Source organism: Gemmata sp. SH-PL17 (assembly GCF_001610855.1).
In the GTDB taxonomy this organism is placed as follows: Bacteria; Planctomycetota; Planctomycetia; order Gemmatales; family Gemmataceae; genus Gemmata; species Gemmata massiliana.
Genome location: NZ_CP011271.1, coordinates 1,266,310 through 1,323,738, shown reverse-complemented (window position 1 = coordinate 1,323,738; position 57,429 = coordinate 1,266,310). Strand labels below are relative to the sequence as shown.

The 57,429-nt window shown below is 64.2% G+C and carries 54 protein-coding genes (2 of these 54 cut by a window edge); 19 read left to right on the top strand and 35 right to left on the bottom strand.

What is annotated here, in order from left to right:
* The 10 genes from VT84_RS05380 to VT84_RS05335 all read right to left on the bottom strand — a co-directional run.
* On the bottom strand, positions 1-412 hold the 5' portion of the coding sequence (locus VT84_RS05380) for an NYN domain-containing protein (RefSeq protein WP_162271599.1). It extends 92 nt beyond the left edge of the window; only the first 412 of its 504 coding nucleotides appear in the window; its start codon is at positions 410-412; the stop codon falls past the left edge of the window.
* 482 nt (positions 413-894) lie between these two features.
* Positions 895-1,086: a DNA gyrase inhibitor YacG gene (locus VT84_RS05375; protein WP_082838774.1), complete on the bottom strand. Its 192-nt coding sequence runs from the start codon at positions 1,084-1,086 to the stop codon at positions 895-897.
* Positions 1,087-1,144: 58 nt separating this feature from the next.
* Complete coding sequence (locus tag VT84_RS05370; protein ID WP_052560594.1) at positions 1,145-1,498, bottom strand: FmdB family zinc ribbon protein; 354 nt, start codon at positions 1,496-1,498, stop codon at positions 1,145-1,147.
* Between the two features lie 96 nt (positions 1,499-1,594).
* Positions 1,595-2,104: a nucleotide exchange factor GrpE gene (locus VT84_RS05365; protein ID WP_052560593.1), complete on the bottom strand. Its 510-nt coding sequence runs from the start codon at positions 2,102-2,104 to the stop codon at positions 1,595-1,597.
* A 108-nt stretch (positions 2,105-2,212) separates the two neighbouring features.
* A complete protein-coding gene (dnaJ, locus tag VT84_RS05360; RefSeq protein ID WP_052560592.1) occupies positions 2,213-3,361 on the bottom strand; it encodes a molecular chaperone DnaJ in 1,149 nt (382 codons plus the stop codon).
* A gap of 238 nt (positions 3,362-3,599) precedes the next feature.
* Positions 3,600-5,285 carry a chaperonin GroEL gene (gene groL, locus VT84_RS05355; protein WP_052560591.1) on the bottom strand — a complete coding sequence of 562 codons (1,686 nt, stop codon included), beginning with the start codon at positions 5,283-5,285 and terminating at the stop codon, positions 3,600-3,602.
* A gap of 124 nt (positions 5,286-5,409) precedes the next feature.
* A complete protein-coding gene (gene groES / locus VT84_RS05350) occupies positions 5,410-5,721 on the bottom strand; it encodes a co-chaperone GroES (protein ID WP_052560590.1) in 312 nt (103 codons plus the stop codon).
* A 139-nt stretch (positions 5,722-5,860) separates the two neighbouring features.
* Complete coding sequence (groL, locus tag VT84_RS05345; RefSeq protein WP_082838773.1) at positions 5,861-7,606, bottom strand: chaperonin GroEL; 1,746 nt, start codon at positions 7,604-7,606, stop codon at positions 5,861-5,863.
* Between the two features lie 223 nt (positions 7,607-7,829).
* Entirely contained in the window at positions 7,830-10,406 is a 2,577-nt protein-coding gene (locus VT84_RS05340) for a protein kinase domain-containing protein (RefSeq protein ID WP_082838772.1), read from the bottom strand.
* Positions 10,407-10,432: 26 nt separating this feature from the next.
* Positions 10,433-11,866, bottom strand: a complete 1,434-nt coding sequence (locus VT84_RS05335) for a sulfatase (RefSeq protein ID WP_082838771.1) — start codon at positions 11,864-11,866, stop codon at positions 10,433-10,435.
* A 131-nt stretch (positions 11,867-11,997) separates the two neighbouring features.
* Here VT84_RS05335 and VT84_RS05330 point away from each other — a divergent pair, with 131 nt between their 5' ends.
* Both VT84_RS05330 and VT84_RS05325 read left to right on the top strand, forming a co-directional pair.
* Positions 11,998-12,588, top strand: coding sequence for a 2OG-Fe(II) oxygenase (locus VT84_RS05330; RefSeq protein WP_082838770.1), 591 nt, complete (start codon positions 11,998-12,000; stop codon positions 12,586-12,588).
* Between the two features lie 95 nt (positions 12,589-12,683).
* On the top strand, positions 12,684-13,646 hold the full coding sequence (locus VT84_RS05325; protein ID WP_052560585.1) for a HEAT repeat domain-containing protein: 963 nt from the start codon (positions 12,684-12,686) through the stop codon (positions 13,644-13,646).
* A 15-nt stretch (positions 13,647-13,661) separates the two neighbouring features.
* On the opposite strand, the gene VT84_RS05320 is transcribed toward VT84_RS05325, so the two are convergent.
* Complete coding sequence (locus VT84_RS05320) at positions 13,662-14,120, bottom strand: RrF2 family transcriptional regulator (protein ID WP_082838769.1); 459 nt, start codon at positions 14,118-14,120, stop codon at positions 13,662-13,664.
* Positions 14,121-14,266: 146 nt separating this feature from the next.
* On the opposite strand from VT84_RS05320, the gene VT84_RS05315 reads away from it, so the two are divergent.
* A complete protein-coding gene (locus tag VT84_RS05315) occupies positions 14,267-14,854 on the top strand; it encodes a protoglobin family protein (protein ID WP_082838768.1) in 588 nt (195 codons plus the stop codon).
* A gap of 240 nt (positions 14,855-15,094) precedes the next feature.
* Here VT84_RS05315 and secD read toward each other — a convergent pair whose 3' ends face one another.
* The 6 genes from secD to VT84_RS05285 form a co-directional block, all read right to left on the bottom strand.
* Positions 15,095-18,535, bottom strand: coding sequence for a protein translocase subunit SecD (gene secD / locus VT84_RS05310; RefSeq protein ID WP_052560583.1), 3,441 nt, complete (start codon positions 18,533-18,535; stop codon positions 15,095-15,097).
* Positions 18,536-18,623: 88 nt separating this feature from the next.
* Positions 18,624-18,971 carry a preprotein translocase subunit YajC gene (gene yajC, locus VT84_RS05305; protein ID WP_052560582.1) on the bottom strand — a complete coding sequence of 116 codons (348 nt, stop codon included), beginning with the start codon at positions 18,969-18,971 and terminating at the stop codon, positions 18,624-18,626.
* A 111-nt stretch (positions 18,972-19,082) separates the two neighbouring features.
* Positions 19,083-20,192, bottom strand: a complete 1,110-nt coding sequence (gene tgt / locus VT84_RS05300; RefSeq protein ID WP_052560581.1) for a tRNA guanosine(34) transglycosylase Tgt — start codon at positions 20,190-20,192, stop codon at positions 19,083-19,085.
* A 13-nt stretch (positions 20,193-20,205) separates the two neighbouring features.
* Entirely contained in the window at positions 20,206-20,580 is a 375-nt protein-coding gene (locus VT84_RS05295) for a hypothetical protein (protein ID WP_157469201.1), read from the bottom strand.
* Positions 20,577-20,996 (bottom strand): HEPN domain-containing protein, encoded by a 420-nt coding sequence (locus tag VT84_RS05290; protein WP_052560579.1) that lies wholly within the window; start codon positions 20,994-20,996, stop codon positions 20,577-20,579. The genes VT84_RS05295 and VT84_RS05290 overlap by 4 nt, the downstream gene beginning before the upstream one ends.
* 10 nt (positions 20,997-21,006) lie before the next feature.
* The gene (locus tag VT84_RS05285) at positions 21,007-22,383 is read right to left on the bottom strand and encodes a DNA-directed RNA polymerase subunit alpha C-terminal domain-containing protein (protein WP_052560578.1); all 1,377 of its coding nucleotides are present in this window, start codon (positions 22,381-22,383) and stop codon (positions 21,007-21,009) included.
* A gap of 310 nt (positions 22,384-22,693) precedes the next feature.
* On the opposite strand from VT84_RS05285, the gene VT84_RS05280 reads away from it, so the two are divergent.
* From VT84_RS05280 to hflK, 3 genes are all read left to right on the top strand, one after another.
* Positions 22,694-24,952 (top strand): dienelactone hydrolase family protein, encoded by a 2,259-nt coding sequence (locus VT84_RS05280; RefSeq protein WP_052560577.1) that lies wholly within the window; start codon positions 22,694-22,696, stop codon positions 24,950-24,952.
* Between the two features lie 147 nt (positions 24,953-25,099).
* Positions 25,100-26,161 (top strand): protease modulator HflC, encoded by a 1,062-nt coding sequence (gene hflC / locus VT84_RS05275; RefSeq protein WP_052560576.1) that lies wholly within the window; start codon positions 25,100-25,102, stop codon positions 26,159-26,161.
* A 107-nt stretch (positions 26,162-26,268) separates the two neighbouring features.
* Positions 26,269-27,207, top strand: a complete 939-nt coding sequence (gene hflK, locus VT84_RS05270) for a protease modulator HflK (RefSeq protein ID WP_082838766.1) — start codon at positions 26,269-26,271, stop codon at positions 27,205-27,207.
* A gap of 10 nt (positions 27,208-27,217) precedes the next feature.
* On the opposite strand, the gene VT84_RS05265 is transcribed toward hflK, so the two are convergent.
* From VT84_RS05265 to VT84_RS05255, 3 genes are all read right to left on the bottom strand, one after another.
* Positions 27,218-27,688, bottom strand: a complete 471-nt coding sequence (locus VT84_RS05265) for a hypothetical protein (RefSeq protein WP_082838765.1) — start codon at positions 27,686-27,688, stop codon at positions 27,218-27,220.
* A gap of 1,004 nt (positions 27,689-28,692) precedes the next feature.
* The gene (locus tag VT84_RS05260; protein WP_052560573.1) at positions 28,693-29,526 is read right to left on the bottom strand and encodes an RNA polymerase sigma factor RpoD/SigA; all 834 of its coding nucleotides are present in this window, start codon (positions 29,524-29,526) and stop codon (positions 28,693-28,695) included.
* Between the two features lie 713 nt (positions 29,527-30,239).
* Positions 30,240-32,102: a 30S ribosomal protein S1 gene (locus tag VT84_RS05255; RefSeq protein WP_082838764.1), complete on the bottom strand. Its 1,863-nt coding sequence runs from the start codon at positions 32,100-32,102 to the stop codon at positions 30,240-30,242.
* A gap of 281 nt (positions 32,103-32,383) precedes the next feature.
* Between VT84_RS05255 and VT84_RS05250 the strand changes: the two genes are divergently transcribed.
* The 4 genes from VT84_RS05250 to VT84_RS05235 all read left to right on the top strand — a co-directional run bounded on the left by VT84_RS05250 (position 32,384) and on the right by VT84_RS05235 (position 37,827).
* Positions 32,384-33,979, top strand: coding sequence for an ABC transporter permease (locus VT84_RS05250; protein WP_082838763.1), 1,596 nt, complete (start codon positions 32,384-32,386; stop codon positions 33,977-33,979).
* 163 nt (positions 33,980-34,142) lie between these two features.
* On the top strand, positions 34,143-35,135 hold the full coding sequence (locus tag VT84_RS05245; RefSeq protein ID WP_162271598.1) for a tyrosine-protein phosphatase: 993 nt from the start codon (positions 34,143-34,145) through the stop codon (positions 35,133-35,135).
* Between the two features lie 229 nt (positions 35,136-35,364).
* Positions 35,365-36,354 carry a glycosyltransferase family 2 protein gene (locus tag VT84_RS05240; RefSeq protein ID WP_082838761.1) on the top strand — a complete coding sequence of 330 codons (990 nt, stop codon included), beginning with the start codon at positions 35,365-35,367 and terminating at the stop codon, positions 36,352-36,354.
* A 204-nt stretch (positions 36,355-36,558) separates the two neighbouring features.
* A complete protein-coding gene (locus VT84_RS05235; protein WP_082838760.1) occupies positions 36,559-37,827 on the top strand; it encodes a glycosyltransferase in 1,269 nt (422 codons plus the stop codon).
* Positions 37,828-37,836: 9 nt separating this feature from the next.
* Here VT84_RS05235 and VT84_RS05230 read toward each other — a convergent pair whose 3' ends face one another.
* Complete coding sequence (locus VT84_RS05230; RefSeq protein ID WP_052560567.1) at positions 37,837-38,838, bottom strand: DUF1559 domain-containing protein; 1,002 nt, start codon at positions 38,836-38,838, stop codon at positions 37,837-37,839.
* A 107-nt stretch (positions 38,839-38,945) separates the two neighbouring features.
* On the opposite strand from VT84_RS05230, the gene nikR reads away from it, so the two are divergent.
* The 3 genes from nikR to VT84_RS05215 all read left to right on the top strand — a co-directional run bounded on the left by nikR (position 38,946) and on the right by VT84_RS05215 (position 41,376).
* Positions 38,946-39,401 (top strand): nickel-responsive transcriptional regulator NikR, encoded by a 456-nt coding sequence (nikR, locus tag VT84_RS05225; protein ID WP_162271597.1) that lies wholly within the window; start codon positions 38,946-38,948, stop codon positions 39,399-39,401.
* A 105-nt stretch (positions 39,402-39,506) separates the two neighbouring features.
* A complete protein-coding gene (locus VT84_RS05220; protein WP_052560565.1) occupies positions 39,507-40,385 on the top strand; it encodes a hypothetical protein in 879 nt (292 codons plus the stop codon).
* Positions 40,386-40,503: 118 nt separating this feature from the next.
* Positions 40,504-41,376, top strand: a complete 873-nt coding sequence (locus tag VT84_RS05215) for a hypothetical protein (RefSeq protein WP_082838759.1) — start codon at positions 40,504-40,506, stop codon at positions 41,374-41,376.
* A gap of 134 nt (positions 41,377-41,510) precedes the next feature.
* Here the strand turns inward: VT84_RS05215 and VT84_RS05210 are convergent, their stop codons facing one another.
* From VT84_RS05210 to VT84_RS05175, 9 genes are all read right to left on the bottom strand, one after another.
* Positions 41,511-41,834, bottom strand: a complete 324-nt coding sequence (locus tag VT84_RS05210) for a hypothetical protein (protein WP_082838758.1) — start codon at positions 41,832-41,834, stop codon at positions 41,511-41,513.
* Between the two features lie 42 nt (positions 41,835-41,876).
* Complete coding sequence (locus VT84_RS38095) at positions 41,877-42,032, bottom strand: hypothetical protein (protein WP_157469200.1); 156 nt, start codon at positions 42,030-42,032, stop codon at positions 41,877-41,879.
* A gap of 317 nt (positions 42,033-42,349) precedes the next feature.
* Entirely contained in the window at positions 42,350-43,267 is a 918-nt protein-coding gene (locus VT84_RS05205; protein ID WP_082838757.1) for a hypothetical protein, read from the bottom strand.
* 246 nt (positions 43,268-43,513) lie between these two features.
* Positions 43,514-44,035: a cytochrome c gene (locus VT84_RS05200; RefSeq protein WP_082838756.1), complete on the bottom strand. Its 522-nt coding sequence runs from the start codon at positions 44,033-44,035 to the stop codon at positions 43,514-43,516.
* Positions 44,032-44,355 carry a Rieske (2Fe-2S) protein gene (locus tag VT84_RS05195; RefSeq protein WP_082838755.1) on the bottom strand — a complete coding sequence of 108 codons (324 nt, stop codon included), beginning with the start codon at positions 44,353-44,355 and terminating at the stop codon, positions 44,032-44,034. The genes VT84_RS05200 and VT84_RS05195 overlap by 4 nt, the downstream gene beginning before the upstream one ends.
* Before the next feature lie 93 nt (positions 44,356-44,448).
* The gene (surE, locus tag VT84_RS05190; RefSeq protein ID WP_082838754.1) at positions 44,449-45,138 is read right to left on the bottom strand and encodes a 5'/3'-nucleotidase SurE; all 690 of its coding nucleotides are present in this window, start codon (positions 45,136-45,138) and stop codon (positions 44,449-44,451) included.
* A gap of 81 nt (positions 45,139-45,219) precedes the next feature.
* Positions 45,220-45,531 carry a hypothetical protein gene (locus VT84_RS05185; RefSeq protein ID WP_052560558.1) on the bottom strand — a complete coding sequence of 104 codons (312 nt, stop codon included), beginning with the start codon at positions 45,529-45,531 and terminating at the stop codon, positions 45,220-45,222.
* Between the two features lie 61 nt (positions 45,532-45,592).
* Entirely contained in the window at positions 45,593-45,967 is a 375-nt protein-coding gene (locus VT84_RS05180) for a DUF1801 domain-containing protein (RefSeq protein ID WP_239465906.1), read from the bottom strand.
* 16 nt (positions 45,968-45,983) lie between these two features.
* Positions 45,984-46,376, bottom strand: a complete 393-nt coding sequence (locus VT84_RS05175) for a VOC family protein (protein WP_082838752.1) — start codon at positions 46,374-46,376, stop codon at positions 45,984-45,986.
* 84 nt (positions 46,377-46,460) lie between these two features.
* Between VT84_RS05175 and VT84_RS05170 the strand changes: the two genes are divergently transcribed.
* From VT84_RS05170 to VT84_RS05150, 5 genes are all read left to right on the top strand, one after another.
* Complete coding sequence (locus VT84_RS05170; RefSeq protein WP_162271596.1) at positions 46,461-47,165, top strand: DUF434 domain-containing protein; 705 nt, start codon at positions 46,461-46,463, stop codon at positions 47,163-47,165.
* Positions 47,166-47,382: 217 nt separating this feature from the next.
* Positions 47,383-47,943, top strand: coding sequence for a class IV adenylate cyclase (cyaB, locus tag VT84_RS05165; RefSeq protein ID WP_082838750.1), 561 nt, complete (start codon positions 47,383-47,385; stop codon positions 47,941-47,943).
* A 55-nt stretch (positions 47,944-47,998) separates the two neighbouring features.
* Complete coding sequence (gene panC / locus VT84_RS05160; protein ID WP_082838749.1) at positions 47,999-48,838, top strand: pantoate--beta-alanine ligase; 840 nt, start codon at positions 47,999-48,001, stop codon at positions 48,836-48,838.
* 138 nt (positions 48,839-48,976) lie between these two features.
* Positions 48,977-50,632: a magnesium transporter gene (gene mgtE / locus VT84_RS05155; RefSeq protein WP_082838748.1), complete on the top strand. Its 1,656-nt coding sequence runs from the start codon at positions 48,977-48,979 to the stop codon at positions 50,630-50,632.
* Between the two features lie 631 nt (positions 50,633-51,263).
* A complete protein-coding gene (locus VT84_RS05150; RefSeq protein WP_052560551.1) occupies positions 51,264-51,572 on the top strand; it encodes an ArsR/SmtB family transcription factor in 309 nt (102 codons plus the stop codon).
* 190 nt (positions 51,573-51,762) lie between these two features.
* Here the strand turns inward: VT84_RS05150 and VT84_RS05145 are convergent, their stop codons facing one another.
* The 5 genes from VT84_RS05145 to VT84_RS05115 form a co-directional block, all read right to left on the bottom strand.
* The gene (locus VT84_RS05145; protein WP_082838747.1) at positions 51,763-53,685 is read right to left on the bottom strand and encodes a hypothetical protein; all 1,923 of its coding nucleotides are present in this window, start codon (positions 53,683-53,685) and stop codon (positions 51,763-51,765) included.
* A gap of 222 nt (positions 53,686-53,907) precedes the next feature.
* Positions 53,908-54,501 (bottom strand): ISAs1 family transposase, encoded by a 594-nt coding sequence (locus VT84_RS41620; protein ID WP_239465947.1) that lies wholly within the window; start codon positions 54,499-54,501, stop codon positions 53,908-53,910.
* Positions 54,392-55,066 (bottom strand): ISAs1 family transposase, encoded by a 675-nt coding sequence (locus tag VT84_RS41615; RefSeq protein ID WP_082838745.1) that lies wholly within the window; start codon positions 55,064-55,066, stop codon positions 54,392-54,394. Before VT84_RS41615 ends, VT84_RS41620 begins: the two co-directional genes overlap by 110 nt.
* A 1,065-nt stretch (positions 55,067-56,131) precedes the next feature.
* Positions 56,132-56,380, bottom strand: a complete 249-nt coding sequence (locus tag VT84_RS05120) for a hypothetical protein (RefSeq protein WP_082838743.1) — start codon at positions 56,378-56,380, stop codon at positions 56,132-56,134.
* 61 nt (positions 56,381-56,441) lie between these two features.
* Positions 56,442-56,879, bottom strand: coding sequence for a hypothetical protein (locus VT84_RS05115; RefSeq protein WP_157469199.1), 438 nt, complete (start codon positions 56,877-56,879; stop codon positions 56,442-56,444).
* 151 nt (positions 56,880-57,030) lie between these two features.
* On the opposite strand from VT84_RS05115, the gene VT84_RS05110 reads away from it, so the two are divergent.
* Positions 57,031-57,429, top strand: the 5' portion of a protein-coding gene (locus VT84_RS05110) for an ISAs1 family transposase (protein WP_082838742.1). 717 nt of this gene lie beyond the right edge of the window; the window shows 399 of its 1,116 coding nt (coding positions 1-399); the start codon lies at positions 57,031-57,033; its stop codon lies beyond the right edge, outside the window.

The window sequence follows — 57,429 nt, the reverse complement described above, 5'->3', positions numbered from 1 at the left end:
CCACAACGCCCGAATACTCGGGAACGGTACTAATCAACCAGTCGGTAAACTCCTGACACGACGCGACGCCACAATCCGCGCGCCGGGCGGCCTCGCGGACGCGCGAGTCGTTCGACACGACCGTGACCGTGTGCGGTTTCTGCTCGACCGCAACGAGTTCCTCGATCACGTCATCTGCAGTGCGCTGGTACGCGAACCGCACTCGCACCCTGCGGTGGGTCATTTCGAGTGAGGGCGCCGGTGCATCCTGGGCGTCGAACACCACGCGAACCGTGACTGCACGCCCCTTCACACCGTCGGCGAGCCAGTCGAGGAACCGCGTGCGCGCGCGCTCGAATTGCGCGCACGGGGTCTTGCGGTTCACGAGGCCGACCGCGTGCATCAGGTTGTAGCCGTCGATGAGGAACGTCACGGCGCACCGGGGTTCGCGCTCGGGTCGTGGGGACCGTTCGCTCCGCGAGCGGTGTTTCCGTGCGAGTGTGATCCGTTCGGGTGGGAGAGGCGGCGCTCGCGTTTTCGTGAGCGCCGGAACCTTTAAAACGAGCCGCGACCGCAAGGGAGCGGGAAGCGCCACCATTCCCTTGCGGTCGCGGCTCGTCGTCCGAGATCCGAAACCGCTCGCGGAGCGAGCGGACCACATTCAATACAAGGGCACATTGCGCTTTGCTTGTGGCACGGGCCTCTGGCCTGTGGAGGCACTCACACAGGCCAGAGGCCCGTGCCACCAAACCAAAGACCAGACCTTACATCACCACAGCAAGGACACACTAACAGCATAGCCGATCTTTCCCGGCGCGCCACAAAACGCCGAAGGCCGCGCGTCGCGACGCACGGCCTTCAAGCGTTATCTATCGTAAATCGGCCGGAGGATCGGCCGTGGGAACAACGAGCGGGTCAGTCGGCGTCGTCGGGCGCGCTAGAAGAAGCGTCGTCCGGCGGCGTTGGGTCGGGCACGCGATATTTTCCGTCGAGCCAGCGCCCCAAATCGATCTTGCGACACCGTGCGGAGCAGAACGGATAGTCCGGATACTCCTGCCAACTTCCCGGCATTACCGCGTCACAGGTCGAGCATTGCACCTTATTCATCGGTTCCGCCTTCTCCCGACTTCGGGAATTCTCCCGACAACCCGGACAACCCGCTCCGTCACTTCCCCTTCTTCTTCGCGCCCCCGCTCTTGCTCTCACTTTTGGTTTCGGTCTTCGGCGCGCTCTCGGCCGCGGGCGCCGGGGTTTCGGCCTTCGCTTCCTTCGTCTCGGTCTTGCCCGCCCCGCTGTCGCCCTTGTCGCCGGCGCCGTCGTCCTTCTTCTCCCCCGCACGACGGTAGTCGGTTTCGTAGAAACCGCCGCCCTTGAAGATGATCGCGCCGCCGCCCCCGAACAGGCGCTCGAGTTTGTTCTTCTTGCACGCCGGGCACTTCGTCAGCGGCGCGTCCGAAAACTTCTGAAGCTCGTCGAACGTGTGGCCACACGCACTGCAGCGGTAGTCGTATGTCGGCATGTTGCGGTTTCGGGTTCCGAGTTGCGGGTTTCAAGTTGGGTACCGATCCACGGTCCCAGGTTCCGCCAACTTGGAGCGGGAACCCGGAACTCGAAATCACGCTTCGCTGGCCACGATCACCGACGCCGGTCGCAAAACGCGGTCGTGCAGCATGAACCCGTGCTGGAGCACCTGCACCACCTGCCCGGCCGCGAACTCGGTTCCGGGTTGCTGCATCACCGCCTGGTGCAAGTTCGTATCGAAATCTGCCCCCGGTTCGCACACGATCCGCGTGATGCCGTGCCGCTTGAGGGCGTCGAGGAACTGCGCCGCGGTCGCGGACACGCCCGTGGCGAGCGGCCCGGTTTCGCCGGCGCGTTTCACGGCGTCGAGCGCGCGGTCCAGGTTGTCGAGCGGCGCGAGCAGGTCGCGGGCGAGCGACTCCGCCGCGTACTTGCGCTCGACCTCGACGTCGCGCAGTAGCCGCTTGCGGGCGTTGTCGAAGTCCGCGAGTTTCAGTCTGTAGTTGCTCAGCTCCTGCTCGGTCGCTTCCAGTTTCGCGCGCACCGCCGCGAGTTCGGAAGGGTTGTCGACAGGGATCGAATCGGGGGGTGTTTCGTCGGCCATTCGTGGAACCCTGGGGCGGAGTCAGCGCGTTCGTTTGTGTGAAATTGTGTTCGTTAGCACAACGAGGGAGCGTGCAAAATTCGGACCACCTTGCGAGTTACAGGTGTCTCACTTCTTCTCTTCTTTTGGAGGGTGGTCACCGCTCACGAGATCCTTCAATTTACCGAAAATTCCCTTCCGCGGGCCGGGGGCAAGGGTGCCCTCTAGGTCCGCGAGTTTGCGGAACAGTTCCTCTTGCTCCGCGGTCAGTTTCGTGGGCGTCTCGACCACCAGTTGCACGAGCAGGTCGCCCTTGCGCCGGGCGTCGTCGAGCCAGGGCATCCCGTGCCCCGGTACGCGGACGACGGTCGCGTGCGTCTGGCTCCCGCGCGGCACCTCGATGGTCACCTTCTGATTCGTGAGCGTGGTGATCTCGATCGGGCCGCCGAGCGCGGCCTTGCTGAACGTGATCGGGCACTGGCAGATCAGGTTGTGCCCGTCGCGCTCGAAGCTCTTGTGCTCGTGAACGCGGATCACGAGTTCGAGATCCCCGCGCGGCGCGCCGGGTTCGCCCGCGTGCCCGCCGTTGGGGTAGGTGAACCGGATGCCGGTGTCCACGCCCGCCGGGATGTTCACCGTGACCGGCTCGCGCACCTCGACGCGCCCGGCCCCGCGGCACGTCGGGCACGGGTCCGTGATGACCACGCCGCGCCCGTTGCACCCGCGGCACCGCATCCGCGTCGCGATACCGAACCCCGTGTCCGCGACCTCGTACCCCTGGCCGCGGCACCGGCGGCACTGGGCCGGCTGCGTACCGGGCTTCGCGCCGCCCCCGGCGCAGTCGCGGCAGTTCTGTTCCGACGGAACGGTGAACGTCTTGCTAACGCCGGTCGCGGCTTCGAGCAGATCCAAGTCGAGAACCGCGGCGATGTTCTCCCCGCGGCGCGGGCCGCGCTGCCGGCGCCCGCCACCGCCACCACCGAACAGCCCACCGAAGAAGTCGCCCAGGAAGTCGCCCAGGTCGACGCCCTCGCCCCCACCGGCCCCGCCCTGCACCCCCGCGTGCCCGTGCCGGTCGTAGCGGGCGCGCTTGTTCGGGTCGTTCAGTATCGCGTAGGCCTCGTCGACCTCGGCGTATCTGATTTTGGCTTCGTCGTCGCCAATGTTGCGGTCCGGGTGGTACTTCTTCGCGAGTTGCCGGTACGCCTTGGTGATCTCCACCTCGGTGGACGTGCGGATCACGCCCAGCACCTCGTAGTAGTCGCGCTTCTCGGCCATAGGAATTGGGCGGTGAACTGGGGGTAATTGAACGACACAATACCCATCATAGGCGGCACACGGTAATGGGTACACAGACAAGCACAGGGCTTCCGCCCTGTGCTACGGAAGACGGCCCCTCCGGGGCGGAAGACAGAAACACCCACGAACCAGCTCAGGTGTCCTTCTCTTCGCCCCGGAGGGGCCGTCTTCCGTAGCACAGGGCGGAAGCCCTGTGCCCTTGACTTTACCCATACGATCAGGCGATCGCCCCGGCGACTTTGGACTTCTTGTCGTCCTCGTCGATGCGGGTGACCATGACCTCGGTCGTCAGCATGAGGGCGGCGATGCTGGCGGCGTTGGTCAGCGCGCTGCGGGTGACGCGGAGCGGGTCGAGCACGCCGGCCTTGAACATGTCGACGTACTTGCCGGTGTTGGCGTCGTACCCGATGTTCTGGTCCTTCTCGCCGCGGGTGGTCACCTCGTCGGCCACCACCGCGCCGTCCACGCCGCCGTTCTCGGCGATGGTGCGGATCGGCTTCTCCAGCGCGCGGGCCACGATCTCGGCCCCGATGCGCTCGTCGCCCTTGAGCTTCTCGCCCGCGGCCTCGACCACCGGGACGCACCGGAGCAGGGCCACGCCGCCGCCCGGGACGATGCCTTCGGACACCGCGGCCCGGGTCGCGTGCAGCGCGTCCTCGATGCGGCCCTTGGTCTGCTTCATTTCGGCTTCGGTCGAGGCGCCGACCTTGACGATCGCCACGCCGCCGAGGAGCTTCGCGAGGCGCTCGGAGAACTTCTCCTTGTCGTACTCGCTCTCGGTCTGGTTCATCTGGGTGCGGATCGTCTGGGCGCGGGCCTTGATCGCCTCTTCGCGGGCCTCGTCCGGGTCCACGATGATGGTGCAGTTTTCCTTGTCGACCGACACCTGGGTCGCGTGCCCGAGCAGCGCGAACACGCGCGGTTGCGGGCGGGCGCCGCGCTGTTGCTCGGCGGGGCTGACCTCTTCGAGGCTGTCGAGCTTGATCCCGAGGTCTTCGCTGACGAACGTGCCGCCGGTGAGGACCGCGATGTCTTCCATCATGGCCTTGCGGCGGTCGCCGAAGCCGGGCGCCTTCACCGCGCACACTTCGAGCAACTGGCGCAGCCGGTTCACCACGAGGACCGCGAGCGCTTCGCTCTCGACGTCTTCGGCGATGATGAGCAGCGGGCGGCCGGCCTTCGCGACCGCGTCGAGCAGCGGCAGCATCTCGCGCACGTTCGAGAGCTTCTTCTCGAACAGCAGCACGGAGACGTTCTCGTGCTCCCACTTCAGTTCCGGCGTGTTCACCACGAAGTACGGCGAGATGTAGCCCTTGTCGAACTGCATCCCCTCGACGAACTCCAGCACGGTTTCGGAGGTCTTGCCCTCTTCGACCGTGATGACCCCGTCGCGCCCGACCTTCTCGAACGCCTCGGCCATCAGCGAGCCGATCTTCGGGTCGTTGTTGGCCGAGATCGCGGCCACCTGCTGCATCTCTTCCTTCTTGGAGAGCTTGCGCGTCAGGTTGTCTTCGAGGTGCTTGACCGCGGCGGCCACGGCCTTGTCGATGCCGCGCTTCACGGCCATCGGGTTGGCGCCGGCGGTGATGTTCCGCAGCCCTTCCTGGTAGATCGCGAGCGCCAGGACGGTCGCGGTGGTGGTGCCGTCGCCGGCCCCGTCGCTCGTCTTCTGGGCGACCGCGTTCACGAGCTTGGCGCCCATGTTCTCGAACGGGTCGGCGAGGTCGATCTCCTTCGAGACGGTCACGCCGTCCTTGGTGACGGTCGGGCCGCCGAACGACTTATCGATGATGACGTTGCGGCCGGTCGGCCCGAGCGTCGAGCCGACCGCGCGGGCCAGCTTCTCGGCGCCGGCCAGGAGCTTCTTCCGCGCGTCGTCGGTGTACAGCAGTTGCTTCGCCATTGTGTCTCCAGGAAGTTGTTCACCGCAGAGAACGCAGAGGGCGCGGAGAGAAAACGTGAGAGTGCGGAACCTCGTTCTCGATCTCGGCGTTCCCTGCGCCCTCCGCGGTGAAACGGGTTTTGAATTACTTGTTGAGCTTGCCGAGGATCTCGGACTCGCGGACGATCTTGTATTCCTTGCCGTTCACTTCGACGTCGGACCCGCTGTACTTGCCGAACAGCACGACGTCGCCGACCTTCACGGCCAGCGCGGTGCGGGCGCCCTTGTCCGAGAGCTTGCCCGGGCCGACCGCGACCACCTTGCCCTGTTGCGGCTTCTGCTTGGCGGTGTCGGGCAGCAGGATGCCGCCGGCCGACTTTTCTTCCGCCTCGGTCGGCTCCAGCACCACGCGGTCGTCGAGCGGCTTCAGGGTCAGTTGCTTTTCTGCTTTGGCCATTTCTGTGCTCCGGTTGAATCTTGTCGGAACCCGGGGCGTCGCCCCGAGGAGTCGCAGTTCTTCGGTCTGATTTTGTATTCACCCGATCGGGTGACACGTCGCCCCGGGAGAGCGTCCCGGGGCGAACGAATGTTGCCTACTACATCATCCCCGGCATGCCACCCATCCCGCCCATCCCGCCCATCCCGCCCATTCCTCCCATGCCACCCATCCCACCGCCGTGATCGTGGTCGTGGTGGTCGCCGCCGGCCTTCTTCGGCTCGGGGATATCGGCGATCATGCACTCGGTGGTGAGGAGGAGGCACGCGACACTCGCCCCGTGCTGGAGCGCACTGCGGGTGACTTTGACCGGGTCGATGACGCCGACCTTGCGGAGGTCGGTGTATTCGCCGCTGTCCGCGTTGTACCCGAAGTTCTTGCTCTCGCCCTTGAGGATCTTGGACACGACCACGGTGCCGTCCGCACCGGCGTTCTCCGCGATCATGCGGCAGGGCATTTCGAGCGCCCGGAACAGCACGCGGGCGCCTTCGCCCTCGTCGCCCGCGAGCTTGCTCTTTTCGATCGCTTTGCGGGCGTTGAGAAGGGCCACGCCGCCGCCGGGCACGATGCCTTCGGCGATGGCCGCGCGGGTCGCGTGGAGGCTGTCTTCGTACAGCGCTTTGCGCTCCTTCATCGCGGTTTCGGTCGCACCGCCGACTTTGAGTTGCGCCACGCCGCCGGCGAGCTTCGCCAGGCGCTCTTGCAGCTTCTCGCGGTCGTACTCGCTCTCGGTCTTGTCGATTTCCCGGCGGATCGACTCGGCGCGGCCCTCGACCGCGGTCTTGTCGCCCTTGCCCTCGGTGACGGTCGTGTTCTCGGCGTCGATCTTCACCTTCTTGGCGCGGCCCAGCGTCCCCTTGTCGTGGACGACCGTCGGCACCGGCCCCTTCGCGGTCTGCGTGACGGCGTCGAGCTGGATCGCGAGATCCTTGAAGATCGCCTTACCACCGGTGAGGATGGCGATGTCTTCGAGCATGGCCTTGCGGCGGTCGCCGTAGCCCGGCGCCTTCACCGCGCACACCTGAACGACGCCCTTGAGCTTGTTCAGCACGAGGCCCGCGAGCGCGTCGCCTTCGATGTCTTCGGCGATGATGAGCAGTTGGGCCTTTTCCTTGTGCGCCCATTCGAGCAGCGGGAGGATCGTCTTGAGGCTGCTGATCTTCTCTTCGTAGATGAGGATGTACGGGTTATCGAACTCGCACGTCACCGTTTCGGGGTTGGTGACGAAGTGCGGCGAGAGGTATCCGCGGTCGAACTGCATCCCCTGGACGACGTTGATCGAGGTTTCGGCGGTCTTGCCTTCTTCGATCGTGATGACGCCGTTGGCGGCGCCGACCAGCTTCATCGCTTCGGCGAGCTTCTTGCCGATTTCCTTGTCGTTGTTGGCCGCGATGCTGGCCACCTCGGTGATGCTCTTGTTGTCCTTCGGGTCGATCGTCTCGGCGATGTTGTGGAGCTCTTCGACGACCTTATCGACGCTCTTCTGGATGCCGCGCACGAGCGCCATCGGGTCGTGCCCGCCGGCGACGCTCTTCAGCCCCTCGCGGAAGATGAACTCGGCGAGGACGGTCGCGGTGGTGGTGCCGTCGCCGGCCACGTCGGAGGTCTTGCTCGCCGCTTCCTTGACGAGCTGCGCGCCCATGTTCTCGAACGGGTCTTTCAGCTCGATGTCTTCGGCGACGGAGACCCCGTCCTTGGTGACGGTCGGCGCGCCCCAGCCCTTGTCGAGAACGGCGTTACGGCCGCGCGGCCCGAGCGTGGAGCGAACAGCACGAGCGAGCTTGCTGGCCCCGGCGAGGAGTTTCTGCCGGGCATCATCGGCGTAGGAAAGTTGCTTGGCTGCCATCGGTCTATCCGCCCGTTGGGAAACGAAAGGGAATATCGTTTTCGCGGGTCACATGCAATGTTTGTGCCGCGAACCACGAGCAACGCAACATGCTACGGAGCAAGACTTTGCCAAAGCGCATCGGCGGAGAGAAACGCCCCGCGGTGTCAGAGTGGCAGGGACCGCGAGCCGGGCACGCGGCGAAATGGCAGGCTCAATAACGGGAACGATTGACGCACACGTCCTACCGCCGGACTTCTCGCGGCGGCGGAGCAATCGTAAGCGGAGGCAACCTCGCGAGGAGCGACGAGTAACGCGGTGGGTTGAGTCGAGCCGCTTCTGTCAATGCAGCTCGTGCGCCGGGGATGTCGCCGGACTTGAACAGCAGGTGGCCCAACAGAGCAAAGGCGTTGGGGTACGTCGGATCAATTTGAGTCGCGGTGCGTGCCCAGCGGATCGCTTCCGGGAGATCGTCGCGGTTGAGGTAAACCGCTCCCAAATTGCTGTACGCCGCAGCGAGTTTCGGATCGAGCCGTATCGCTTCGCGGTACGAGGCTTCGGCGCCTTTCAGATCACCCATCTGGTGCCGGACCAAACCCAAGTTGTCGTGTGCTTTCGCGTCGAGCGGGCTGAGTCGAACGAGTTCGCCCCACGCAGCCGCGGCCCCCGTCCAGTCGCCCTTGGCATACAGTGCAACACCCAGGTTGTTGTGCGGAGACGGGTACGCCGGATCGATGCGGATCGCCCCTCGAAGAGCCGCGATAGCTCCATCGAAATCGCTCTGTGTGTACAGCGCAAATCCCAGGTTATTCCAGGTAGTGAGGTGTTCGGGTCGGAGCGCGCGAGCAGCCTCGTAAGGGCCGATTTGCCGACCGCCCTTCTGCCACAAAGCCAACACGAACGCCAACTGGAAATCGGCCGGGTACCGCCCGCGTGCGGCCGACAACATCGGAACGGGGTTCAAGCCGTTCCGCTCCATCAGTTCGGCCAAACCACCGAGCGCGGTGGACGAAACCGCTGCCGAATCTGCTTCCGCAGCGAGTTTCGCGACGGCGGCTTTGTTCGTGCGAACGGCGGGATCGCGGAACCGGTCGGTCCACGGCCCGGGATCAGCGCGCCGAGCGATTTCCAGCAGTCGCTCCCGAACTTTCGCGTCCGGTTCGTACAGCGCCCAGTCGTCCAACGCCGCCACGGTTTCAATCCGCACACTCGACGCAGTCACCCGCCGCGCCGCTTCGGCGAGATCGAGGGTCGTCACATCCAATCCGCGACCCGCGAACGCCTTTCGATAGCCGGGCGGCGCACTCTGAGTGCTGAACTCGCCCCTCCCGTTCGCGATCACGAACACCCACTTGCGGAATCGCACCTCGTCTAGCTCGGTGACGAACGACAAATCGGCTCGCGCCTGCTCGACTTCCGCGAGTCGTTCCGGCGCCCCTCCCCGAGCCAAATTCTCAGCTTGCGAGAGTGCGGCACGCGCCTGGCCGAACTTGTACTGCCCCCGGAGATCCGCCGCGAGCCGCAGGCTGGCCTCGACGCCTTGCTGCGCCTGTGCGCTCTTGTTGCGAGCCTCGGCGTCGCGCTCGCCCACGAGCCGCGCCTCGACCGCCCGGCGATCCGCCTCCAGGTGTTGGCTGTCCGCGAGTCGCTCGGCCTCTTCGCGCTGGGCCGTGAGTTTCCGCTCGGCCGCCTGCCGGTCCTGCCACCACGCGACCGCGCCGCCCCCGGCCACCATCAGCAGCACCGCGAACGCCAGTGCCAACTGAACGCGCCGGCGCTTCCGCTGCTCGATCAGTCGCGCCTCGGCTTCGCGCCGCGTGTTCACCGCTTCGGCTGTTCGTGCTTCGGCCGCGGCGCGATCGCGTTGGGCGCGGCTCAGGCGCTCCTCGACGCCCGCCCGGTACGCACTCACGGCCTCGGCCACGGCCGCACCGTCCGGGTACCGGTTACTCGGATCGGGCGCCAAGCACCGGCGCGCGACCGCGATCAGTTCCGCATCGGCCCCGCTCGCATCGAGCTGCGCGAAGCAGTCGCTCAATTGCGCTTGAGCGGCCTTCAGCACGGTGTCGAGGACGGTGTTACCGATGAACGGTGGGTTCCCCGTCAGCATGACGGCCAGGATGCCACCGAGCGCGAACACATCGGCCCGCGCATCGACCGCTTCTCCGCGTGCTTGCTCCGGCGCCATGAACGCCGGCGTACCCTTCACCTGCCCAGCAATCGTCTCCAGAAAATTCGAGGTGCGAACCGCAGGAACGTCGGGGACGGTGTCCTGGTCCGCGTCCCGCAACTCCTTCGCCAGCCCCCAATCCATGACCTGCACTTCACCGAACGCCCCGACCATGATGTTCGACGGCTTCAGGTCGCGGTGAATGATCCCCTGAGAGTGCGCGAAGCCCACCGTCTGACAGATTTGCTCGAACGACACCGGGAGCCGCGGGAGGTCCGTGTGCCGCAATTCCTCGGTGAGCGTGCGCCCGTGGATGAGCTTCATGACGAGGTAGGGGCGCCCGTCAGACAGTGTGCCGAGGGCGTGTACGGGCGGAACGCCGGGGTGCGCGAGCCGGGCCGTGACGCGCGACTCGATCACGAACCGGCTCGCGTCCAGCCCCGCATGCATGACTTTGATCGCCACGTCACGCGCGAAGGCCAGATCGTGCGCGGCGAACACGACGCCCATCCCGCCGCGCGCGATCTCGTGCGACACGGTGTAGCCCGACAACACCGGAAGTGCGTCAGATTCTGGGAGGTGCGGTAGCTCGGTCTGCACCTCGGTCAGTGTTGTCCGCGGTGGGCTTTGGATCGTCGGGTCGTCGGCCATTGGGCGCTCGCATTCTGGGGAATCTGCTATTTCTCGTCCTTGGACCCGATCTCTTTGCGCAGCGATTCCATTTTCGCTTGCAATTCCTTCACGGTGGCCTGGAACGCGGGGCGGTTCGCGAGGTTCACGCGCTCCTCGGGGTCTTTTTCCAGGTCGTACAGTTCAAACTCCTCGCGGAACTTGAACGGCGGCTCGTAGTAGTGAATGAACTTCCATTTCGGAGTCCGGATGCCGCGGTGCTTGTTCACGTTGTGCGACACGTCCGGGAACTCGAAATACTCGTAGTACCACGCCTCGCGCGGGACCATGTGCGGCGGCAGCGGTCCGGCCGGGGTGAGCTGCGCGAACGGCAGCACGCTCCGCCCGTGCATCGCCTTCGGCGGCGCGACGCCGGCGAGGTCCAGCACCGTCGGCGCGATGTCCACGTTCAGTACCATCGGGTCGAGCTTCATACCGATCGGTCGGTAGTGCCGTTGTATCACCTTCGGCAGTTTCACGAGGAGCGGAACGCGGATACTCGGTTCGTGCATGAACCGTTTGTCGAACCGCTGCCATTCACCCAGGAAGAACCCGTTGTCCGACGTGTACATGACTGCCGTGTCGTCGGCGATTTTCAGATCATCGAGCGCCTTCAGCACCTTGCCCACGTTGTCGTCTACCCCGGTGAGGCACCGGCAGTAGTCGCGGATCATGCCGTCGTAGTCCTTCGTGTCCGGGTACTGGCCGATCATGTTCGCGGCCTGAAGGAACGCACGCGGCTTTCCGGTACCGGCGTCTTCCCACAACGCGGGCTTCTTCACAACGGCGTCCGCGTACAGATCCTTGTGACGCGGCGCAGGCTGCCACGCCCGGTGCGGCGCCTTGAAGAACAGGAACAGCGCGAACGGCTTCTGCCCCTTGCTCTTTTCCTGTCCCTTCTTCACCCACTCAAGCGCCTTGTCGGTCACAACGTCGTCGATCCAGCCGTCGTAGGGTTTGTCCGGCCCGATCTTGCCGTCCGCGCCGCTCTCGGCGATCACCGGTCTGAGGTAGTTCCCCTGCCCCTGGAAACCGAAGTAGTAGTCCCAGGTCTTTTCGCGGAAGTGCCCGGGAACGTGCGATTTCCCGCAGAACGCGACCTCGTACCCCTGTTTCCGCAACTCGTCCGGCAACCACGGCGAATCGGGATTGAGCTTCGTGCCCATATTGTCCCGGACGCCGTTCGCGTGCGAGTATTGCCCCGTGAGGAGCGACGCCCGACTCGGCGCGCACAGCGCGTTGGTCACGAAGGCGTTCGCGTAGCGGTAACCCTCCTTCGCGATGCGGTCCATGTTCGGCGTCTTGATGAACGGGTGCCCCGCACACGACATGAAGTCGTGCCGCTGATCGTCCGTCATCATCACGATGATGTTGGGCTTGTCCGCGGCGCGAACGGGAAACGCGCACGCCGCAAGGACCGCAACCGAGAGGTATCGTCGCATCGGGTACTCCGAGAAGTAACGCGACCGAAGTATACCGCGACACGCGCTCCCGTTCACGCGGCAGATCACCTTTTGCCGACTCGCGGTGTCGGAGACAATGACCGCACTCTTTTCTCCGTGAGGCCCGCCCGATGCGAAAAGAAGAACTCGACGGCGAACAGGTGTTCGTGATCCACGATTTCCTCACGCCCGAAGAGTGCGCGGAATACATCCGCGTGACCGAAGCCGTGGGCTACGGCGCAGCGCCCATCAGCACGGGCGCCGGGTTCGTGATGGCCCCGGAGGTCCGGAACAACGAGCGCGTGATGCTCGACAACTTCGACTGGGCCGCCAAGCTCTGGGACCGCGCGAAACCGCTCCTGCCGTCCCCGTACCGCGAGCGCGAAGCGACCGCACTGAACGAACGGTTCCGCTTCTACCGCTACGACCCGGGACAGACGTTCCGCCCGCACACCGACGGGGTCTTCGCCCGGAACGACGAGCGGAGCCAGTTCACGTTCATGGTGTACCTGAGTGGTGAATGCGAGGGCGGCGAAACCATCGTCTATATCCAAGACGACGGGCTACTACTCCCGGACGGGACCGACATCCGCGTGAAGCCGGAAGCGGGCAAAGCACTGGTGTTTTTCCACTACATGTTGCACGAAGGGGCACCCGTCCGCGCCGGGCGCAAGTACGTTCTGCGGACGGACGTGATGTACCGCGTGGGGCGCGACGAGTGACCCGCGTGCCGAGCAACCAACATGTGGAGCGGAGAAAAGCTCAGTTAAATTGCCGCTCCCCAAAATCGCCCTCAACACACCCAACACGGAAGATCATGTCGCGCCCCAAAGCAACCGCGGCCGCGCTCAAGCAGTTGTCCGACGAGGGAGATAGCACGGACAAGGATCAGGCAACCGAGACGCTCCGCGCGGCCTTATCGAGCGGGACGAGTGCGGTCGTCGCTCAGGCAGCAGAGTTGGCCGGGCGCCTCGCCCTCCCTCGACTCGCTCGCGACTTGTGCGCCGCGTTCGAGCGCTTCAACAGCGACGGGATGCGCGCGGATCGGTACTGTGCGGCAAAAGTTGCGATTGTGAACGCACTGCGCCAACTCAAAATCGAGCGCGCGGCACCGTACCTCAGCGGAATGACGTGCTACTGGCCCGCCCGACCCAATCGGGGTAGTCGCGACGCGGCCGCCGAGTTGCGAATTGCCGCGGCCTACGCCCATTCAGAGTTGGGCTCTGCATCGGAAATCGACGAACTAGCGGGTTTGCTCGCGGACCCGACCGAGGACGTGCGCCTGGCCGCGGTTCACTGCGTCGCCGCGCTGGGCGGAGCGATTTGCGGCCCGCTCTTGAGGCTGAAGATCCTTCTCGGAGACGACAGCCCGAGTGTCATGGCCGCGGGCTTCGAGGAGATTCTTGCGTGCGACAAAGTGAAGCACTTCTCGGTTGTCGCGGACTATCTCGATAGTGAGGACTCGCGGGTTCGGGCGCACGCGGCGCTCGCAATCGGCCAATCCCGGGCGCCCGGCGCGTTGGACCTTCTTACCGCCAAGTGGCGGAGCACCTTCAACGACGACTTCAAACCCGACCTGCTCATCGCCATCGCGCTTTTGCGGGACGACCGAGCGGTCGAATTCCTTCTCTCTTTGCTTGAGGAACACAGAAGCACGGCCCGCGACGCACTCGCCGCGCTCGCACACTGCCACATGCCTCGGGTTCGGCAGCAAGTCGAAGAAACGATCGAGCGCATCGGCGACCGCGAACTCCGCCGGCAGTTTGACGAATTGTTTTAGCGCGAGTAACCGCTCTTACCCGTTACGCACTTTGAGCGTTTGCATCGTGCCGCTCCCGTCGCACAGCGGCACACTCGTACTGGGGTCGGCCAGTACCTCGGCCAGAGTGCTACGGCGGAACGCCTCCTCGACAGTGGCCATCGCCGCGTCCATCCGCCGGTGCAGCGGACACAGGTTGGCGCCGTGGTTCGGCAGGTTCAGCGGACACGTCGCGATACGCGCGATCGGTTCCACTGCGTTCACTACGTCGAGAATCGTGATTTCTTCCGGTGTTCTCGTCAGCGAAACCCCGCCCCCGACCCCGCGCTGCGTTTCCACCAACCCCTTCTTGGCCAGCCCCTGCAAGATCTTCGAGAGGTAGTCCTTCGGCACCTGAGTCGCGTCCGCGATTTGGGCCGTGGTTCGCGCTTTGGGCGCTTCGTGCGCCAAGTGAATCACCGCGCGCAGGGCGTACTCTACCGTTCGCGAGAACATCCTTACGGCCCCTGAATCGCGTGCGATCGTGCTCGGTTTCCGATTTTCATTGTAGCCGCTGGACTCGATTCGATAAATAGGATAAACTACTCCTGTTTCCACGTCGCACGCTTTTCCCGTGCGATCCTCTCTCGAAGGAGCCACACATGACACACATTGACGAACCGCGGCTGGAATCGGATCTGGGGTACCGCTTCGGGTACGTCGCGGGATTCATGGGGTTCGGGGCGGACGACATCGCGGCCATTCACGGCGCGGCCCCGGTTCTTGCGCCGCTCGTGCCGGGCCTCGTGGATGCCGTTTACAACAAGCTCTTCCAGCAGGACGCGACCTGGCGCCATTTCGTTCCGCGCCAGCACGGGTACCAGGGTGAGGTGCCGAAGACCGTCGACCAACTCGCGATGGACCACCCGCAGATCCAGTTCCGCAAGCAGCACCTGGGCCGGTACCTCGCGGCCCTTGTGACGAAGCCCTACGACGGCAAAATGGTCGAGTACCTCGACATGGTCGGGAAGATGCACACGCCGAAGGCGGGGAGCAAGGAACTCGACGTGCCACTCGTGCAGATGAACGCACTGCTGGGCTTCGTGGCCGACGCGCTGACCGCCACGATCCTGGGGCTCGGGCTCGATCGGGACACCGAAGTGAAGACGCTCCGCGCGTTCGGCAAACTGTTGTGGATTCAGAACGACCTGATTACGCGACACTACCAGGGCGAAGTCGTGAGGTCGTAGAAGTTTCACCCGCTCGTTGGCACTCGCGGCTCGTCAAGAGACTCAGGCGAACGGCCGGTGTCAGCCGGCCGGTGAGGTACCTCCCCCAACCACCGCACTCGCGGTTTGTCATCCGGCTCAAGGCGAACCGCGAGTGTCAACGAGCGGGTGAGCCACACACCAAACACTCCCAATAAAGTCGCACGGCCGGAGAACTCATCATGAGTTCTCCGGCCGTGCGACTTTCGGACTTCAGAAACCTTAGCCTTCGACCACTTCTTCTTCCGCGCCCTCTTCCTTCTCTTCGGGCGCCTCTTCCGGAGCGGCACCCGTGGCGTCGCGGCCCTCACCGAGGAACAGGAGGAGCGGGCTGGCGACGAAGATCGAGCTGTAGGTGCTGACCAACACGCCCATCACCATCACGAACGCGAACAGGTGAACGCCCTCGCCCCCGAAGATGTAGAGCACCATCGACGCGAGGAACACCGTCATCGAGGTCAGGATCGTCCGGCTCAGCGTCTGGTTCACGCTGTCGTTAATCATCTGCGGGGTCAGCGTCGGGTTCTTGCCGCGGACCTCGCGGATACGGGCGAAGTTCACGATGATCTCGTTCACCGAGTACCCGACCAGCGTGAGCAGCGCCGCGACCGTCGTGAGGTCGATCTTGAAGTCCTCGATCCCGAGGAACCCGAGTCCGGGGATCAGGTGCAGGTAGTGGCACGCGGCGATCGCCCCGATCGTGAAGCACAGGTCGTGAACGAGGCAGATGACGGCCGCGAGACCGAACGTCCAGTTCCCGAACCGGAACCAGAGGTACAGGAGGATCGCGATCCAGCTCAGGGTGATCGCGATGAGCGCCTTTTCGCGGGTATCGGACGCGAGCTGGCTGTCGAACACTTCCAGCCGCTCCGGTTCCGGGGTGCTGTCGAACGCCTGCTTCGCACCGGCCAGAACCTTCTTGAGCGACAGGAGCTGGGTGCCGCGTTTCGCAGCGGTTTCGGGAGCCGCGGGAGCAGCCAACAGCGAGAGCGCCGGGTTCTTCGACACGTCTAGCTTCATCTGCGTGTACCGGCCCTCGACCGCTTCGCCGACACCGGTCAGGGTGAACGTGTCGGTGCGATCACTCGACTGCTTGCGGAACTCGATGTCGAACAGTTCCTGCGTGAAGTTCCGCGAGGTCGGCTTGTCGAACGTGAGAGTAATCACCCCGTTAGCAACCACAGGGACTCGCTGCTTTTCCTTGACCTTCTTCCCGTCCTTTTCGATTTCCAGTTCGACCTCTTCCTCCGGGTACGACATCGTCGCGCCGTCCATGATGGACACGTCCTTGGCGCGCAGCAGCCGGTCGAGCGTCAACTGCACGATCTGCCGCTGCTTTTCCGTCGTCCGGACCGTGAAGTACCGGCTCTTACCGCTGCCGTAGTCCTCGCCGGTGAGGAACATCTGCTCCACGGACACGTCGGGCAGACTGCTGACGCGAGCCCGCACGTCCTCTCGCATCTCGGCTTCCGTGTTACCGGCCGGCTTCGCCGTCAGCGTCACGGTGTGCTCGGTACCGTCCGTGTAGGTGACCGTGTAAATCCACACGTTCACCGACTCGTCCCCGCTCGGCTTGTTTTCCCAAACGATTGCGTCGTCGCCGGGCTTCACTGCGAGGTTGGCCTTCTGAGATTCTTCGCTCAGCAGTTCGCGGAACCCGGGCTTATCGTCCGATGTCTTCGTAAGCCCGCGTTCTTCGCCGGCCTTCAGTTTACCGGCGAACACGGTCCCGCCGCGGAAGTCCACGTTCAGCCCGTCTTCGCCGCGGTGGAGGAACAGCGCCAGGCCCGCGACGGTCAGCACACCGGTGATCGAGAAGAAGATCCGGCGGTACCGCATCGGGTTGAAGTTGGGTCGCTCGAACAGCCGCATCATCTTCAGTTCGGTCAGCCACCGCTTGTGCAACCAGAAGTCGAACATCAGCCGCGTCATGTACAGCGAGGTGAAGAGGCTGATGATGAGCCCGACCGAGAGGCTGATGGCGAACCCCTTGAGCTGGTCGTTGCCCGCGGAGTACAGCACGATCGCGGTGAAAATACTCGTCAGGTGGGTGTCGATGATCGTGAGGAACGCCCGCTCGTAGCCGTTGCGGAGTGCGGTCGCGATGTTCGCGCCCTTGTTCCGCTCTTCGCGGAGTCGCTCGTAGATCAGCACGTTCGCATCGACCGCCATACCGAGCGTGAGCACCAGCCCGGCCAGCCCCGGCAGCGTGAACGCGGCGTTCACTGCGACCATGAAGCCGATCGTCAGGAGCAGGTTGGCGAACAGCGCGACGCACGCAACCATCCCGGCGAACCGGTAGTACACGACCATGAACACGAGCACCGCGACGAACGCGAACCCGATGGCCGTCGTCCCGCGGAAAATCGTGTCGGCCCCGAGGGTCGGCCCGATGGTGTTTTCGCTGACCGGCTTCTCGCGGAGTTCGGCCGAGAGCGCCCCGCTCCGCAGGATGTGAACCAGCCGGTCCACCGACTTACGGTCGAACTTGCCGGTGATTTGACCCTGATCGGTGATTTCGCTCTGGAGCGTGGGGGCCGAGACGATCCGGTCGTCGAGGAGGATCGCGAGGTTGCGGTGGGTACCACCGGTCGGCTTGTTACGGCGCGTGATCTTACCGAACTGGCGCCCGCCGGCCGAGTTGAACGTGAACCCGACGGCCGGGTTCTCCGACCGGTCCTTCGTGGAGTTCGCGCTAATGGTGATTTCGCCGCCGACGCGGAGCGAGTCCTCGGGCGACACGCGGGTGAGGATGAAGTACTCGTACTTCTTCCGGTTCACCATCGCCTTGACTTCGTCTTCGCTCTTGTCCGGGTTCTCCGCGCGGAGCCGCTTCTCGTCCATTTCCTCTTTGGCGAGCCGCTCGGTGCTGGTCACTTTGCGGCTGAAGATGAGCATGTTGCAGTTGACGTAGTCGACCGGCGAGCCGTCGCGGACCGGGACCGGTTTGTCGCGCTGGGCGGCGAGGACGCCCCAGCGCGGGTCGCTCTCCTGCTCGTTGCTCAGGCCCAGGCTCTTGCGCTCTTCCGGTCCCACTTCCGACCACACGTAGCGAACGGTCGCCTTGCTGTCGCCGATGTCGACGTTGAACGTCTCCACGGGCGCCGGCGGCACGTCCCCGCGGCGCGCGAGCGCTTCGAGGTCGGCCGGCGATTTCCCTTCGAGCAACTGGCGGGCGGCCAGGATGCCGGCCTGGTCGTCCACGCCGTTCGCGAGGATGCGGAACTCGAGCACGCCCATCTGCGAGATGAGCCGTTTCACCTCTTCGATGTCTTCCTTCGAGAGGTTCGCCCGGCCGCTCGACGCGCCCCCGGTGGGCAGGATGATTTCGAGGCGGGTGCGACCGAGCGGGCGCACGGTCACGTTCTTGATGTCGGTGGGGTCGATCCGGCGCTTGATCTGCGCGGCGAGGTTGTTCATTTCCTCGGTCGAGAGCTCCTGGGGAGCACTCGCACCGGGCGCCCGTGGGTCGCTCTGCCCACTGCTGTCGCCGAGGGCCGCTTTGCGCGCCGCCGTGCGCTCGAGGTTGATCTCGTACACCAGAATGGTGCCGCCGGCGAGGTCGATGCCGAGCCGGTACTTCTGGGGCTGAACGGCGAACACCGCCGCCACGAGACACGGCACCAGGCAGATCAAAAGGCCGCGGATGAAGTTCCGTTGCATGGCGTGTGAACCATTCCTGAGACGGTCCGGCGGCCCCCGTCTTGGGGGCGCGCCGCACGTCGGCGTCCTGTGTGACTGTTGCCCGCGATTACTGTTTGGCCGCTTCCGCGTCGTCCGAGCCGAGCACCTGGACGACCACGTTGCGCTTGATCCGCAGCTTCGTGTCCTCGGAGCGGATCACGATCTCGTCCTCGCCGTCCTTCGCCGAAACGACGGTGGCGACGATGCCCGCGTTGGTCAGCACCTTCGTCCCGCGCTTGACCGACGCGATCACCTGCTCCTGGTCCTTCTTCTGCCGGCGCTGGGCCGGGAAGACGACCACGAGCAGGAACAGCACCACCAACCCGAGGATGAACAACGGCGCCATCGGGCCACCGGGCAGCGCGCCCGGCGGCTGTTGTTGCCCTTCTTGCGCGAATAATAAGAGCAAGCTCATTGTCACCCTGCGTTCCTGACTCGGCACCGTACTCGTGATCGCAAAACACCGGAGCGGGATTCAGCTTTTACGCTGAAACGGCGCTCGGTCGCTACAATCGGAACGATCAATTTAGGAATCGGCGTTCCAGCGGGCAAGGCAACCGGCACGGAAGGCCGCGAACCGCCCCTCCGTGATGGCGCGCCGGGCGTCGGCCATCAACCGCAGGTAGAACGCGATGTTGTGCAGACTCAGCAGCGTCGGCCCCAACATCTCGTCGGCCGCGAACAGGTGGTGCAGGTAGCCCCGCGAGTAGTTCTCGCAGCAGTAGCACGCGCAATCGGACGCGACGGGGGCCGGATCTCGCCGGTGTTTCGCGTTCCGCAAGCGGATCGGTCCGTCGCTCGTGAACGCGAGGGCGTTCCGGCCGTTGCGGGTGGGCATCACGCAGTCGAACATGTCGATCCCGGACGCGACCCCGGCGAGCAAATCCTGCGGGCGCCCCACGCCCATCAGGTATCGCGGTTTGTGTTCGGGCAAGCACGCGGCGCACGTGGGTAGAGCCGCGTGCATGGCTTCTGGCGCTTCTCCAACGCTGAATCCGCCCAGCGCGTAGCCGGGGAAGTCCATCGCGACGAGTTCACGGGCACACTCCGCACGCAGATCGAGGTTCAGCCCGCCCTGCACGATGGCGAACTGCGCCTGACCGGGCCGAGAATGGTGCTTTTTGCAGCGTTCCGCCCAGCGAATGGTGCGGAGGACCGCGGCGCGCATCTTCGCCGGCTCGGAGGTCGCGGGCGGGCACTCGTCGAGCACCATCGCGATATCGGACCCGAGGTTCTGCTGGATCTCGACGGCGCGTTCGGGCGTCAGTTCGAGCGGCGAACCGTCGATGTGGCTTTTAAACTTCGCGCCGTGGTCAGTGATTTTCACCTGCCCGGCGAGGCTGAACACCTGGAAGCCGCCCGAGTCCGTGAGGATCGGGCCGTCCCAGTGCATGAACTTGTGCAACCCGCCGAAGTCGCGGACGATCTCATCCCCGGGCCGAAGCGCGAGGTGGTACGTGTTCCCGAGAATGATGTGCGCGCCCGCCGCGCGGACCATCTCCGGCGTCAGTCCCTTAACCGTGGCCTGCGTGCCGACCGGCATGAACGCGGGCGTCGGCACCTCACCGTGTGGTGTGGTGAGCGTACCGGCGCGGGCGGCCCCATCGGTCGCTTGAAGGGTGAATGGAAAAAGCATTTGGAGGGAGGGCTCACGGAGTTGCTGCGCCACCACCCGAAACGGCTTTGAGCGCAGCCGCGTATTCGGCGGCAAACACGGGGGTGTCGAAATCACGGTTCGCGATAGACGATTCCAGTTCGTCTGGAGCGAGTAACAGTAGGATTGTCAAGTCGGCAAGGATATCGGCGTCGAGAGCGTATAAGAGTGGCCAGACGATTTTGTGCCGCTCCGACCGACTCTTGCCACGGAAATCGGGATCGACGACCCGTACCCGAACGGACACCGGGCTGTACCGGTATATGTCCGCTTCCGCCGATGGGTGGGCATTGGTGTAATTGCGAACGGCGGCGGCAATGGCCTCCATGACGGGGTCGACCGGTTCGCGCATATTCACGGCCATCGTCACAACCTCTCGTCGGCCCACTTTCTAACCAGCCGAACGGCGTCCAAAAACTCCTTCGCGGTGTCTTCCGGCATTGTACCAGGGTGGTATCGCAAGTGCGTCCCCCAAGAAGCGACAACGACGAGCGCGTTCGTCAATTCTTTGTCTCTCTTCGGGGGCGGCGGTCCGCCGTATTTGTCGTAGAGAGACCGCAACCAATCGAAATTGTGGGCCTTACTGCCCGCGAACAGCTCTAGCACCTCGTCCTTTTTGCTCTTCCCGGCCTGCGTAACGATCAGGGCTTTCCACATACACTCGACGCAATACCCGCCGAGGTACATGGCAGCGGTCGTTCGAGCCGCATCTAGAAGGAACGCGGCGTCTTCCAACCGCTGCCATGCAACCTGATAAAACCGTTTGGCGTCCTTATCTTGGGGCACGCCCACGTGCTCAGTCCCCGCGGAGCTTGAGGTTGAACTGGCCGAGGCGCTCGCGGACTTCCGTGAGCGAGGTCTGGCCGAAGTTCTTGGCCTCGAGCAGCTCGTCGGCGGTGCGCTGGACGAGTTCGCCGAGTGTGCCGATGTTCAACCGATTCATGCACTTGCGCGCACGAACGGAGAGGTTCAGGTCGCTCACCGGCTTGTTGAGCGTGGCCTGTTCTTCCGGGCTGAGGTTCTGCTGCGGGCGGTAACGGAACTCGTACTGTTGCCCCTGGTCGAGCGACTGCCCGATGCGCAGTTGCTTCGCGTTCATGATGATTTTGATCTCTTCGAGCGACGTTTCGCCGAAGTTCTTGCTCGCGAGCAGTTGCGACTCGGTGACGCGCGTGAGGTCGCCGAGCGTGCGGATGTTCATCCGCTTGAGGCAGTTGCGGCTGCGAACCGACAGCTCGAAGTCGGTGATCGGGATCTCCAGCACGACGCGGTCGGCCATGCGGAGTTGTTCGTCCTCCGGATCGTAGTGCATCGAGAGCGACGCTTCGGAGTCCTTCACGAACAGCTTGGCGCGCTCGTCGCGCGGGTCGGCCTTCGCGAGCCGGCGGTAGCAGTCCGCGGCCTTGTCGTACATGTCGTTGTCTTCGTACAGCACGCCGAGGTTGTACAGGACGCCCTTCCCCACCGGCGGGTACTTCAGGCACCGCTCGTAGTACCCGATGGCCTCGTAGTCGTTCCCCTGCTGGTCGTTCAGGAAGCCCAACCGGAAGAGGGCCGCCGAGTGCCGGGGTTCGAGTTCAACGGCGCGCTCGAAGTACTTCGCGGCCCGGGGAATATCGCCCTCGGCTTCCGCGAGCGCGCCTTCCTGGTAGTAGTATTCCGCGTTGTGCGCGGCCGCGTCCTTGAGTTTGGCGAGGATGGTCTTCGATTCACCAAGGTGCCCCTGCAACCGGAGCACACCGGCGCGCTGGAGCTGCACCGATTGCGGCGCATAGCCCGACTTTTCCGCCCGCTCAAAGGCTTTCACGGCCGCGTCGTAGTGGTCGGTCGTGTCGGCCCCGTCTTCCGCGTACTGGCGCGACTGACCGAGCGTCACGTGGGCCTGCCCGAGGAAGAACGCGGCCAACGGGCCTTCCGCCTTCAGCAGGTTGTCCACCGCGACGCGGACGTGCCCGAGAAAGTAGTTGGCGACACCGAGCTTGAGGTGGATCTTCTTTTGTTGCGGCGGGGCCGCGACCGCGAGCCGCTTCGTGAGCGTGTCGATGATGTCTTTGAGGGCACGAACCTGTGGCCCGCCCTGGGCCAACCCCTCACGCAGCCGCCCGACCATCCCGCCTTCAAAGTCTTCGCGCTCGACGAGAAGCGCCCGCAGATCGATGAGAGATTCCGTCACGTCTGGCCCCCACTGATCGCCGCTCCTCCGACCGCGCTCAGCGGAACAAGCGTCCCGCCCGGCACTCGGCCGAGTGTCCACGAAGGAAAGAAGCGGTGCGACCCCACTCACTAGCCGGACCTTGCCGCGCGTCGGCAGATCGCGCGAGAGCCGGCGAAAATAACGTGCCGTGCCGAAGATAGGCATATTAACGACCGCACCTACGTTTTGGCAAGGTCACCCGCCGGCCGCGTGCGGTCCTCCGAGTGACGGATCGTTGACGCGGCGCGCCCCATCCCTTAATGTCGGCTCACCTCATCCGGAGTTACCCATGCTCTCACGCCGCGAAGCACTCGCCCTCCCCGCCGCGGGGCTCCTGTCGTCCCACCCCTTCCTGCAATTTGCGTTCGCTGCCGACACCGATGACCCCACGGAGGTGTTCACCTACGCCAAGAAACCAACTGATGTGCGCCTCAAGGCACCGAAGACGCTCAACGACTACTTCCCCTTCGTCGTGCCGAAAACGAAAGAGGCGTGGGAAGAACGCCGAAAGCAGCTCCGCGAGCAATTACTCGTCGCCACGGGACTCTGGCCAATGCCGGAGAAGACGCCGCTCAACGCGACCGTTCACGGCAAGATCGATAAGGGCGATTACACGATCGAGAAGGTCTATTTCGCCAGCACCCCGGGCCACTACGTGTCCGGCAACCTGTACCGACCGGTCGGCCCCGACGCCAGCAAACCCGTGAAGTTCCCGGGGGTTCTGTTCGCGCACGGCCACTGGGAAAACGGGCGGCTCCACGACGCGGGCGAAAAGGCCGGCAAAGCCAACGTCGACGGCGGCGGTGAACCGGACATGGACCGCGGCCGGTACTTCCTGCAAGCACTCCCGGCGACACTGGCGAAGCTCGGGTTCGTGGTGTTCCACTACGACATGGTGGGCGTAGCCGACAGCACCGCGATCCCGCACGGCAAGGGCTTCGCGGACGCCGAAGGCGAACTGCGGCTGCAAAGCGCGATGGGGCTCCAAACCTGGAACAGCGTTCGCGCGCTCGATTTCCTCGCCGGGTTGCCCGATGTAGACGCCAAACGCCTGGGCATGACCGGGGCGAGCGGCGGCGGCACGCAGACGTTCATGCTCGCTGCTATCGACGACCGGCTCGCGGCCGTGTTCCCCGCGGTGATGGTGAGCACCGGAATGCAGGGTGGGTGCGTGTGCGAGAACTGCTCGCTGCTCCGCGTAAACACGGGCAACGTGGAAATCGCCGGGCTGTTTGCGCCGAAGCCGCAAGCCTTTTCCTGCGCCAACGACTGGACGAAGGACTTCGTGCGCAAGGGTTACCCCGAACTCGAAGAGCTCTACAAGTTGTACGGTGCGGTAACCCGCGTGGAGGCAAAGGAGTGGCTGCGTTACGGGCACCAGTACAACGTTCACGCGCGCGAGTTCATGTACTACTGGATGCGCAACTATCTAATGGGTAAGGAGGAGAAGGTTACCGAACCGGCGTTCAAACCGGTCGTGCCCACATCCGGTTTAAGCGTTTACGACGACAAACACCGGCGCCCGAAGGACGAACTCGGCGCGAAGGCACTCCGCGAAGTGATGGCGAAAGCCAGCGACGAGCAGATCGCGAAGCTCACCCCGAAGGACACCGAGAGCCTGAAGGAGTACAAGCGCGTGGTGGGCACCGCGTTGCGAGTGATGGTGAACAGCGCCCCGCCCAAAGGCATCATGCTGAGCGAATGGACGGGCAACTTCCCGTTCGTTCGTGGCGCACTCACTCGTGTCGGCAACCACGACGCATACCACACATCAAGCACCGCCGATCTCGTGGCAAAGCTTCACGCAGCGAGCGTCTCGCATCCCAACGAAGCCGACTACTGCCACGGCGACGTGTTACCTTTCTACGTGGCCGAACCCAAGAAGCGCGCGAATCAATGGGTTCTGTGGCTGCATCCGGCGGGCAAATCGAGCCTGTTCGAGAAGGGGAAACTGGTCCCAACGGCGCAAGCGATCCTTGATAAGAACATCGGTATCATGGCGATTGACGTTCTCGGAACCGGCGAGCAAGTGAGTGGCAAACCGTTCGCGGTAGACAAGGGGTTCGCCGGCTACACTTACGGCTACAACCGAACCCTCTTAGCTCAGCGCGTTCACGACGCACTGACCGCGGTTTCCTTTATACGGCGCTCGTACCAGAATCGCGGTTTCGTGCTCGGTGGCACCGAAGAGAAGGGCAATCCCGTTCACCTCGTCGGGTGGGAGTCGTTCGGGCCGATCGCGATTCTCGCGAAGGCACTGGCCGGCGACGCGGTCGCGAAGACCGCGGCCGACATGAACCAGTTCAAGTTCGAGGACATCAAGGACACCGCCGATCCGATGCTGCTCCCCGGCGCCGTGAAGTACGGCGGGTTGGGCGCGTTCCTCGCGCTATGCGCGCCGGGCGAGGTGCTCGTTCACAACCACAAGGGCACCGGGAGCGGCCAGGTGTCGCGCGCCGCATACGAGGCCGCGGGCGCGGCCAAGAACCTCACTCGCGTGTCCGAAAAACTCGATCCCGCAAAGGTCGTTGAGTGGTTGGTGAAGTAACGGAGAAGAACCCTAACCGCTCGCCCCCCTTCTCTTAAGAAGGAGGGGAGAAACACCCGCTCGCTGGTGCCGGCGGTTCACTCAATCGCATCCCCCATCGACCCCTCTTCGACGAAGAGGGGTCGATGGGCCGAGTTCCAACGAACTATGCGCCGCTTCCTCATCGTTGTCACTTTGCTTCTCGTTGGGTTGTGGCTCCGGTCCGCGTTCTTCGCGGTGGACGCGGCCGAATTCGTGTACGTGACGCGGTTCGGCCACGTCGAAGCGATCCACGACGGCGGGACCAACGCCGGCCTGCACATCAAAGCCCCGTGGCCCGTCGACTCCGTGCTGCGCATGGACCGGCGGGTGCAGTCGTTCGACCTACCCGCGGTCGAAGCGCTCACACGCGACCCCGCGACCCGCACCGTCGACAAGACGCTCGCGGTCGATGCGTTCGTGACGTGGAAGATCCCCGACACCGAAGCCGCGGACCGCTTCGTGAAGACCGTCCGCACCCCCGAGCAGGCGAAAAAGATCCTCGGGCCGCTCATCAACGGGCGGCTCGCGGCGGTCATCAGCACGATGCCGATCGAAGACCTGATCGGAGTCACCGACACGCAAACCACGCTCGCGGCCATCACCGGCGGACAGGGCGCAGCTCTGCCCGAGTCGTCGTTCCGCTCCGACGATTCTCGGCTCATCGACGAGCGCAACGAGCGCGTGCGCCGGCGACTGCTCGGCTCCGAGAGCTTACACGGCGGCCCCGCGAACCCGGTAGACGACATCCGCACGAAGGCCCTCAGCGAGTACGGCATCCAGGTAATCGACATCCGCGTGCGCCGGTTCAGTTACCCGGACACCGTGCGCGGGAGCATCGCGGAGCGCATCCGCAGCGAGCGCGCGAAAAAGGTCGCCGACTACGAGAGCGACGGCCGCAAGCGTGCCGCGGACATCACCACCGATGCCGACCGTGCGGCCCGCATCATTGAGGCCGACGCGAAGGCCCAGAAGACCGTAATCGAGGGTCAGGCCAACGCGGAAGCCGCCCGCATCCGTGCCGCGGCCTACGCCCAGGACCGCGAGTTCTACTTGTTCCTGGAACAACTGCGGTCGTTCCAAGCAATGCTCTCTGACACCCGCGACGTGCTCCTGCTCACGACCAAGCACCCACTGCTGCGGATCATTCAGGGACCGCCGACCCCGGCACAAGCACCGCCACCGAAGTAGTGCCCGGGTGAACCCCGCCCGCAAGGGCGGTGGGTGGCGTATCAGCACAGAAGATTACCCGCTGCCCTCGCGGGCAGGGTTCACCGAACGTGTTCGCCAGGAGCACCATGTTCCGCGCTCGTTATCTCTTTGTTCTGGTGCTCGGGACGTACCTCCTCACCGGCGTCTATCAGGTCGCACCGGACGAACGGGCCGTCGTTCGACGGTTCGGAGGGATCGTCGCGCGCCCGGGACCGGGGCTCGGGTTCGGGCTGCCGTGGGGCATCGATCGCGTCGATCGCGTACCCGTGCGAACCGTGCGGCAGTTGCGTGTGGGTTACGACAGCGAGGCTGCCAACGACACGACCATGCCCGCGGGCCAACTGCTCACCGGCGACCAGAACCTCGTGAACGTGCAAATCGTTCTCGATTACGCCATCGGCGAAGCGGACCAGGATCTCGACGACTACGTGATTCACCGCGATCTCGTGGACCCGACCCTCTCGCGCACAGCCGAGGCCGTCGCCGGCGAGTGGGTCGCGGGTCACACGGTCGATCAGGTGCTGCTCACCGGAACCGGCATGCTCCCCGCATGGGTCATGGACCGGCTCGCCGAACGGCTCCCCGAACTGAAGCTCGGTATCCGCGTGCAGCGCGTGAGTGTCGCTCTGATCGCACCGCCGGACGAAGTGCGTGCAGCGTTCGAGGCCGTTACGCAAGCACAAACCGCGATTCGCACGAAAGAGTTCCAGGCCCAGCAGGAGCGCGACCAGCGCTTGCGCCAGGCCGACGCGATCCGCTACCGGCTCGGTCAAGAAGCGAGCGAGTACCGTGAATCGCAACTGCGACTGGCGCAGGCCGACGCGACCGAGTTCCTCGCACAACTCTCCGCGTACCGCGACGTGCGCGCGACGAACCCGGACGCGCTCTCGTTCTTGTGGTGGGACGAAATGCGCCGCACGATGATCGCGATGAAGACGCGCGGCGGAAAAGTGCGACCGCTCGACCACCACCTTCAGAACGGCGAACTCAACGTCACCGAGTTCGTACCCCTTCCCAAGCGGTGATCGGACACGTTCACTCGCGTAGCAAGAGGGGCAGCCGCTCCTTCGCGGTCAACTCACCGCTCACCACATCGGCCCGCGCCGCAGCACGCTCGGCACCGGCTCCGTGTCGGTTCCCGGTTCGCTCATGAACTTCGGCGAGGTACATCCGCACGCGCGAATCCCCCGGGCGCTGGTCCTTCGCTTCTGTCAGAGCGCGGAGCGCCTTGCACAGCATTTCTTCGCAGAACCCCTCGTCGCGTTTGGGATCGCCGTCCTGCTCTCGGACGAGCAGAACCAACCCGACACCGCGGTGAAACGATTCGCCGAATCGATCGCGTGTGCTGATCGCGATCTCGCGCAGTTTGATGTGTGCGGTCACCAAGTGTGACTGCAACGCGGTCGGACCGGTCTGCGCATCAGCGACGAACTGTTCGAGGTGGCACTTCGCTTCCGCCGGGTGCGCCGCTCGCAAATACATTTCCGCAAGCTGAAACCGGAACATCGGCTGGTCCGCGTGCCGCCGAACATACCCTTCGAGGTGCGCTGCGGCACTGAGATAGTCGTCGCGTTCCAGGCACTTCGTGACGTGGCTTAAGGCGTCGTCTTCGGGGGGCGAAGAACCTCCCTCGTTCCCGCTTCCTGGAGGAACGGGGGGCGAAGAACCTCCCCCCCCAGCCCCCCTCGCTCCTTGCGAGGGGGAACCCCCTACGGGTTCCCCCTGCAACCCCCTCCTGCCAGAGAAGGGGGAGAAAGAAGTCTCCGGGGTAGGTGCCGCGTTCTTCGATTGTAAAGTGCCGGTCTCCCCCTTCCCTTCAGGGAGGGGGGGCGGGGGGGTAGGTCGTGGCTGCAACCCCTCCCCAACCCCTCCCCTAAATGGAGAGGGGCTTAAAACTGGCGCTTGCGATGCACCAGTTTCTGCGTTTTGCTCTGCTCCCCCTTCCTTCTTAGGGAAGGGGGTTAGGGGGTTAGGTTGTCTTTGCTCCCCCTTCCCTTCAGGGAGGGGGGACGGGGGGGTAGGTTGTCTTCGCTCGTCTGTCGGCCCGCTCGTTGAAACAGGTGGTGGTACAGTTTGCGGTGCGCGCAGTGACTCGCACCCGACAACGACAACCGCGAGCACCAATAACAGCGCGACCCGCATCGCCGACCCTCCGGTGACACCGGGGAAATCGACGGCGCGGGTTGCGCGAGTTCACGCAGTTCGGGGGACATAGCGAACTGCGGCGCGAAAATAGGAAACTTGTGCGCGTCGTATCTCCTACACCACGCGCACGGTCAAACGTCTCGGCACGTAACTCGATACGGGCACCGCCCACCCTCGGTCCCCGCACAAGTCCGCGGAACGTTCACGGACGCACGCGGCCCCTCAACCGCGAACGCCACCGAAATACTATTCCTCCGTTCATATAATGTCAATATGTCACCTAATCCACTTTTCACACCAGAAAAGCGAACGCGGGCGGTGCGCACCTAAGCACACCGCCCGCGTTCGTTCCGCTTACGCAGCCATCAGTTACAAAGATCTTCGCCGAGTTTCGCGAGCGCCTCGCCCTCGATCTGGCGCACGCGCTCGCGGGTCAGTCCGAGGCACTCGCCGATTTCCTTGAGGGTCTTTGGCTCCTCGTCGTTCAGTCCGAACCGCATGCGCAGAACCGTCGCCTCGCGCGGGTCCATCTTGTCCAGTAGCACCAGAACTTGTTTCAGGTCGTCGGTTTCCACCATTTCGGTGTCGGGCGTCTTCGCGCGGTTGTCCATGAGCATCTCTTCGATGCTCCACCCGGCCTCGCCCTGGTCGGCTTGCGGGGCCGCGTTGTACACGCGGATCGCCTTCTTGATGATGTTCAGCTTCTTCTTCGGCAGGCCGAGGAGTTTGGCGACCTCTTCGTGGGTCGGCGGGCGCCCGAGTTCGTCGCTGAGCTTGTTGGTGGCCCGGCGCCACTTCGCGAGCAGTTCGACCATGTACGCCGGGATGCGGATCGTCTTCGCGGTGTTCACCAGAGCGCGCTTGATGCTTTGCTTGATCCAGTAGCTCGCGTAGGTGCTGAACCGCGTGTTCATCGTGGGGTCGAAGCCCTCGACCGCCCGCAGCAGTCCGAGGTTGCCCTCTTCGATGAGATCCTGGAGGGCCAGCCCCTTCCCGGTGTACCCGCGGGCGATGTTGACCACGAGCCGCAGGTTGGCGCGCACCATCTGGTCGCGGGCCTCCGTGTCCCCCTCGCCGATCGAGCGGGCCAGGGACTTCTCCTGGTCGGCCGAGAGCAACGCGGTTTCGTTGATCTCGCGGAGGTACGTTTCCAGCGGGGACTGGACCACATCCGGGCGGTAGCGGCGGAGTCGCGACATGGTATCGAGCATCCTGTCTACAAAAGGGCCGGCATTGGTCGCGGTCTGGCGAGTCCGCAGAGCGCCGGGTGGGCGCCGGGTCGTTCGGGGCGATGGTAAGTCGCTCTCGGACGAACCCGCAGAGACGTATCGACCGCTGAAACAATAACCTGGATTAACGCACTGGTGGAACGCCCGGACGAGGGGGATTTCGGGCGTTGTCGAACGAACCACAGCCACAACCCGACCACCGCAACGAATCGTTACGGCCGGCGCAACCGGGGGAGGTCGCACAATGTCATCGGGTCGCCGACCGGAAGAACCGGATGGGATGGTTCTGCGGTCGTATCAGAATACATTTCGCTCCGGAACGAGTTCAACACTAATTTCCGGTCGGGGCGAAGGCGAGTCGTACTTCCTCCCGTACCAAATCATTACCGGAACGTCACTTTATGATATCCCGGCCCGCTAAAAAGTTTCCGAAAGTCAACCACGATTTATTCGCTACGGTCCGCCCGCGTCGAGAAGTACGACAGCGGCCGGAGCTTTACGATCGTGGCAGAACTTAACTGATTCGAGTGCCCATTTCACAAACCTGATTCGTGCCCCGCACCCGCCAACAAAATCCGCACGACCGACAAAAAAGAACCGGCCCCGACTATTCGCCGGGGCCGGTTCAGCAGATTCACGCGATCGAACCGCGGTGAGAGTTATCACCGCAGTTCCATTCGCACTTATTCTTTCTTGTCGCCCGGGAGTTGGAACAGCGGGCCGGCGGCGCCGGTGCCACCGCGAAGCCCTTCCTTCTCCTTGGGCGCTTCCTTGCTGCCGCTGCTGCTGCCGCCTTCCTTCTCCTTCTTGGCTTCCTTCTCGCGGGTGGCTTTGAGCTTCTCCTCCATAGCCTTTTCCGCTTCCGGGCCTTCGATCGGAAGGTCTTGCACGTCGTCCGGGACGGTGTTGTCGTCCACGTTCTTCATCGAGAGGCCGATCTTGCGGTCCTTGGCGTCGACGCGGAGCACCTTGACGTCCACGTCGTCGCCGACCTTGACCACCTCTTCCGGGCTCTCGATCTTGTCGTCCGAGAGTTCGGAGATGTGGAGCAGGCCCTCCAGCCCCTCTTCGAGCTGCACGAACACGCCGAAGTTGGTGAGCTTGGTGACCTTGCCCTGGACCTTCTGGCCCGGCTTGTAGCGGCCCGGGATGTCGGTCTCCCACGGGTCGTTGCCCATCTGCTTGAGGCCCAGCGCGACCCGCTTGCGCTCCTGGTCCACGCTCAGCACCACGCAGGTGATCTTCTGACCCTTCTGGACCACTTCGGAGGGGTTGGACACCTTCCGCACGTAGCTCATGTCGGAGACGTGCAGGAGGCCGTCGATGCCCTCTTCGATCTCGATGAAGGCCCCGTAGTTGGTGAGGTTCCGCACCACGCCGGTGATGACCGTGCCGGTCGGGTACTTCTTGGCGACCTCGCCCCACGGGTTGCTCTGGCACTGCTTCATGCCGAGCGAGATTTCCTTCTTGTCGTGGTTGATGTTCAGAACCTGAACTTCGACCTTGTCGCCGATCTGGACCAGTTCCTTCGGGTCGGCAATGCGCTTGACCCACGACATTTCGGAGATGTGGACCAGCCCCTCGATGCCCGGTTCGAGCTTAACGAACGCCCCGTAGGGCATGATGTTGACCACTTCCCCGTTGTGGCGGCTGTTGATCGGGTACTTGGCCTCGATGTTCTGCCACGGGCTCGGGGTCTTGTGCTTCAGCGAGAGGGCGATCTTCTCCTTCTCGCGGTCGATGTGCAGGATGTACACTTCGAGCGACTGGTCGATCTGCACCACGTCGCGCGGGTTGGTCACGCGGTGCCAACCCATGTCCGTGATGTGGAGCAGGCCGTCGATCCCGCCGAGGTCCACGAACGCGCCGAACTCGGCGATGTTCTTGACCACGCCGGTGCGGATCTGGCCGATTTCCAGTTCGCCGAGCAGCTTGTCCTTCTGGATCTTGCGCCGGTCCTCGATCAGCTTGCGCCGGGACACGACGATGTTGCGCCGCTGCTCGTCGATCTTCAGGATGACGCACTCGATGGTGCGGTCGATGTACTCGTCGATGCTCTGCGGGCGGCGGATGTCCACCTGCGAGGCCGGGAGGAACACGTTCACGCCGATGTTGACGAGCAACCCGCCCTTGATCTTCTTGAGCACCTTTCCGGCGACCACGTCGCCTTCCTTGTGCTTGGCGAGGATCGCGTTCCATTCCTTCTGCCGCTTCGCCTTGCGGTAGGAGAGCTGGATCGTGCCGTCTTCGCTCTCGACGGTTTCGAGCAGCACCTCGACGGTGTCGCCCGGCTTCGGCGGAGAGGCGTCGGTGCCCTCTTCCCTCCACTCGTCCAGTTTGATGACGCCTTCGGACTTGTAGCCGATGTCGATGACCACGTCGTCGCCACGGATCTCGAGCACCTTACCGGTGACGATCTTGTTGGCTTCGTAGTCCTGGTCCTCGCTCTGAATCCACTCTGAGATTTCTTTGGTGAAGATATCGTCGATGCCCAGAATGTCGTCTTCGGCCGAGTCGAACTGGCGGAGAAGGTTGCGGTTAACCATAGTGTGAGGGAGGCAGACGCCCGTGCGGTCCGAGGGAGCACCGAAGGAACGACGGGTACAGGGGTTAAAGGTTGCTCCAGGCCCGGCGAACTGGACACAGTTCACGCGCCACGGGAATGAAGTTGGGGAATTGTATCGAGCGTTCAGCCTTCGCAACAGGGGTGATTCAAAAAGGGCAATGAACGAGGGAATCGCAAACGAATTCGTTAGCGCCTTGCTGTTCCGCCCGGATTCTGGTCTTTTGGTTGAACGGATCTTTCACCCGCGGCCGTCATTCACTCATGAACTTCGTCCAATTGCTCAAGTTCGCTCTCGGTGGGTTGTGGCGGCAAAAAGTGCGGACCGCACTCACGCTCGTGGGCGTGACCGTGGGCACCTGCGCGCTCGCGTTCAGCGTGTCACTGGGCTTGGGGCTGCGCGCGTTCATTGACACCGAGTTCAAGGGGCGCGACGATTTCTGGCGCATTGTGGTCCGCGCGGATGAGGCGCCGCCGGACGAGAGCACCATTCCGTCCGAAAAGATCGCGGTCCAAGGCTCCATGTCCGACGAGCGCCGGGCACGCATCCGCGAGGCCCTCGTCGACCGCTACCAGCACGCGCGTTCGTCCCGGCCCGCGACGCGACTGCTCACTCCCGACAAGCTCGATGCCATCGCCCACATCCCCGGCGTGGCCGAAATACGCACGTACCGCACCGGCGACGGGCGCGTGTGGATCGACTCCTCCGAAACGCCGGCCAGCGCACTCTGCGTGAGCGGACGGCTCGACGACCTCGCGCCTCGACTACTCGCTGGCCGATTACCAAGTGCGCCCAACGCGGAAGAAATCGTGGTGTCCGAGTACGCGCTCTATCAGCTCGGCATCCGCGACGACGCCGACCTGGAACGGGCCGTCGGCCGCACGGTGAAGCTCGACGTCGGCGGGGTGAAGCAGAGCCAAGCGACAACGATGGCCCGCGCCATGTTAGGGCCGCTCCCGGCGGGGGAGCTGACACGCGGGCAGGTGCAAGTTCTGGAAAAGATCGCGGCCGCGCTCCCCAAAAAGCTCAGCGCGTTCGATCTCAGCATCGCGGAGCAACTGGAGTTGCAGAAGCTCCTCACCCCGCCGGCCGAACCGAGCGAGGAGCGCCAGGGCGAGTCCGGTAAAACCGCGAGCGGTACGTTCCGCATTTGTGGTGTGGTGAGTCGACTTACACGCGACGAGCGCAAGAAAACAACGCCTTTAGACTCGTGGGAACTCACACAGGGCGAGGTGTTTCTTCCCCCCACAACCGGCGACAAGTTGTTCGGGAAACTCCCGTGGCAAAAGGAAGGCGGCTTCTACAGCGCGGACGTTCGCGTGATACCCGGCAGCGAACTCCCCGCCATCGTGTCGCAAATCGAAGCCCAGGGCTTCCGCGCACATAGTGGCGCGAAGTGGTTCGCCGCAGCCAAACGCGAAGTCACGCTCATCGCTGCCGGATTGAACCTGTTCGCCTTCATCGCGCTGTTCGTGGCGTCTGTGGGCATCACGAACACGCTCGTGACCAGCGTGGTGGAGCGTACCGGAGAAATCGGTATCTTGCGGGCCGTGGGTGCCACCCGGGGACAGGTGATGGGCCTCTTCCTCACCGAAGGCGCGTTGATCGGCTGTGCGGGGGCCGTCTTCGGGCTGGCTCTGGCGTTCGGGCTGACGATTTGGGCCGATAAATGGGTACAAACGCTGATCGCGGGGCAGATGGACGGACACAAGATGCTCTCCACCACGATCTTCGTGTTCCCCTGGTGGTTGTGGGCCGGATCAGTGTGTTTCGCGGTCGCTGTTACAACACTCGCGGCCCTGTATCCGGCCCGGCGGGCGTCGCAAATCCACCCCATTGAAGCACTTCGGTACGGTTAAAGCTAGAGAGCAGCCCCATTCCGCGGGCATTTCGATCGGCATAGAAGTTGGCCTTTCGTCCTTGCCCGGCTTGTGGCATTCTCCGCGGCGCATGGACGCACCCGAAGCCACCCCAATACCCGCGCCACCGGTACCGGGCACCACACCGCCCGTTTCCGCACCCGTGCGCAGATTCTCCCGCCGCCGGCTGTTCAAGCTCGCGAGCGGCGCCGTCGCGCTCGGGTTCGGTGCGGAGTTCCTGCGGGTGGTCGCGTTCACCAACGTTCACACCGTGATCCCCGGGCGCGTGTACCGCACCGCGCAACTCAAGCCGGAACCGCTCCAGCAGTTCATTGCCGAAAAGGGCATTCGCACCGTTGTGAACCTGCGTGGCGTGTGCAGCAACATGCCGTGGTACATCGGCGAGTGCCAAACCTCGCACACCGCGAACATCAACCAGGAAGACATTACCCTCTCCGCGAAGCGATACCCGGCGCCGGTCGAAGTGAAGCGCCTTGTCGATGTATTCGACCACACCGCGTACCCGATCGTGATGCACTGCCAGCGCGGGGCCGACCGCACCGGGTTGGCCTCGACCGTTGCGAAACTACTCATGACCAATGAGGATCTGGCGACCGCCCGGCACCAGATGTGGTTCCGGTACGGGCACTTCCCCTACGGCCGTACCGCGGTGCTGGACGAGTTCTTCGACTACTACGCGGCGTGGCTCACCGCACGCAACGAGGAACACGCCCCGGACCGGTTCCGGCGCTGGGTCAACACCGATTACTGCCCCGGCCCCTACCGCGCGGACCTTTCACTGATCGGCCCGAAGACGTTCCCAGCCGGACGTGGGTTCAGCGTCACGGTGCGGGCACGGAACACGTCCATCGAACCGTGGACGTTCACCCCGGGCGGCACGGGCGGCATCCGGTTGCGGCACACGCTCACCGATCATCCGGCCGGCGAAACGAAACACAAGGCTCACGTCGGACACCTTGCTCGCGTCGTGAACCCCGGTGAGCACATCGACCTCGTGTGCGGCATCCCGCCGCAACCGGCCGGAAGCTACATGCTCCACGCGGACCTGCTCCACGGCCAACCGATCGAGTTGCTCAACACCGACTTCGTGCAGTACGGCTCCGAACCACTGATGACGAACGTGATTGTTACCTAGGGGAGAACCTAACCCCCTAACCCCCTTCCCTAGGAAGGAAGGGGGGACAGACGCGAAATCATCTGCGATGGGTTTAAGCCCCTCTCCGCTTAGGGGAGGGGTTGGGGAGGGGTTCTTCACACCCACCCTAACCCCCTTCCCTAGGAAGGAAGGGGGGAACAGAAACAAATGCACTCACACGGTTTTCGGCTTTAAGCCCTGCCCATGAAGGCCGGGAGAGGTTCTTCCAATGCTCCTATCCGTAGTTGTGCCCGTCAAAGACGAGCGGGAGAACGTGCGCCCGATGTTTACCCGCGTGCGCGAGGCGCTCGACGGGTCGCGAACCGCGTCGTGGGAACTCGTGTTCGTGGACGATGGTAGCACCGACGGCACGTTCACCGAACTGGAAACCGTCGCCCGCGAGGACGCCCGCATCAAAGTGGTGCGGTTGCGCCGCAACTTCGGCCAAAGCGCCGCGACCCAGGCGGGCGTGGACGCCGCGGCGGGAGACGTCATCGTCACGATGGACGGCGACCTCCAGAATGACCCGGCCGACATCCCGCTAATGATCGCGAAAATGACCGAGGGCGGTTACGACGCGGTCCTCGGTCAGCGCGCGAAGCGCCAGGACAAGTTGCTGCTGCGGAAGGTGCCAAGCCTGATGGCGAACTGGCTCATCCGCAAGGTACTTGGCGTGCCGTTCAAGGACTTCGGCTGCACGCTCCGCGCGGTGCGCCGGGAAGTGTTCGACGGGCTGGTACTGTACGGCGAGATGCACCGGTTCATCACCGCGCTCATCATGCAGCAGGGCGCGGCCGTCACTCAGATCCCCGTGCGCCACCACCCGCGTACCGCGGGCAAGTCGAAGTATACGCTCACGCGCACCATTCGAGTGATGCTCGACCTGATGACGGTGAAGTTCCTGGGGAGCTTCCAGACGCGCCCGATGCACCTGTTCGGTAGCATGGGGCTGTTGTGCGTGCTGGCAGGTTTCGTGAGCGTCGCCGCGAGCGCGGTGATGAAGTACACCACCGGCCCCGGCATGACCGCGAACCCGCTGTTCCTGCTCGGCGCGGTCGCGGGGCTGATCGGCGTGCAGTTCGTGTCCCTCGGGCTGATGGGCGAAGTTCTCACCCGCGTGTACTTCGAGAGCCAGGGCAAGCGGCCCTATGTGGTCCGCGAGCGCCGGAACCTGGATCGCGGCCCCCTCCCCGTCGGGCGCGGATCGATCGCGGCATAACGAATCCGCCCTTCTCCGGGAACCGCGGGCATCCCGTCCGCACAGGTAGCGAAAATCCAGTGGCTTCTGCCAAATCCCAGAAGCCACACGCAGAGCACATTAAGCGGACGAGACGTCCGCGTTCCCAGGGAAAATCCTGCATCCACTTTTCTTCCGCTCACGTACTTTGAGGCGTGTCGCCCGTTCGTTCCTCGGGACGCCCTCATGCACCTCGCGCTCGTTTGCCCGTCGATGCACGGCCACCTGAACCCGATGGCCACCCTCGGGCGCGAACTCGCACGCCGCGGGCACCGAATCTCACTCATCGGCTCGCCCGAGTCGAAGCCCAAAGCGGATGCGTGCGGCTTCGAGCACCTGCCCATCGGCGTGCCGGAACACGAGTCCGGGGAGTACACAGCGAGCCGGGTCCGGCTCTCGGAACTAAAGGGCATTGCCGCGCTGAAGCTCACCGGCCAGTTGCTCCGGGACGCCGCGCTGACGGGCCTGCGTGACATGCCCGATGCGATCACGAAAGCGGGCGTCGACGGCATTTTGTCCGACCAGGTCACGCCCGAAGGGTCCGCGGTCGCCGAGTCACACAAGTTGCCGTTCGTGATGATCTGTAACGCGCTCGCGGTTCACCAGGAACCGGCCGTTCCGCCGCCGGTTCTCGGCTGGAAGCACCGCTCCGGGCTCCTCGGCGAGCTCCGCAACCGTTTCGGTAACACGCTGCTCACAATGGCCGCGGCGCCGCTCGTGCGCGTGGTGAACGAGTACCGCGACAAGCACAAACTCCCTCGGTACTCAATGGGCTCCAACACGACCATTGGTCTGGCGCAAATCGCACAACAACCGGCGCTGTTCGACTTCCCGCGCAAACAGCTCCCGGCACACTTCCACTACACCGGCCCCTGGCACGGTCCGCAGCGCGATTCCGAGACCGCGCCGTTCCCGTGGGAGAAGCTCAACGGCCGGCCGCTCGTGTACGCCTCCCTCGGTACGCTCCAAAATCGACTCCACCACGTGTTCGCCGCGATCCTCGAAGCGTGCTCCACGCTCGACGTGCAGGTCGCACTTTCGCTTGGTCGAAAAGACGCCGTGTGGGACGGTCCCGTACCCACGAACGCGATCGTGGTACCGTTCGCCCCGCAACTGACGCTGCTCGACAAAGCGAGCTTACTCATCACACACGCGGGCCTGAACACCGCCCTGGAGGGGCTGTCGCGCGGGCTGCCGATGTTGTGTATTCCGGTGACGAACGACCAGCCCGGAGTGGCCCGACGTGTGGAATGGCTGGGCGCCGGGGAGATTCTGAAGCCCGGCAGCGCGACCGCACCGCGCCTGCACGCAGCGCTCAAGCGACTCCTCGCCGACCCGAAGTACCGCGCTGCGTCCGAGCGCAGTCGCGATCAGATGAAGGCGGTTCCCGGTGTCGCTCGCGCCGCGGACATCGTGGAGGAAGCGTTCCGAACCGGGAAACCCGTGCTGCGGTGAGGTCCGTTCTTACCAGTCATTACCGGGCAGGTCACCGCCCGCCCGCGTGCCGGCCGCGGCCCACGATTGCGGGGCGATGCTATTGGTTACGAACCGCACGCTCCCGTCGGCGAGGCACGCATTAACCCCGCCCGTGTGCCGACTGCGTGCGGCTTTCCACGCGGGGTTACTGTGTTGCACGCAGTCCATCAGCGGGCTGTTCGGCGTGCGCACGTTGTTGTACAGCCCGCAGTTGTACGCCCCGTCCGCCCATAGCGCGCCGCGATCAGTCACGAGCGTCGTGCTGGCATCGCAGTTCGCTTGAGTCAAAGGGTTCGCGTTCTTGTAATAGAGGCGCACGTCAGTGGCTCCCGCCGGGGCCGTTCCACCGGCACCGAGAAGCGATTCCGAAAACGCGACGGTATTACTCAGCCCGTCCGTGACACCCGCGATCTTCACACCCGGGTTCAGAACCACGTCCCGGTCCACCCCGTAGAAGATACCGTCGCCCGTGAGGGCGTCGCCGCTCGCGTTGCTCCCGACGCACGCGACGTAGTTGCTCGGTCCCTGATCCGCCTTCACCACGCGGAACTCGTCCGACGGGCAGAGGAACGTCGACACGATCGCGGCGAGTGGCGCACGGTTTTGCGGGAACGGGATCACCTGCGGTTGAACCGACCCGCCACCGTACAACGGCACGCTCAAATCGAGGGCGTTGTACACCGCGGTCTGTTCCAGGTACGGTGTGAGTTGCGCAAGCGCCGACCAGCGGAAGTGCCCCTTGGGATTCGTCGGGTCGACGGCCCACGTTTTCCGCCAGTAGGCGTTCGGGAACGTTCCGGTCGCGCTCTCGTGGTTGTGCAGCGCCAGACCGATCTGCTTGAGGTTGTTGCTGCACTTCATGCGTGCCGCTGCTTCGCGAACCTTTTGAACCGCGGGGAGCAGCAACCCGATGAGGATGGCGATAATCGCGATCACCACCAACAGCTCGATCAGCGTGAAACCGGCGCGGAGGGAGCGAGAGGTTCGCATCGGGGCGGCCCTAGTGTGATGAAATTCACATTCGTAATATCGCGCGAGGGGGCTTAGACAAGTGAAAAGCGTGTGTAGAATCGGCGACTACGAGAGTGGAGGCGGTCGTGTCTGATCTCACGCGCTTTTCGGTGTCGCTCGAAGCGGACCTGCTCGAAGAGTTCGACAAGTTCGTCCGCGACGGCTCGTTCGCCACGCGGAGCGAGGCCATCCGGCAATTGCTCCGGCAAACGCTCACGCGCGACGCCTTCGACGCGAACGACCAGCCGGTTACGGCCACGCTCACGTTGGTCTACGACCACCACCGCCCGCACTTGGTCGAGAAGTTGCTCGCCGTTCAGCACGATCACGCGAACCAGGTGGTGGCATCAATGCACGTTCACCTGGATCACGACCGCTGCATGGAAGTGATCGTACTACGCGGCCCCGGCGGGGCGCTCCAGAACTTGGCGGCTGCGATCCGCGGACTCAAGGGCGTTCACACCGGCACACTGGCACTCGCGGGGGCGGCCGGGCAGGATCACGGCCACGATCACCCGCACCCGCATCCACACCCGCACTAATTCGTGAGAACCCGCGGTCACCCCTTTCCGCGTGGAAATATTGCCCTTTCACGAACGAACCCGGAAGATGAGGGGCTGCTGCCTCAACTTCGAGAGGAACGACCAATGCTCAAGCTCAACTGGGTACTCGGGGCCGCGGCCGTACTGTTCGCCGGAGCCGTTGGTCCGGTCCGTGCGGCCGACGACGCATACGACCTCCGCGGGCCGGCGCCCGAAAAGGGTCAGGTGTTCGTCACCAAGGGGACGTTCAAGATCCGCGACGCCGACACCACGATGAAGCTGGCCGGCCAGTCGGTGGATCTGAAAATCACCCTGAACTCGACCAGCGAAGAAGAAGCCAAGGTGCTCGCCGTGGACGGGCGGAACGTCACCAAGTGCCAGATCAAGATCGTCGAAGAGAAGACCGACGTGACCGCCAACCTCGGCGGCCAGGATATGAGCCACACCGAACCGGGCGCACTGGAAAAGGAAATCATCATCAGCGAACGCGACGGCAAGAACTGGAAGCACTCGCTGGTCGACACCAAGCCGACGGAGAAGCAAACGAAGGAACTCGACGGCCGCAACGGGATCGAGAACGACGACGACCTGTACCCGGAAGCAAAGGTGAAGGTCGGCCACACGTGGCAGGTGGATGGGGGCGCGCTCGTCAAGATGCTCGGCAGCTCGTTCACCGACGTGAAGGGCAAACTCGACCAGAAGTTCGTGAAGATCGAGAAGGTAGGTGGCGAGGACTGCGCCGTCATCCAGTCGGCCGGCAAGATCACCGGGAAAATGAAGGACGAGGGCGAGCCGACCATCGACGTGAAGATGGACCTGAAGATCACCACCTACCGTTCGCTCAAGACCGGCGTGAACGTGAAGGAAAGTTTCTCCGGGAAGATCGAACTGGAAGGCACGCAGAAGATGGACGACCTCAAGGTCAAAATCAAAATGGCCGGCCCTGTCTCGGGCGAATCCACAACCGTGCTGAAGAAGAAGTAACCCCAGTTCAAAAAGAACTCAAGGAACCCCGACTTCGGTCGGGGTTCTTTCGTTTGATGCGCCACCAACGAACGACAGGTTGCCGAACCTCGTTCGTGCGGAGCGTGTCGTTGCCCGCATGGACGCTCCATCCTCTCACCGCACCGCGTTCCTCGTGTTCGGCGACCTGCACGGGCGCATTCTGCCGGCGTTTCGGTTCGCGTCGTACTGGTCGGCGCGGACCGGGTGCGACCTAGCGGGACTGCTCCAGGTCGGCGACATGGGGTACTACACGGACCTCTCGCACTGCGACAAAGCCACGCTGCGCCACGCGAAGGACGACCCGCTCGAACTCGGCTCGCTCGATGTGGTGGTTCGCACCGACATCGCCGACCGCGTGTTCAACGACCCCAATACCGACTTCGATCTCTGGTTCACGGCCGGCAACCACGAGGACTTCGACGAACTGGAGCGCTTCGCGCGGGCGTCCGGCAAGCAATCGGACTTCGCGGTAGACGCCTACTGTCGCGTTCACGGCATCAAGGACGGTGAGGTTCACTCATTCGGATGCGGCTTGAAGACAGCGGCCGTGTGGGGTGTCGACGGCGGTGGGCCGAACGCGCGTCAGAACCTCCCTCTGCGCGGCTACATCCACGAGAAAGCGGTCGACCGGCTCGCACTCGAAGCGTTCGACGTGCTCCTGATGCACGACGCGCCCAAAGACGCGAAGCGCCCCGGCTACGGCAGTGACTTACTCCTCGCGCTGATTGAACTGGCACAACCGCGGTTCGCGTTCTTCGGGCACTACAGCGGTCCCGGCAGCAGGATCGAGCGCGACTACGGCCGCACGGAGGTGTACCACCTCGCAGGGTTCGAGATGCGCACCCGCGACGGCCACCCGGAACCCGGAAGCGTCGGTGTGTTGGAGTGGAACGGAAACGAGAGCACGTTCACGTTCATCGACTACGCCGACCTGAAGCCGTTCACGCGCCATAACTGGAAGTGGATATAGTTTGAGCACTTGGAACCGTGATACCGTACCGCGGCATCGCACGAAACCGAGTGCCCAATGCCGCCATCCCTGTTGTGGAACGTTCAGCGCAAGTCTCTCGATGCGCTGGTATTGGGTTTGACAGACCAGCTGTCTCAGGTGTGGTTGGGAGTTACGGGCGCGCGTCGTTCCTCGCCGAACAGCCAGTTCCGCACGAAGTCACTGACGGCCTTGAGGCGCTCGCCGCTGATGCGCTCGCGATGCACACTGGCCGTCTCGTCGCGTGCGTGCCCCATGATGCGGTCCCCCGCGACCTGGTCTTTGGCCTCCCCGATCGTCTCGAACGTGTGACGTCGCGCGCAGAAGTTCTTGTTCCCGGTAAGCCCCAAAACCTTCACGAGCTTGCGCGTCTCCTTGGAAATCGTGCGGCCTTCCCGGTTCGCCTTGTGCCAGCTCACTCCCCGCGCGGTCAGGAACACGAGGCCGGCGTCTTCGGGAGTTCTTCGGATCGGGGCGTGCGGTCAGCGCTCGGGATCGTCCCAGGGACCGAAGTAGTGCATCCCCCCGCGGATCTTCTTGGCCCAGGGCTTCGTGGCGTGGGCAAACAGTGGGAAGTTTGGGTACGGATCGTTCGGTTTACTTGGAAACTCGGACGGGGTCGAATCGCTCTTTGGCACGGCGGGCGTTCCCCACAAACGGCGGGTGCCACGACCACGGGTGTCGTTAGCGCCCGGTGGTCGTTTGCGAGGATAGTGGGCGTCAACTCCGGTGTCAAATTTGGGTAATGGAGGCACTATGCAAGCTGCAAGCAATTGAGGCTTCAGTAGTTAATGTCACCAATTAGAAATCAGGGTACCGGTCCACAAAACCAAAGACTAAATCCACCAAGTCAGCACCGAGCATTCAAATTGGCGGGGCGTCGGGAACCGGCTGTAGACCGGTCCCCGACGCCCCGTGAGTTTCATATGGTGCCGAGCACCTGGCCCGTGAGCGATTAGGCCTGCGTCACGGTCGCCTTTTCCGCCAGGAGCTTCTGCACTTCTTCGAGGCGCCAGCCGATCCAGAGGACGTTCGGGAGGCGGATCGTTTCGCGCTCGGCGCCGGCCGTCCGCACGATCAGGTCGCCGGAGAAGAAGCCGAGCAGCCAGTGGCGGAACAGGTCGTCGCGCTGCTTCTCGAACGACAATCCGGTGGTGTCGAACGTGCGGATCGACGCGCCGACGTGCTCGCACACGCGGATCTGACCCGGCGTGATGACGATGTAGGTGCGCTGGTCGAAGATGAACACCGACACGCCCCAGAGCACGAACACGACCGACGCGATGAACAGGTACCCGGCCATGTTGATGTAAATGTGCAGGTGGCCGAGCGCCCCGAGCACCTTGTCCCACCCGTCGGGCACCAGCGTGATGAGCAGCGCGATCACCACGAACAGCAGCAGTACCAGGAACGACCACAGCCCGCGCAGCGGCACGTTCGTGATGATGACCGTGACCAGGAGGATGACGCAGAACACCGGCGCCATCCAGACCTTCTGCGACACGCGGGTCGGGAAGGCGTTGGCGGTCCCGCCGCCCGGGACGGGCTTCGAGCGCTCCACCGCGCCGGTCAGCGACTTCGTCGTGCTGGTCCCCGGAACGCCGACCTCGTAGAAGGTGTTCCCCTTATCGTCCTTCCACACGTCTCCCTTGGTGTCTCTCTTCTCGGAGACCGTCGTGCCCGCGGGCAGCACCGCGAGGCGGTGGTCCTCGAAGTACGTCACCGCGGCCATTACGGACCCCAGCAACCAGATCGGCCACCAGTAGAACAGCATGGAGTGGCTGATGAGCGTAATTTCCCGCCTTTGCGGAATTTGCGGGGCCGGTGCGCCGGCCGGCGGCACGGCGGACGGCGGGTGCGGCTCGGTGGACATTGTGAATGGTACTCGGTGAGGGTGAATAGTGTCGCGTTGGGCCGCGCGGCCCGCGTCACTGGTACTTCGGCCATCGCGAGTTGGAATTTTGCGCGAATCGCGCTCAGGCTAGACGCCGACGTACCGAGTTTCAAGTTCCAAGTTTCAAGTTACAGGTTACGAACACGCGCGTCGGACGGTACGGTCCGCACGGAACCCGGTCCGCTCCGGCCACGGAACTCCGGATCGTGGGACTCTGACCCGGGATTATTCACCGGCGAACGGGTCCACTCGCACGCCCACACGGAATGCCTGATGGCACCGGTTGCAGGCGTTCGCCACGCCCGCGAGCGCCGTGCGTGCCTGGAGATAGTCCTTCGCGGCCGCGGCGCGAGCCAGGTCCGTTGCGGTCTCGCGCAGGTCCGCCGCGTGCACCAGCCACGGCTCCTGCCCTTCCTTCGTCTTCGGCGGGCGCATCATGAGCAGGTTGCCCGCTTCGGCGAGCAGAAGCGCCTGCCCGCGTGCGAACGCCCACGCTTCCGCGTCTTTGGGTTTGGCGGCGAACAGTTTGCCGAGCGCGCGGGTGTTCGGGTCCGCCATGCCTTCCATGAGCAACTTCGTTTCGGCGACCGGTTCCAGTTTGGGCGCGGCCTTCCCTCGCGCCGCTTGCGGCTGCGATTGGGCCACCGGGACAAACGCGCACACCAGCCCAACGAGAGCCGCTGCGAACCAGAACCGCGCGCGCATCATGGTGTTGGTCCCGTCGAAATTGAAAGCACGGTCCGTCACACAACCGGCAGGTCCGGCAGTTCCAACTGCACATCGTCCCCGACGACGTGAATCGGGTACGCGCCGATCTTCTGCTTGGGGTTGTCCGCCCACGCGCCGTCCGACAGGCGGAACCGCCAGAAGTGCCACGGACACGTCACGCACCCATCTTCAACGAACCCGCCCGATAGTGACGCGCCCATGTGCGGGCAAAAGTCATCGACGGCGAAGAACGAGCCGTTCACATTGAACACGGCGACGTCCCTCTTGAGGACGTTGACCACCACGCTCCCGCCGTCCGGGATGTCCGCCACTTTTGCGACCGTCACACGCTGGGGCACCGCACGTACTCCGTAAACTTGGCAGGTGTCTGTAATTACTTTACCAAGTCGCTCGAATCTCTTCACGGGTCACGTTACGGGCTTACGCGGCGCTCAGAGTAGTTTGATTTGAGTGACCGAAATGTTCCCACTGAAGCAGACGTCCACATCGGCCCCGGCGCTCCGATTCCGGGTGTGGTAGTCGCCGTCGTAGTGCATGCCGCCGTCGTCCTCGTGCCGGTAGCTCAGTGGCAGCGGGTGCGGGTCGAGCGGGCACAGTACCACGTCCGGGTCCGGCGCATCGGGGGCGAGGTGCGGCAAGTTCACGTTGTAAAACGCCCCGGGCACCACGGACCGAGCGAGCAGATCCGCGAGCACGACGCCGACCCAACGAGCCGCCCGCGCCCAGTCGAATTCCATTCCCCGCTTGTGGTAGTGCGAGAACGCGATCCCGGTCCACCCGTGGAGGACCGCTTCTCGCACCGCCGCTACCGTCCCGGAGTAGTAGACGTCGGCCCCGAGGTTCCCGCCGTGGTTGACGCCCGACAGTATCCAGGCCGCGTCCGGGCACAGCCGGTGCAACCCAACTCGCACGCAGTCGGCCGGCGTACCGTGAACCGCGTACCGACCGGGACCGCGGGTCTCGAATCTTACAGCGGTGCCCGTGGTGACCGCGTGACTCACCCCGGACTGCGGCCCCGCGGGCGCTACGACCACGGCTTCGCCCAGTTCGTGGGTCGCGGTAAGTAGCGCGCCCAGTCCGGCGGCCTCGATACCGTCGTCGTTCGTCAAAAGCAGTTTCATGCGTTCAAAGTAGACGACGGGTTCCGGAAACCCAAGTGCTCCGAGATGCACCGAATGGTGTGGCGGTATGGTGTATGAGAATCAGGACGGGAGCGCGCCGCCGACGGCGTCCATCAGGTCGTCGAGCCCGACGGCCGCGTCCGGACCGCCGATCGAGAGCAGCACCTCGTTGCGCCGGATCTCGACCTCCAGTGTTCCCGAACCCGCGAGAGTTTGAGCCCCTTTCGGCTGCTCCGTGAGCACGGCCATCAGTGATTCGGCCGGGATCGTAACGCTACCCAGTACGACCTCCAGTTTACGGTCCCGGATCGTCACCTTCAGGCCGTCCGCGTCCGCGCCAACATCCACCAGGCGCTCGAGCCCGGTGGTCTGTGATACTCCGTCGATAGTCATGTCTGCTCCTGGGGGGAACGAAATATGCTACCGACTGATGGCCAGCCGGTACACCCCAGGTTCACACGTGCTCGATCCACCGGCGAATCAAGGTCGTGAAACACGAGGCTTTCGCGGCTACATCCGCCCGGTCTGCAAACACGACGGACGCCCGGTCCTTACCCAACCACGCCAACAGCCCGTCCGGGTCGTCAACCGTGACACCGTTCCCGGCCCGCACCTTTGCGCCGAGGTGAAGGATGACCTGAACGCCCGCTTTCGCTCGCAAGTGGAACGTCGCGAACCACTCCGTAGTGCAGAAGCTGGGCGCGTTCCACTTGATACCTTCGGTGACGCCGGGAACGCTGAGGAAAACCTCCCGGACCGCAAGGATCGCGGGCTTGTGCGGGTGCTCCAGGGAGGTGAGGAACTCCTCCACGGTGTCGGCCGGTTTCATCTTCGCCACGGTGTTCTCACACGAGGTTGAGCTGCCACGACACGCCGAACCGGTCGCTGACCCAGGTGAACTTTCGACTGAACCCGTAGTTGTTCGGCGGCATCAGTACAGCACCGCCCTCGGACAGGGTCACGAACGCCTTGTCGAGTTCGGCCTCGTCGGAGCACTCGACGAACAACGAGGCCGATGGGGTGAAGGTGAATGCGTGCGGGATCGGGCTGTCGATGCACGCGAGGTAGTGCCCGCCGACGGTGAATTCGGCGCGCTTCACCGTACCTTCCTTGCCGTGCTCGCCCGGCCCGTATTTTTCGATCGCGGTTACCGAACCGTTGAACAGCGCGACGTACAGCGTCATCGCTTCTTCGGCCTTGCCCTCGAACATGAGTTGAGTAACGACACTGCGCGGCATCTCTGATCCCCTCGGGGTGGAAAAGGGAAAGTAGATCAGGGACGCCGGCGCGTGTCGAGGTCAGCAACAAAATGGAGCAACATCGTGTCCGATACCCGCAAGCACCGCGGTCCCGGTCCGCAAGATCCGACCTATTTCGGCCCGGAAGCCCACACGGAACTGACCGCTGCGGTGGCCGACCTTTCCTGGCTGTTCTCCCGCGGATACGCCGACGCTTCGGCCCTGAAACTGGTCGGGGACCGGTACAAATTGGTGGAACGCCAGCGAATTGCAGTACTCCGCTCGGCGTGCTCCGACGCGGCACTCACCAGCCGCCGATCGCGTGAGATCGGGATCGCGGCACTACGGGGGCGTGCGCTTCGGATCGACGGGTTCAACCTGATCCTGACACTAGAATCCGCGCTCGGGGGCGGGGTGATCCTGTCCTGTCGCGACGGGAGCTACCGGGATCTCGCGAGCGTCCACGGCACGTACCGGAACGTCGACGAAACGCGCCCGGCGCTGGAACTGGCGGCCCGGTACCTCGCGGAGTGGGGCGCGGGGCCGTGTACGTGGTTGCTGGACTCGCCGGTGTCGAACAGCGGGCGGCTCGCGGGGCTGATCCGAGAGGTGAACCCGGACTGGATCGCCGAGGTGGTTCTGAACCCGGACGCGGTCCTGGTACAACCCGGCGACCTCGTGGCGTCCGCCGACTCGATGATCCTCGACAACTGCGGCGAGTGGGTGAGCCTCGCCCGCGCGCTCGTCGAGGTCGGCGTGCCAGGTGCGTTCATTACCGATCTGCGGTAGTGGAAAAGTACCCGCGATGAACGACCCAAAAATCGGATGAAGAAGCGACCAGCGGATCGACGAGCGCCCGAACAGGGTACCGGCGCGGTGGGAGGGTGCGTGAACTTGGCTACGGCGACGCAATTTCTAGAACTGGCTAGAGAAACCATCTTAGCCAGTGGTCGGATCTCGTGCCCTTCCAGTCGCGGCTAAATAGGAATTCCAACCACGAGAGACGATGCTCGAAGTCGAAGTGAAGTACCGGAACGCGGACCGCACCGCCGCGGTCGCAACGCTTCTGAATTGGGGCGCGACGCTCGTCCAGGATCGCACCGATGTGGATCTTTACTTCCAGGCGCCCGACCGTGACCTGAAAGCGAGCGACGAAGCGTTCCGGCTCCGGCGCATCGGTGCGAAAAGCTGCCTCACGTACAAAGGTCCGCGACGTGACACCGAGACAAAGACCCGTCCCGAGATCGAGGTTCCGCTCGGGGACGGGGACGCGACCGCGACCGACATGGAGCGGATGCTCGTCTCACTGGGGTACCGCCCGGTGACCACGGTCCGCAAAAAGCGCCGCGTGTACCAGTTCCACCGGGACGGGTTCGACCTCGAAGCCTGTTTCGACAGCGTCGACCGCGTGGGCGAGTTCGTGGAACTGGAAATTCTGGCGGAAGAATCGCAGTACGAAGCGGCGAAAGCAGTGTTGCTCGCCGCCGCCGCCGAACTCGGGCTCTCGGAAAAAGAACCGCGCTCCTATTTGGGTTTGGTGCTGGAAGCGCAAAACGCGCCCGCGTAAGCGTCCCTGTTCGCCCGGTACTGGTTCGAGATCCATACACCGAGGTTCGGTCGGAATGCTCCCACCGATTGTCACCACGATCGCAGATGTGCGGGCCGCCGTTGACGCGGCCCGCGCCGCTCAGAAGCCCATCGCCTTCGTACCCACAATGGGCGCGCTCCACGAGGGGCACGCCGCGCTCGTTCGTGCCGCTCGCGAGTTCGTGGTCGTGTCGATCTTCGTGAACCCGACACAGTTCGGCCCGAAAGAGGACTTCGCCAAGTACCCGCGCACGATCGAAGCCGATCAGAAGTTGTGCGGCGAAGCCGGCGCGAGCCTCATCTTCGCGCCGGGCGTCGAGGAGATGTACCCGACGAACTCCGTCACGTTCGCGGACGTCGCGAAGCTGGGCGATCACCTGTGTGGCGCCGCACGGCCGGGACACTTCCGCGGCGTGTGTACCGTCGTACTCAAACTGTTCAACATCGTGCGCCCCGATGTCGCGCACTTCGGCGCCAAAGATTATCAACAAGCCCGCATCATCGCGCAAATGGTGCGCGATTTGAACGTGCCTGTTGAAGTGCGCGTCGAACCCACGGTGCGCGAAGCCGACGGGTTGGCGCTGAGTTCGCGGAACCGCTACCTCAGCACGGACGAGCGCACGGTTGCGCCGCGCATCTACCAGATGCTGCAAGCGACCCGCACACGGGCGGGGGCGGGTGAAATCGACGCCGCGCGGCTGGAATCGGCGCTGGCCGCGGACCTGGCCACGATCCCCGGAGCGCGGGTCGATTACGCGCGAGTCGTGGACGCCGAGACGCTACAACCGCTCGCGCGCCTCGATCGGCCCGCGGTCGCGGCCGTGGCCGTGTTCCTGGGCACGACCCGACTGATCGACAACCTCGTGCTCGCGTAACTGCGGGCTGCTGCCCACCCGCTCGTTGGCACTCGCGGTTCGCCTTTGTCTTCGGGTGAACCGCGAGTGCCAACGAGCGGGTGGAACGGCTCCGACTGCTGCTGGCCTCGGATTTCGTTCCGCGTTCCGTTTGGTGCGATGATGGTTCACCCGCTATTCAGCCCCGAGATCAAGCTGATGCTCGCGGAAAAGAACTCCGCGGGCCTGCGGGAGTTCTGCGAATCGCTGCACCCCGCGACAGTGGCCGAAGCACTCGAAGACGACCTCACGCCGGAACAGATTTGGGAGATCATCAGTAACGCGAGCATCCGCACGCAGGCGTCCATCTTCGAGTACCTTACGCCGCAGCAACAGGTGCTGATGGCAGAGAAGGCGCGCCCGCAGATGGGCGAATTGTTCGGCAAGATGTCGCACGACGACCGCGTGGACCTGATGCGCCGGCTCCCCGGGCGCGTGAGTGAGTCCATCATGCGACTGGTGGACGAGGCCGACCGTAGAGACATTGCGACGCTGTTCCAGTACGGCGAGAACACCGTCGGCGCGCTGATGACCACGGACTACGCCTGGCTCGCCGGGACGCTCACCGCGGCCGAGGCCATTGACGTGCTCCGCCAGCAGGCGCCGGACCGCGAAACGATCTACTACATCTACGTCGTTCTCGACGACCCGCTTCGGCGCGCCGACGGGTCGCTCAGCCCGCGCCGGCTCCTGGGGGTCGTTTCGCTCCGCGACCTGATCCTCGCGCCCCGGCACGCACTCATCCGTGAGCTGATGGAAACGGAGCTCGTTACCCTCCGGCACGACGACGACCAGGAAGCCGTCGCGCAGCTCTTCGCCCGGTACGACTTCCTCGCCGCACCAGTAGTAGACGACCAGTTCGGATTACTCGGGATTGTCACCCACGACGACGTGCTCGACGTCGTGCGCGAGGAGGCTACCGAAGACTTGCAGCGCCAGGCGGCGGTCGGACCGATCGAGGGCGACTACCTGAACGCGAGCTTCTACCGCGTGTGGCGCAGCCGGGTGAAGTGGCTCGCCGTGCTGTTCATCGCGGAACTGCTCACGTTCACCGTGATGGAGCGGTTCGAGGAACTGATCGCGGCCGTGGTCGTCCTGGCACTGTTCGTTCCGCTGTGTATTTCAACGGGCGGGAACTCCGGTACGCAAGCCGCAACGCTCGTGACTCGGGCAATGGCCCTGGGGTTCGTCGGCCCGCGCGACTGGAAGCGCGTGCTGCGCCGCGAGCTCATGATGGGTCTGGCGCTGGGCGGGGCACTGGGCGGGATCGCATTCATTCGCGGGGCGCTTACTCCGAGCGACACGCGAAGCGGTCCGCGGAAGGTGAACGAATCGTTCTCCATTCGGGTGCCCGCCGGGACCGACTTGCCCGCACAAGAGGGGGCATCGCTCTGGGGCACCAAATACTGGGACGTGCCACTCGATGCGGGAACCCCGCAAACAACGAAGACGGAGAAAAACGCGCGGGTCCGGTTGCCGGAAGGCACGAAGGGGCTCGAGGCTCCCACGAAGAGCGCGGAGTGGTGGGAGTACCAGTTCCCCGCGGAGTGCGAGGTCCGAACTGAACCCGTCAGCCGGTGGCGGCTCGGCGCGGCGATCTCGATCGCGGTGCTCGGGATCTGTCTCTGGGGCACGCTGATCGGGTGCGTGATCCCGCTCATCATTCGACAACTCGGCGGCGACCCCGCTATTGCCTCCGGTGCACTCGTCGCGACCGTCGTGGACGTGAGCGGCATCGCGATCTTCTTTTCCGCCGCGTGGATCATTCTGCTGTGAGATTCTAATCGGCGCCTGAAACGAACGTTTCAGGTGAACGAGAGCGACAGTACGCCGCGCCCTTCCTCGCCCCTGTATGCAGCTTGCGCGACAGTCGCAGGGGCCATTCCCGTACTCTTCCGTGTCGCTCGGCACCACGTTCCCACCAACACGGGCGAACGCGCCGACCTGAATCGCCCTTCCCGAAGGAGCAACATTACCGCGGAGTCGTTTGGTAACGGCGGTGACGTGATAATCCGCGACGTGCGACAAACGGTAACGCTCGGAACGCCTTATAGTGCCTAAAAGTGCCGTATAATTCAGTAAGAAGAAGGGTGAAGTTACCTTGGAACCGCGGTGCAAAAAGAGTTGTTACACGACTCGTATGCACAACGGAATCTGACCAATACAAAAAATCCCGCGAGGCCATTCAGACGTCACGAGGATTGGCTCACGGTGACTAATAAACTTGCGGCGGATCGATAGATCCTGTACTCTGACTGATGACCGATTTGCTGAGCGCGGCCACACGATCTACCGGCAAAACCGAACCGTCGGCCCTGCCGCGCGCACCGAGTCAGAGTAGCTAACAACCCTTGCATTTGATCGTGACCGGTTCGCGTTGTGTCCCTCTCCCTAACCCCGAGACCCGATGCCCCGTTCCAACTCCGCCCCGGACCAGCAAGCCACATGGTTCGCAGCGTTCAGCGAGCCGACCCGTCTGGCCCTGATCCGCGCGCTGGCGGCCGGTGAGAAGACCGTAACACAACTCGCGGCCGAAGTCGGTGCCGAAATCGTGAACGTGTCGCACCACCTCAAGATCATGAAGGACGCCGAGTTGGTCACCGCGCAAAAGGACGGGCGGTTCATGATCTACTCGCTCGTCGGTGCGGCCGTGGCGAAGGGGATGCTGGAGCTGTCTCACACGTCCGGGGCCAAAGTGTCACTGCCCCTGGAATGAACGCGGGCTTCCGCACTGCCGAGGTTGTCGCTAGGAAGCCGAGGTCGGAGTGCCCCGCTGAGCCCGGCCCCGGCGGAAACCGAACGGCGCAAACTGCGGCGTAGCGCGGCGGTTCGTTGAACCCGTCTCGTGCACGTACCTACCGCAGACCTTGATGGGCCACGGTGAGTATCGGCGCCTTAGATTGGGGCTACTTGTTTTTCGGCGGAAGGTACTTTTCGCGCAGGTCGGCGAGCGGCTTGCGGCGCTCGGCGCTCGTCATATAGAACCGGTACCCCGTGTCCGCGAGGGGCGCGCCGAGCATCTCTTCCAGCCCCTTCGCCGCGAACTGTCGGTTCAACAAAAAGGGGTCATCGAGCGCGCCGAAGAGCTGCGGGAGCGCGCCGCGGTCCTTCGCCCGCACGAGCGCGTCGGCGGCGACGAGCCGGACCGATTCCTCGCCGCTCGCCAGCCAGCCGAGGGCCGCCGGTTCAGTGCGCCTGGGGTACTTCTGTGCGACCGTGCTCTCGTCGTAAGTTTTGCCGTACCAGTCCTTCAGCCCCTTGAGGGTCCAGTCGATCGGTTTATCGGTGTGACACAGGTTGCACGCATTCGGGTGGTTCGCGTGAATCATGTCCGGGCGCGTCGGCGAGTAGATCATGTGCGTGCGCACCACGTCGTTCAGTCCCTCGTTAATGCGCGGCATGTGACAATTCAGGCACCGGTCGCCCGAACTGCCCGGGGCGTGGTGCGTGTGCTCGCGCCGGGCCGCGGGCGCGCCGAATTTGGTGTGGCACTTGAGGCACACCGCGTCGTCTTTCTCCGGTGGCGGGGTCCACACCGCGCCGAGCGCTTTATGGGGCGAGTGGCAGTCGATACAGCGCAGTTGCGAGTAGCAGCTCCCCTTTGCGGCGTCGGAGAACTCCACCGAGTTCCACGTGGACATCCCGCCCGCGAACGCGGGGCGCCCGCCCGTGTGGCAGCGGGCGCAGCTCCAGTTGAGGTTGTCGTGGGTGCGGCCGGGGTCCGGGGCGCGCTGCGCCTCGACGAGGAGCAGCGGGTCCTCGGGGAAGAAGCGCGGCGGCGTCTTCCCGTCGCTCGCGACGTGCTCCTTGCACCCGAGGTGGCACGCCTCGCAGCTCACGCCAAAGGAAGCCGCGTAGTGCGCCGAGTCCCAGCTCGACATCGGGCTCTGCACGGGGGCGCCCTTCGCGGCGTCGCGCATCGCGCCGAGGGCCGCTTTGAAATCGGACGGGCGGGACTGTTCGAGGTACCCGCCGACCGACCAGTGCAGCGGAACCGGCGCGTGCTCGCCCACCTGGTGGGGCCGGCGCGCCATCAGATCCCCGAGCGCGAACGTCGTGTGGCAGTAGTTGCAACTGGCCGCGTACTCGGCGTAGTGCGGCCCCCGGTCCGGCGGGTGGTACGGGTCGGGACGGTCGTCGTCCGCCCGCTCCGGTCCGACGTGAACGACCGGCACCCACTCCTTCTTCGCCAACCAGTAACCGAACGGCAGCACGTGGTCCTTGTGGTAGAAGTGGTGGGCGCGCGGTTCCGGGCCTTCGGTCTGCTTGCCCACGTAATACTGGTAAAAGCGCGAACCGATGGTCTGTGTCACTTCGTACACGCGGGTGATACCGTCGCGCACCAAGCGCATGAAGTGCTTACCGTCGCGCGCCTCGAAGGTTCCCGTTCCGCCGCGGTAGCTGATCGACGCTTGGGGGGAGAAGTCGCCACGAACGGTTGCGGCACCGGCGGGAACGTTCATCCACCGGTGCGGGTGCGCGGACCAGTCCGCATGGGTTCCCGGGTGGCACCGGGCACAGGTATCCGGACCGGCGTAGTTAGTGTGGCGGATGTTGCTCGTTGTGCCCGCAACCGTGCGGAGCCGGAGCACGTCGGGCGGGCCGTCCCACCACACGGTCAGGTTCCGACCGACCGCAAGCTTCATGTGGGGCGGGACGCGCGGGTCCGCCCCACCCACGGTGCCCGGCCCCGGTTCCTTTGGAGCTTCCCCGGAGGGCCGGAGGAACTGCGACGCGACGAGAGCGGCCCCCAAAAAAAGCAGCGCGACGAGAACGGCCAGGAACCGGCGCCGCGCGGGAGAAAGGGGCGTGGCGGACTGCTCACTCATACCGTTCGCCCTTGTGAGCCCACAAAACCGGAGTTGGTCTCATACCGACCGATCGAATCGGGCCGGACCGCTGACGCGGCGCGCCGGGTCCGGTGCCGCGAATCGCATATTACCCGGATCGGTACCGCGTTGTACACAGCCGAGACGAAGTACCCGGGCGCGAGCACGCGCGACCGCTGCAAAGCCCTTTTAGTCGCCGGTACCGGTCGCAGGGCCGTTCCTTTATTCACACTGCGGGATGCCGATAAGCGCCTGTGCTTGGTCCGGGTGTATTTGAAGTTGTTCGATGGCCTCGGGGTGATTCTTGGCCCGGACTCCGGACAACAAATGAACCACGGCATTGCGCAAGGCCGCGAGAACCTGAGGGGCGGTGCCCTTGCGCACCCGGCACGCGTCCTCGCCCAGAGTTACATCCCGGACGTAATGCAACGGATTCTCGATGCGCCAGTGATCCCGAACCAGGCCCAGAAGTGTCGCCGCGTCCGCTCGCTCCGCCGAGAGGCTGGTGATCCCGTGCACCACCTCCACCGTCCGCGCGCCCTTCACCATGCGCTCGCGCGTTACCTTGAAGCCCTGTTTGAGTCCCTTCCACATCGGGCTCACCGTCAGGATCCGCGTGACCTCAAGGGTGCGCGTCTCCCGACGCCCGTGGCCCTTGTCCGTTGAGGTGGCCGACCGGCCCGACGGCGCGGGCGTCGGGACCGGTTCAGGGGGAAGTAGCCGCCGCGATCGAGCGGGCGGCGGTTGCGAACGCGAACCCGCCCTCGATGTCGATGACCAGGGCCGGTTGGTTGTTCTTGGCCACGAGGACGTAATCGCCCCCGGCTTCGATCACCTGTTTCGCCAGATCCCGTTGGCAGAACATCGCGTCGCCCGTCACCACTTTGCCCGTCAGGGGCAGGATCCCCAGCAGTTCCAACGCGGCCTTGTGCTCGTTGGTCCGGGAATCGACGCGCACCTGAGCTAGAACCGCCGCGACCGCCGGCGCGAACGCGGCGACCAGGTGCAGTCCGGGCACCTCGCCCTCGCGACTCCCACGTAGGGTCTTGCCGTCGAGCGCGAGGTGTTCAAACGCGGCGGGGTCGATGCGCCCCTCGATCCAGCGCGACAGGGCGCCTTCGAGTTGTTGCGCGTCGAATCGTCGGAGCGTGCGCGAGAGCGTGGACGTGGTAGGCGTTTGGCCCCGTCGGAACCCGAGTGCGTGGGCCAGTGGGGTTCCGTGTTGTCGCCCGAATCGCGCGATCCCGGAGAGGCTCTTGCGTCCCATGAGCAGGGCCAACGCGACGAGTCCCAGAACGGCAGGCAAGGGGTGGACACGACCGTGGCGACTGCGTGGGTCGGGGAGCGTGGCGAGCGCGTCGTACAGGGTGCGAGGGGGCATGCGCAACTCCGGGACCAAGAGGCAACGCGCCCCGATTACCCAACCGCACTCAAATCCACAACATGAAACAAGGAACGGCCCTGGTACCGGTCGGAACTTGTTGGGAGCTTTTCTGTTCGGGCGCGATCTGTTAGACTGTGGCATACGGTCTCTGGCTTGACGAGCCAAAGGCGCCCTCGCCCCGTTGAGATCCGTCAGAGGGCCGGGTTACTGAATCGTCCGCCGATAGTACGCGGGGCAGTAAAAGACAACAGTCGACGACCCGAAACAGTGTCGTAAGCCCCTAGAAAAGTAGGCCTTGGGAGCGTTTGCACAACTGGTGTTGGCCCAGGTCTTCAAATGTAACTGCGAGCATTTTCACCGAGTCCATAAAACGGCCGTGATCGCCTAGGATTTCAAGCACTTCGTTCATGTCGACCGCGTCGCTCAAAGCCTCCAATAGTTCACCGAAATCGACCCCAGCGGTAGTAATTACTACCGCCCAAAAAACGTGATGCGGCCCGCATTCTGAGCTAAGGTTCTGCTCCAAGGCAGACGCCCACTACGGCTTCTTCCTCCACCCGTTGCTGGGCAGAGTCAGCGCGAATGTCCCAAGAAATTCCACCGTCAAACGAATCACGTGCACGCTGGTATCGGCAGCGGCGGTGGCCAATTATGGCCGCATGCGTCTTCATGGTTGTCGGGATCGCAAGCCGAATCCCGAGGCCCAGCAGTGACGCAGCAACGATCGCGGGCGTTGCTCTCTTTTCGTTCGTCAGCGCCCTGTGGGCGTGGATAGCCTGGATCGCGAGCCGAGACCGGAAACAGATGGGTCTCGTCGAGACGGCCTTTGTTTGGCTCATGGTAGTCGCGTTCGTGGTGCTGCACACCGTTCGCCGATACGCACAGAACGGATGAAGAGCTGTGTACCCCAAAACGGGTGATCGAGTTGTCAAAGACCGTCAGTGCGATTGCGGGACCGCACGAGAACCCCGCCGGCGAGTCGAACGCCGGTGTGTGGTGGAGAACGCCACACACGAACCGTGTCGATGATCGACACGGTTGAACCGTCCGGGGTTGGGACTGTCAGATCCGGCCCGCGTTTTGTCTGCTGGCCTCCAGGTAGGTAGCGAGCCAGCGCACCGCCTCGCGCTTCGCGATCAGCACGCGGCGGCCGTAGCGAAAAATCTCAATCTCGCCGCGAGCAATCGCGCGGTCGATTTCAGGCCGTGACAGTGAAGTGAACTCGGCAGCCCCATCAGGAGAGAGCGCTCCCTCTGAGCAAATCTCTTCTGCGGTCGGCTCAGGGAACATTGGCGTGGCCGGGCGTGCCATGTGCGGGCCTCCAGAAAGGGTGTCGGGCGAGCACCCACAACTACCGCGCCCGCATTAGCCTTCACAGTTTCCAGTTTGCTTTGATCCCTTCAGCGAACTCAACTGGGTCGCGGATCTCGCAGTCCACGGTGAGAAGCGGGATATCACCTTCAACGTCACCGAGCGCGCTGTAGATCCGCTCCAGGCGCGTTTCGCAGATGAGTCCGTGAAGCAAGCAGTCCTCTTTGCGCGACGCGAAGTAGACCTTCTGAACGCTCTCGTAGATCTCGTCGAACTTGGCGCGGACTGCCATGATCCAGGCGGCCAGGGCGCGACTGCACTCGTTTTCGGCGAACTCGCGGTTCTTGACCTTCACGTGATAGGCCACTTCGCGCTCGACCCGCTTCACGTTTTGCTGCGCGCGGACCACGGCCAGTTCCGCCGCGGTGCGTTTCTTCTTCGGGGGCTTGTGGGTGAACGTGTGCCCGCACGTGTTGCACCCGAAGAGCCGGGGCTTCACGTCGAACCCGGTATCGTGCGCGCGTTCGGAACACTGCGGACAATGGACCTGAGTTTTGCGGCTCACAGGGCACCGCCCAGGGCGTGCGCACTATGAACTGCTGACGATATAGGAGTTTACGTCTACACCGAGGGTATCAGGAGGATGCCCGATGCCCCTTGCACTGACCACGGTGTTCGCGGACGTACCCGACCCTCGGATCGAAACCGCCAACAAGCTCCACAAGCTCACCGACATCTTGGTGATCGCCACGTGCGCGGTGATCGCCGGGGCCGACGGGTGGGAGGAGATCGCCGAGTACGGCCAGAGTAAGGAGGACTTCTTTCGGCGGTTCCAGGCGCTACCCCACGGGGTTCCGAGCCACGACACGTTCGAGCGCGTGTTCGCCAAACTCGATCCCGATGCGTTCGCGGACCGGTTCGGGCGCTGGATGTCGGAGCTGTGCGACTCGACCGGGCTGACCCACATCGCGGTCGATGGCAAGAGCGCGCGGGCGTCGGCCCAGGACACGTTCACCGGGTGCCTGCACTTGGTTAGCGCATGGGCGACC

Bases quoted from the DNA above. Each gene is read 5' to 3' on its own strand.
- VT84_RS05375 (WP_082838774.1), bottom strand. From the start codon at position 1,086: ATGAATAAGGTGCAATGCTCGACCTGTGACGCGGTAATGCCGGGAAGT.
- VT84_RS05370 (WP_052560594.1), bottom strand. From the start codon at position 1,498: ATGCCGACATACGACTACCGCTGCAGTGCGTGTGGCCACACGTTCGAC.
- VT84_RS05365 (WP_052560593.1), bottom strand. From the start codon at position 2,104: ATGGCCGACGAAACACCCCCCGATTCGATCCCTGTCGACAACCCTTCC.
- dnaJ (WP_052560592.1), bottom strand. From the start codon at position 3,361: ATGGCCGAGAAGCGCGACTACTACGAGGTGCTGGGCGTGATCCGCACG.
- groL (WP_052560591.1), bottom strand. From the start codon at position 5,285: ATGGCGAAGCAACTGCTGTACACCGACGACGCGCGGAAGAAGCTCCTG.
- groES (WP_052560590.1), bottom strand. From the start codon at position 5,721: ATGGCCAAAGCAGAAAAGCAACTGACCCTGAAGCCGCTCGACGACCGC.
- groL (WP_082838773.1), bottom strand. From the start codon at position 7,606: ATGGCAGCCAAGCAACTTTCCTACGCCGATGATGCCCGGCAGAAACTC.
- VT84_RS05340 (WP_082838772.1), bottom strand. From the start codon at position 10,406: ATGGCCGACGACCCGACGATCCAAAGCCCACCGCGGACAACACTGACC.
- VT84_RS05335 (WP_082838771.1), bottom strand. From the start codon at position 11,866: ATGCGACGATACCTCTCGGTTGCGGTCCTTGCGGCGTGCGCGTTTCCC.
- VT84_RS05330 (WP_082838770.1), top strand. From the start codon at position 11,998: ATGCGAAAAGAAGAACTCGACGGCGAACAGGTGTTCGTGATCCACGAT.
- VT84_RS05325 (WP_052560585.1), top strand. From the start codon at position 12,684: ATGTCGCGCCCCAAAGCAACCGCGGCCGCGCTCAAGCAGTTGTCCGAC.
- VT84_RS05320 (WP_082838769.1), bottom strand. From the start codon at position 14,120: ATGTTCTCGCGAACGGTAGAGTACGCCCTGCGCGCGGTGATTCACTTG.
- VT84_RS05315 (WP_082838768.1), top strand. From the start codon at position 14,267: ATGACACACATTGACGAACCGCGGCTGGAATCGGATCTGGGGTACCGC.
- secD (WP_052560583.1), bottom strand. From the start codon at position 18,535: ATGCAACGGAACTTCATCCGCGGCCTTTTGATCTGCCTGGTGCCGTGT.
- yajC (WP_052560582.1), bottom strand. From the start codon at position 18,971: ATGAGCTTGCTCTTATTATTCGCGCAAGAAGGGCAACAACAGCCGCCG.
- tgt (WP_052560581.1), bottom strand. From the start codon at position 20,192: ATGCTTTTTCCATTCACCCTTCAAGCGACCGATGGGGCCGCCCGCGCC.
- VT84_RS05280 (WP_052560577.1), top strand. From the start codon at position 22,694: ATGCTCTCACGCCGCGAAGCACTCGCCCTCCCCGCCGCGGGGCTCCTG.
- hflC (WP_052560576.1), top strand. From the start codon at position 25,100: ATGCGCCGCTTCCTCATCGTTGTCACTTTGCTTCTCGTTGGGTTGTGG.
- hflK (WP_082838766.1), top strand. From the start codon at position 26,269: ATGTTCCGCGCTCGTTATCTCTTTGTTCTGGTGCTCGGGACGTACCTC.
- VT84_RS05265 (WP_082838765.1), bottom strand. From the start codon at position 27,688: ATGTTCCGGTTTCAGCTTGCGGAAATGTATTTGCGAGCGGCGCACCCG.
- VT84_RS05260 (WP_052560573.1), bottom strand. From the start codon at position 29,526: ATGTCGCGACTCCGCCGCTACCGCCCGGATGTGGTCCAGTCCCCGCTG.
- VT84_RS05255 (WP_082838764.1), bottom strand. From the start codon at position 32,102: ATGGTTAACCGCAACCTTCTCCGCCAGTTCGACTCGGCCGAAGACGAC.
- VT84_RS05250 (WP_082838763.1), top strand. From the start codon at position 32,384: ATGAACTTCGTCCAATTGCTCAAGTTCGCTCTCGGTGGGTTGTGGCGG.
- VT84_RS05240 (WP_082838761.1), top strand. From the start codon at position 35,365: ATGCTCCTATCCGTAGTTGTGCCCGTCAAAGACGAGCGGGAGAACGTG.
- VT84_RS05235 (WP_082838760.1), top strand. From the start codon at position 36,559: ATGCACCTCGCGCTCGTTTGCCCGTCGATGCACGGCCACCTGAACCCG.
- VT84_RS05230 (WP_052560567.1), bottom strand. From the start codon at position 38,838: ATGCGAACCTCTCGCTCCCTCCGCGCCGGTTTCACGCTGATCGAGCTG.
- VT84_RS05220 (WP_052560565.1), top strand. From the start codon at position 39,507: ATGCTCAAGCTCAACTGGGTACTCGGGGCCGCGGCCGTACTGTTCGCC.
- VT84_RS05215 (WP_082838759.1), top strand. From the start codon at position 40,504: ATGGACGCTCCATCCTCTCACCGCACCGCGTTCCTCGTGTTCGGCGAC.
- VT84_RS05205 (WP_082838757.1), bottom strand. From the start codon at position 43,267: ATGTCCACCGAGCCGCACCCGCCGTCCGCCGTGCCGCCGGCCGGCGCA.
- surE (WP_082838754.1), bottom strand. From the start codon at position 45,138: ATGAAACTGCTTTTGACGAACGACGACGGTATCGAGGCCGCCGGACTG.
- VT84_RS05185 (WP_052560558.1), bottom strand. From the start codon at position 45,531: ATGACTATCGACGGAGTATCACAGACCACCGGGCTCGAGCGCCTGGTG.
- VT84_RS05180 (WP_239465906.1), bottom strand. From the start codon at position 45,967: ATGAAACCGGCCGACACCGTGGAGGAGTTCCTCACCTCCCTGGAGCAC.
- VT84_RS05175 (WP_082838752.1), bottom strand. From the start codon at position 46,376: ATGCCGCGCAGTGTCGTTACTCAACTCATGTTCGAGGGCAAGGCCGAA.
- cyaB (WP_082838750.1), top strand. From the start codon at position 47,383: ATGCTCGAAGTCGAAGTGAAGTACCGGAACGCGGACCGCACCGCCGCG.
- panC (WP_082838749.1), top strand. From the start codon at position 47,999: ATGCTCCCACCGATTGTCACCACGATCGCAGATGTGCGGGCCGCCGTT.
- mgtE (WP_082838748.1), top strand. From the start codon at position 48,977: ATGATGGTTCACCCGCTATTCAGCCCCGAGATCAAGCTGATGCTCGCG.
- VT84_RS05150 (WP_052560551.1), top strand. From the start codon at position 51,264: ATGCCCCGTTCCAACTCCGCCCCGGACCAGCAAGCCACATGGTTCGCA.
- VT84_RS05145 (WP_082838747.1), bottom strand. From the start codon at position 53,685: ATGAGTGAGCAGTCCGCCACGCCCCTTTCTCCCGCGCGGCGCCGGTTC.
- VT84_RS41615 (WP_082838745.1), bottom strand. From the start codon at position 55,066: ATGCCCCCTCGCACCCTGTACGACGCGCTCGCCACGCTCCCCGACCCA.
- VT84_RS05120 (WP_082838743.1), bottom strand. From the start codon at position 56,380: ATGGCACGCCCGGCCACGCCAATGTTCCCTGAGCCGACCGCAGAAGAG.